General features: G+C 60.1%; 59 protein-coding genes and 4 pseudogenes (1 of these 63 running past the window's edge). 32 read left to right on the top strand and 31 right to left on the bottom strand.

What is annotated here, in order from left to right; translation table 11 throughout:
* Positions 1–241: 241 nt before the first annotated feature.
* From ACZ6YA_RS22615 to ACZ6YA_RS22585, 7 genes and pseudogenes are all read left to right on the top strand, one after another.
* Positions 242–910 carry a hypothetical protein gene (locus ACZ6YA_RS22615; protein ID WP_465899597.1) on the top strand — a complete coding sequence of 223 codons (669 nt, stop codon included), beginning with the start codon at positions 242–244 and terminating at the stop codon, positions 908–910.
* A 179-nt stretch (positions 911–1,089) separates the two neighbouring features.
* The gene (locus ACZ6YA_RS22610; protein WP_465899595.1) at positions 1,090–1,575 is read left to right on the top strand and encodes an alpha/beta fold hydrolase; all 486 of its coding nucleotides are present in this window, start codon (positions 1,090–1,092) and stop codon (positions 1,573–1,575) included.
* 335 nt (positions 1,576–1,910) lie between these two features.
* Positions 1,911–2,474 (top strand): annotated as a pseudogene (locus tag ACZ6YA_RS22605) (transporter); the annotation flags it as partial.
* A gap of 66 nt (positions 2,475–2,540) precedes the next feature.
* Positions 2,541–2,672, top strand: a complete 132-nt coding sequence (locus ACZ6YA_RS22600) for a hypothetical protein (RefSeq protein ID WP_465899593.1) — start codon at positions 2,541–2,543, stop codon at positions 2,670–2,672.
* Entirely contained in the window at positions 2,665–3,171 is a 507-nt protein-coding gene (locus ACZ6YA_RS22595; RefSeq protein WP_465899591.1) for a bifunctional diaminohydroxyphosphoribosylaminopyrimidine deaminase/5-amino-6-(5-phosphoribosylamino)uracil reductase RibD, read from the top strand. The genes ACZ6YA_RS22600 and ACZ6YA_RS22595 overlap by 8 nt, the downstream gene beginning before the upstream one ends.
* A 72-nt stretch (positions 3,172–3,243) precedes the next feature.
* Complete coding sequence (locus tag ACZ6YA_RS22590; RefSeq protein WP_465899590.1) at positions 3,244–3,819, top strand: NAD(P)H-dependent oxidoreductase; 576 nt, start codon at positions 3,244–3,246, stop codon at positions 3,817–3,819.
* A gap of 71 nt (positions 3,820–3,890) precedes the next feature.
* Positions 3,891–4,265, top strand: a complete 375-nt coding sequence (locus ACZ6YA_RS22585) for a MerR family transcriptional regulator (RefSeq protein ID WP_465899588.1) — start codon at positions 3,891–3,893, stop codon at positions 4,263–4,265.
* A gap of 294 nt (positions 4,266–4,559) precedes the next feature.
* Here the strand turns inward: ACZ6YA_RS22585 and ACZ6YA_RS22580 are convergent, their stop codons facing one another.
* The 3 genes from ACZ6YA_RS22580 to cynR form a co-directional block, all read right to left on the bottom strand.
* Positions 4,560–4,919 carry a cupin domain-containing protein gene (locus ACZ6YA_RS22580; RefSeq protein WP_465899586.1) on the bottom strand — a complete coding sequence of 120 codons (360 nt, stop codon included), beginning with the start codon at positions 4,917–4,919 and terminating at the stop codon, positions 4,560–4,562.
* Positions 4,916–5,509, bottom strand: coding sequence for a GNAT family N-acetyltransferase (locus ACZ6YA_RS22575; RefSeq protein ID WP_465899584.1), 594 nt, complete (start codon positions 5,507–5,509; stop codon positions 4,916–4,918). The genes ACZ6YA_RS22580 and ACZ6YA_RS22575 overlap by 4 nt, the downstream gene beginning before the upstream one ends.
* Before the next feature lie 325 nt (positions 5,510–5,834).
* The gene (gene cynR, locus ACZ6YA_RS22570) at positions 5,835–6,725 is read right to left on the bottom strand and encodes a transcriptional regulator CynR (RefSeq protein ID WP_465899582.1); all 891 of its coding nucleotides are present in this window, start codon (positions 6,723–6,725) and stop codon (positions 5,835–5,837) included.
* 110 nt (positions 6,726–6,835) lie between these two features.
* Between cynR and ACZ6YA_RS22565 the strand changes: the two genes are divergently transcribed.
* The 5 genes and pseudogenes from ACZ6YA_RS22565 to ACZ6YA_RS22545 all read left to right on the top strand — a co-directional run.
* A complete protein-coding gene (locus ACZ6YA_RS22565; protein ID WP_465899580.1) occupies positions 6,836–7,495 on the top strand; it encodes a carbonic anhydrase in 660 nt (219 codons plus the stop codon).
* A gap of 29 nt (positions 7,496–7,524) precedes the next feature.
* Positions 7,525–7,995 (top strand): cyanase, encoded by a 471-nt coding sequence (gene cynS, locus ACZ6YA_RS22560; protein WP_465899578.1) that lies wholly within the window; start codon positions 7,525–7,527, stop codon positions 7,993–7,995.
* Positions 7,996–8,052: 57 nt separating this feature from the next.
* On the top strand, positions 8,053–9,276 hold the full coding sequence (locus ACZ6YA_RS22555) for an amidohydrolase family protein (protein ID WP_465899576.1): 1,224 nt from the start codon (positions 8,053–8,055) through the stop codon (positions 9,274–9,276).
* A 131-nt stretch (positions 9,277–9,407) separates the two neighbouring features.
* Positions 9,408–10,103 (top strand): GntR family transcriptional regulator, encoded by a 696-nt coding sequence (locus tag ACZ6YA_RS22550; protein ID WP_465899574.1) that lies wholly within the window; start codon positions 9,408–9,410, stop codon positions 10,101–10,103.
* A gap of 223 nt (positions 10,104–10,326) precedes the next feature.
* Positions 10,327–10,455 (top strand): annotated as a pseudogene (locus ACZ6YA_RS22545) (DUF6021 family protein); the annotation flags it as partial.
* 6 nt (positions 10,456–10,461) lie between these two features.
* On the opposite strand, the gene ACZ6YA_RS22540 reads toward ACZ6YA_RS22545, so the two are convergent.
* From ACZ6YA_RS22540 to ACZ6YA_RS22530, 3 genes are all read right to left on the bottom strand, one after another.
* Complete coding sequence (locus tag ACZ6YA_RS22540; RefSeq protein ID WP_465899572.1) at positions 10,462–12,315, bottom strand: ABC transporter ATP-binding protein; 1,854 nt, start codon at positions 12,313–12,315, stop codon at positions 10,462–10,464.
* A gap of 79 nt (positions 12,316–12,394) precedes the next feature.
* Complete coding sequence (locus ACZ6YA_RS22535) at positions 12,395–13,723, bottom strand: UDP-glucose dehydrogenase family protein (protein WP_465899570.1); 1,329 nt, start codon at positions 13,721–13,723, stop codon at positions 12,395–12,397.
* Between the two features lie 124 nt (positions 13,724–13,847).
* Complete coding sequence (locus tag ACZ6YA_RS22530; protein ID WP_465899568.1) at positions 13,848–15,074, bottom strand: MFS transporter; 1,227 nt, start codon at positions 15,072–15,074, stop codon at positions 13,848–13,850.
* Positions 15,075–15,327: 253 nt separating this feature from the next.
* On the opposite strand from ACZ6YA_RS22530, the gene ACZ6YA_RS22525 reads away from it, so the two are divergent.
* Both ACZ6YA_RS22525 and ACZ6YA_RS22520 read left to right on the top strand, forming a co-directional pair.
* A complete protein-coding gene (locus tag ACZ6YA_RS22525) occupies positions 15,328–15,522 on the top strand; it encodes a metallothionein (protein ID WP_465899566.1) in 195 nt (64 codons plus the stop codon).
* A gap of 35 nt (positions 15,523–15,557) precedes the next feature.
* Entirely contained in the window at positions 15,558–15,932 is a 375-nt protein-coding gene (locus tag ACZ6YA_RS22520; RefSeq protein WP_465899564.1) for a termination factor Rho, read from the top strand.
* A gap of 13 nt (positions 15,933–15,945) precedes the next feature.
* Here the strand turns inward: ACZ6YA_RS22520 and ACZ6YA_RS22515 are convergent, their stop codons facing one another.
* Entirely contained in the window at positions 15,946–16,191 is a 246-nt protein-coding gene (locus tag ACZ6YA_RS22515; RefSeq protein WP_400801676.1) for a hypothetical protein, read from the bottom strand.
* A 77-nt stretch (positions 16,192–16,268) separates the two neighbouring features.
* A complete protein-coding gene (locus ACZ6YA_RS22510; protein WP_465899562.1) occupies positions 16,269–16,733 on the bottom strand; it encodes a hemerythrin domain-containing protein in 465 nt (154 codons plus the stop codon).
* A gap of 330 nt (positions 16,734–17,063) precedes the next feature.
* On the opposite strand from ACZ6YA_RS22510, the gene ACZ6YA_RS22505 reads away from it, so the two are divergent.
* The 3 genes from ACZ6YA_RS22505 to ACZ6YA_RS22495 are packed head-to-tail and all read left to right on the top strand — an operon-like array spanning position 17,064 to position 18,783.
* Entirely contained in the window at positions 17,064–17,585 is a 522-nt protein-coding gene (locus ACZ6YA_RS22505) for a hypothetical protein (RefSeq protein ID WP_465899560.1), read from the top strand.
* Positions 17,585–18,013, top strand: coding sequence for a phage holin family protein (locus tag ACZ6YA_RS22500; RefSeq protein ID WP_465899558.1), 429 nt, complete (start codon positions 17,585–17,587; stop codon positions 18,011–18,013). Before ACZ6YA_RS22505 ends, ACZ6YA_RS22500 begins: the two co-directional genes overlap by 1 nt.
* The gene (locus ACZ6YA_RS22495) at positions 18,010–18,783 is read left to right on the top strand and encodes a DUF3618 domain-containing protein (protein ID WP_465899556.1); all 774 of its coding nucleotides are present in this window, start codon (positions 18,010–18,012) and stop codon (positions 18,781–18,783) included. Before ACZ6YA_RS22500 ends, ACZ6YA_RS22495 begins: the two co-directional genes overlap by 4 nt.
* A gap of 222 nt (positions 18,784–19,005) precedes the next feature.
* Here the strand turns inward: ACZ6YA_RS22495 and ACZ6YA_RS22490 are convergent, their stop codons facing one another.
* The 4 genes from ACZ6YA_RS22490 to ACZ6YA_RS22475 form a co-directional block, all read right to left on the bottom strand.
* Entirely contained in the window at positions 19,006–19,449 is a 444-nt protein-coding gene (locus ACZ6YA_RS22490) for a DUF421 domain-containing protein (protein ID WP_465899554.1), read from the bottom strand.
* A gap of 9 nt (positions 19,450–19,458) precedes the next feature.
* Entirely contained in the window at positions 19,459–19,962 is a 504-nt protein-coding gene (locus ACZ6YA_RS22485) for a hypothetical protein (RefSeq protein WP_465899552.1), read from the bottom strand.
* Between the two features lie 14 nt (positions 19,963–19,976).
* Positions 19,977–20,480, bottom strand: coding sequence for a CinA family protein (locus ACZ6YA_RS22480; RefSeq protein WP_465899550.1), 504 nt, complete (start codon positions 20,478–20,480; stop codon positions 19,977–19,979).
* A gap of 85 nt (positions 20,481–20,565) precedes the next feature.
* Positions 20,566–21,423, bottom strand: a complete 858-nt coding sequence (locus tag ACZ6YA_RS22475; protein WP_465899549.1) for an SDR family oxidoreductase — start codon at positions 21,421–21,423, stop codon at positions 20,566–20,568.
* A gap of 194 nt (positions 21,424–21,617) precedes the next feature.
* Between ACZ6YA_RS22475 and ACZ6YA_RS22470 the strand changes: the two genes are divergently transcribed.
* A complete protein-coding gene (locus ACZ6YA_RS22470; protein WP_465899548.1) occupies positions 21,618–22,142 on the top strand; it encodes a hypothetical protein in 525 nt (174 codons plus the stop codon).
* Positions 22,143–22,156: 14 nt separating this feature from the next.
* On the opposite strand, the gene ACZ6YA_RS22465 is transcribed toward ACZ6YA_RS22470, so the two are convergent.
* A complete protein-coding gene (locus tag ACZ6YA_RS22465; RefSeq protein ID WP_465899546.1) occupies positions 22,157–22,696 on the bottom strand; it encodes a type 1 glutamine amidotransferase domain-containing protein in 540 nt (179 codons plus the stop codon).
* Positions 22,697–22,843: 147 nt separating this feature from the next.
* On the opposite strand from ACZ6YA_RS22465, the gene ACZ6YA_RS22460 reads away from it, so the two are divergent.
* From ACZ6YA_RS22460 to ACZ6YA_RS22430, 7 genes are all read left to right on the top strand, one after another.
* Positions 22,844–23,077, top strand: a complete 234-nt coding sequence (locus ACZ6YA_RS22460; RefSeq protein WP_465899545.1) for a hypothetical protein — start codon at positions 22,844–22,846, stop codon at positions 23,075–23,077.
* A gap of 122 nt (positions 23,078–23,199) precedes the next feature.
* A complete protein-coding gene (gene pstS, locus ACZ6YA_RS22455) occupies positions 23,200–24,231 on the top strand; it encodes a phosphate ABC transporter substrate-binding protein PstS (RefSeq protein ID WP_465899543.1) in 1,032 nt (343 codons plus the stop codon).
* Between the two features lie 72 nt (positions 24,232–24,303).
* Positions 24,304–25,272 carry a phosphate ABC transporter permease subunit PstC gene (gene pstC / locus ACZ6YA_RS22450; protein ID WP_465899541.1) on the top strand — a complete coding sequence of 323 codons (969 nt, stop codon included), beginning with the start codon at positions 24,304–24,306 and terminating at the stop codon, positions 25,270–25,272.
* The gene (gene pstA, locus ACZ6YA_RS22445) at positions 25,269–26,162 is read left to right on the top strand and encodes a phosphate ABC transporter permease PstA (RefSeq protein WP_465899539.1); all 894 of its coding nucleotides are present in this window, start codon (positions 25,269–25,271) and stop codon (positions 26,160–26,162) included. The genes pstC and pstA overlap by 4 nt, the downstream gene beginning before the upstream one ends.
* Positions 26,163–26,237: 75 nt before the next feature.
* Positions 26,238–26,999, top strand: coding sequence for a phosphate ABC transporter ATP-binding protein PstB (gene pstB / locus ACZ6YA_RS22440; RefSeq protein WP_400801947.1), 762 nt, complete (start codon positions 26,238–26,240; stop codon positions 26,997–26,999).
* On the top strand, positions 26,999–27,703 hold the full coding sequence (locus ACZ6YA_RS22435; protein WP_465899537.1) for a hypothetical protein: 705 nt from the start codon (positions 26,999–27,001) through the stop codon (positions 27,701–27,703). Before pstB ends, ACZ6YA_RS22435 begins: the two co-directional genes overlap by 1 nt.
* Positions 27,703–28,305, top strand: a complete 603-nt coding sequence (locus ACZ6YA_RS22430; RefSeq protein ID WP_465899535.1) for a hypothetical protein — start codon at positions 27,703–27,705, stop codon at positions 28,303–28,305. Before ACZ6YA_RS22435 ends, ACZ6YA_RS22430 begins: the two co-directional genes overlap by 1 nt.
* Here the strand turns inward: ACZ6YA_RS22430 and ACZ6YA_RS22425 are convergent.
* A complete protein-coding gene (locus ACZ6YA_RS22425) occupies positions 28,242–29,807 on the bottom strand; it encodes a winged helix-turn-helix domain-containing tetratricopeptide repeat protein (RefSeq protein WP_465899533.1) in 1,566 nt (521 codons plus the stop codon). The genes ACZ6YA_RS22430 and ACZ6YA_RS22425 overlap by 64 nt on opposite strands.
* A gap of 228 nt (positions 29,808–30,035) precedes the next feature.
* On the opposite strand from ACZ6YA_RS22425, the gene ACZ6YA_RS22420 reads away from it, so the two are divergent.
* The 5 genes from ACZ6YA_RS22420 to ACZ6YA_RS22400 all read left to right on the top strand — a co-directional run bounded on the left by ACZ6YA_RS22420 (position 30,036) and on the right by ACZ6YA_RS22400 (position 34,414).
* A complete protein-coding gene (locus ACZ6YA_RS22420) occupies positions 30,036–30,779 on the top strand; it encodes an SDR family oxidoreductase (protein WP_465899531.1) in 744 nt (247 codons plus the stop codon).
* A 38-nt stretch (positions 30,780–30,817) separates the two neighbouring features.
* Entirely contained in the window at positions 30,818–31,231 is a 414-nt protein-coding gene (locus ACZ6YA_RS22415; protein ID WP_465899529.1) for a cupin domain-containing protein, read from the top strand.
* 57 nt (positions 31,232–31,288) lie between these two features.
* The gene (locus tag ACZ6YA_RS22410; RefSeq protein WP_465899528.1) at positions 31,289–32,362 is read left to right on the top strand and encodes an HlyD family secretion protein; all 1,074 of its coding nucleotides are present in this window, start codon (positions 31,289–31,291) and stop codon (positions 32,360–32,362) included.
* Positions 32,359–33,939, top strand: a complete 1,581-nt coding sequence (locus ACZ6YA_RS22405) for an MFS transporter (RefSeq protein ID WP_465899526.1) — start codon at positions 32,359–32,361, stop codon at positions 33,937–33,939. Before ACZ6YA_RS22410 ends, ACZ6YA_RS22405 begins: the two co-directional genes overlap by 4 nt.
* A gap of 85 nt (positions 33,940–34,024) precedes the next feature.
* Complete coding sequence (locus ACZ6YA_RS22400; protein WP_400801718.1) at positions 34,025–34,414, top strand: NUDIX domain-containing protein; 390 nt, start codon at positions 34,025–34,027, stop codon at positions 34,412–34,414.
* A 5-nt stretch (positions 34,415–34,419) separates the two neighbouring features.
* Here the strand turns inward: ACZ6YA_RS22400 and ACZ6YA_RS22395 are convergent, their stop codons facing one another.
* The 13 genes and pseudogenes from ACZ6YA_RS22395 to ACZ6YA_RS22335 form a co-directional block, all read right to left on the bottom strand.
* Positions 34,420–34,593: a hypothetical protein gene (locus tag ACZ6YA_RS22395; protein WP_465899525.1), complete on the bottom strand. Its 174-nt coding sequence runs from the start codon at positions 34,591–34,593 to the stop codon at positions 34,420–34,422.
* Between the two features lie 746 nt (positions 34,594–35,339).
* Positions 35,340–35,831: a flavin reductase family protein gene (locus tag ACZ6YA_RS22390; RefSeq protein ID WP_465899523.1), complete on the bottom strand. Its 492-nt coding sequence runs from the start codon at positions 35,829–35,831 to the stop codon at positions 35,340–35,342.
* Between the two features lie 69 nt (positions 35,832–35,900).
* A complete protein-coding gene (locus ACZ6YA_RS22385; protein ID WP_465899521.1) occupies positions 35,901–36,935 on the bottom strand; it encodes a methionine synthase in 1,035 nt (344 codons plus the stop codon).
* A 29-nt stretch (positions 36,936–36,964) separates the two neighbouring features.
* Positions 36,965–37,948, bottom strand: coding sequence for a DUF1852 domain-containing protein (locus ACZ6YA_RS22380; protein WP_465899519.1), 984 nt, complete (start codon positions 37,946–37,948; stop codon positions 36,965–36,967).
* Between the two features lie 201 nt (positions 37,949–38,149).
* Positions 38,150–38,914 carry a twin-arginine translocase subunit TatC gene (tatC, locus tag ACZ6YA_RS22375; protein ID WP_465899518.1) on the bottom strand — a complete coding sequence of 255 codons (765 nt, stop codon included), beginning with the start codon at positions 38,912–38,914 and terminating at the stop codon, positions 38,150–38,152.
* An 8-nt stretch (positions 38,915–38,922) separates the two neighbouring features.
* Positions 38,923–39,171 (bottom strand): annotated as a pseudogene (gene tatB / locus ACZ6YA_RS22370) (Sec-independent protein translocase protein TatB); the annotation flags it as partial.
* Between the two features lie 3 nt (positions 39,172–39,174).
* Positions 39,175–39,372, bottom strand: coding sequence for a twin-arginine translocase TatA/TatE family subunit (locus ACZ6YA_RS22365; RefSeq protein ID WP_465899516.1), 198 nt, complete (start codon positions 39,370–39,372; stop codon positions 39,175–39,177).
* Between the two features lie 70 nt (positions 39,373–39,442).
* Complete coding sequence (locus ACZ6YA_RS22360) at positions 39,443–40,765, bottom strand: NAD(P)/FAD-dependent oxidoreductase (protein WP_465899605.1); 1,323 nt, start codon at positions 40,763–40,765, stop codon at positions 39,443–39,445.
* A gap of 383 nt (positions 40,766–41,148) precedes the next feature.
* On the bottom strand, positions 41,149–41,292 hold the full coding sequence (locus tag ACZ6YA_RS22355; protein WP_400801733.1) for a hypothetical protein: 144 nt from the start codon (positions 41,290–41,292) through the stop codon (positions 41,149–41,151).
* Between the two features lie 134 nt (positions 41,293–41,426).
* On the bottom strand, positions 41,427–43,622 hold the full coding sequence (locus tag ACZ6YA_RS22350; protein WP_465899514.1) for a xanthine dehydrogenase family protein molybdopterin-binding subunit: 2,196 nt from the start codon (positions 43,620–43,622) through the stop codon (positions 41,427–41,429).
* On the bottom strand, positions 43,619–44,620 hold the full coding sequence (locus ACZ6YA_RS22345; RefSeq protein ID WP_465899513.1) for an FAD binding domain-containing protein: 1,002 nt from the start codon (positions 44,618–44,620) through the stop codon (positions 43,619–43,621). Before ACZ6YA_RS22345 ends, ACZ6YA_RS22350 begins: the two co-directional genes overlap by 4 nt.
* Positions 44,617–45,144, bottom strand: coding sequence for a (2Fe-2S)-binding protein (locus ACZ6YA_RS22340; protein ID WP_465899511.1), 528 nt, complete (start codon positions 45,142–45,144; stop codon positions 44,617–44,619). Before ACZ6YA_RS22340 ends, ACZ6YA_RS22345 begins: the two co-directional genes overlap by 4 nt.
* Before the next feature lie 100 nt (positions 45,145–45,244).
* The gene (locus ACZ6YA_RS22335) at positions 45,245–47,032 is read right to left on the bottom strand and encodes a thiamine pyrophosphate-requiring protein (RefSeq protein WP_465899509.1); all 1,788 of its coding nucleotides are present in this window, start codon (positions 47,030–47,032) and stop codon (positions 45,245–45,247) included.
* Between the two features lie 148 nt (positions 47,033–47,180).
* Between ACZ6YA_RS22335 and ACZ6YA_RS22330 the strand changes: the two genes are divergently transcribed.
* Positions 47,181–47,705: a cupin gene (locus ACZ6YA_RS22330; RefSeq protein WP_465899508.1), complete on the top strand. Its 525-nt coding sequence runs from the start codon at positions 47,181–47,183 to the stop codon at positions 47,703–47,705.
* A 97-nt stretch (positions 47,706–47,802) separates the two neighbouring features.
* Here the strand turns inward: ACZ6YA_RS22330 and ACZ6YA_RS22325 are convergent.
* A pseudogene (locus tag ACZ6YA_RS22325) lies at positions 47,803–48,662 on the bottom strand (LysR family transcriptional regulator).
* 108 nt (positions 48,663–48,770) lie between these two features.
* On the opposite strand from ACZ6YA_RS22325, the gene ACZ6YA_RS22320 reads away from it, so the two are divergent.
* Positions 48,771–49,379, top strand: a complete 609-nt coding sequence (locus ACZ6YA_RS22320; RefSeq protein WP_465899506.1) for a LysE family translocator — start codon at positions 48,771–48,773, stop codon at positions 49,377–49,379.
* Between the two features lie 8 nt (positions 49,380–49,387).
* Here ACZ6YA_RS22320 and ACZ6YA_RS22315 read toward each other — a convergent pair whose 3' ends face one another.
* The 3 genes from ACZ6YA_RS22315 to ACZ6YA_RS22305 all read right to left on the bottom strand — a co-directional run.
* Positions 49,388–49,471: a hypothetical protein gene (locus tag ACZ6YA_RS22315; RefSeq protein WP_465899603.1), complete on the bottom strand. Its 84-nt coding sequence runs from the start codon at positions 49,469–49,471 to the stop codon at positions 49,388–49,390.
* A gap of 20 nt (positions 49,472–49,491) precedes the next feature.
* Complete coding sequence (locus ACZ6YA_RS22310; RefSeq protein WP_465899504.1) at positions 49,492–49,914, bottom strand: hypothetical protein; 423 nt, start codon at positions 49,912–49,914, stop codon at positions 49,492–49,494.
* Positions 49,915–50,084: 170 nt separating this feature from the next.
* Positions 50,085–50,446, bottom strand: the end of a protein-coding gene (locus tag ACZ6YA_RS22305) for an SDR family oxidoreductase (protein WP_465899503.1). It continues 964 nt past the right edge of the window; only the last 362 of its 1,326 coding nucleotides appear in the window; its start codon lies off the right edge, out of view; the stop codon is at positions 50,085–50,087.

Here is a 50,446-nt window from a genome sequence, read left to right as displayed (position 1 = left end):
TGCTCCCACTCGTGCTCATGGCACCTGCGGCACTCAGCTTGTCATTCACCGCTCTCACTCCAGATTCTAATCCCTCTTCAAGACACAAGCGGCTTAAGCCGCGAACACCGGCGAAGCCGGTGGCATTTCGGGTCGTGCCTGAAAAACAGCGACGTACAATCGTCTAAGGTGGAGTGGCCGCTGCAAGGCCTCGACCGCTGCTGCTCTTTCGGGAGGGACCCATGAGAAGACGCTTCCTGAATTGCCTATCACTTTTTCACAACTGCTACTGAGTAGTCTTGTTGCGCTGCTGTCGCTCGCTGCGGCCCCAGCGCAGGCCGATCTGGAGATACTGAGCCAGGCAGATATTCCTCGTCAGAATGAAACGTCCGTCCGCCCGCCGCCTACAGCCAGTTTCTCAAGCCTGGAGCAGACCACCGCAAGCGTAGAAAGCGCCAAGGGGATGGGCGGGATTTTCAGCCAGACGCCCACCTTCGCGTCGCCTTCCAGGGCGGCTATCGAGCAGCTCTATTGCAAGCTTGCCACCGAGGCGCCCGCCGGTGTCGAACGCAAGGACGGAGGTCTCAATGGCGTCATGTCGGTCTATGCCTGCGGCGCAGCCCATGTTGTCACCTATGAATACGACTACGCGGCTGCACTGACTCAGCGGGTCCGGGTGTTTGACGATGACTTCGCCAACCAAAGTGACCCGCACCACCCATTGGTGAAGAGGAGGACGGTTACCAGAGGGGAGATACGCATGACTCACTTGCGCTGGCTCAATCAAAAAAACCAGATCAGCTATGAGGTCTACACACGCGCCTCGCACACGGACGCTGAAGCACTTGAGCAGGGCCTGGAATCGGTAATGCGGGCTACCGCGCTGAAACTGAGCGACACCGAAGGACGATCGCCTGCCAAGATGCGCTGATGATTCTCGGGAGGGAGGCAGCCAAGGCGGCCGATTGGCGGGCAAAAGAAAGCCCGCTGCTAGGCGGGCAAGGTCTATCACGTAGGGATAGCTTAAGTTTCCCTGTGATGGCGTGAAAATTGAGTGAAAGAAAAGTCCTCACAATGTGATTCACACCAATTTGATTGTTGAATGTACCCTTGAAGACGATGATCATCGATGCATTGCCCTTCTATACGTTGCTGCTGACCCCTTCGGCGACCAGCGAAACCGCTGCACCGCACGCCGCTGCAATGCGTGACTCGCTGCTGTCGGCATCGCCGGAGCAGGCCGCGGCCATGCAACAGGCCACCATCGCCCGTCTCGTCAAAACCGAAGCAGTCAGGGACGACTTGGCCGCAGCGGGAATCAGCTCCGATCGCAAGACAGTGGCGGATGCCGTGTATGAATTGATGGTCACCGACCTACGTCCTGAGCTCAGCCGCATCAGGGTGCCGGTCGAAGTCGTGTATGCCTATGACGAACTGTACGGCGTGCCTGCATCCACTGTCGATGCGATGTACCGTCAGGCCTACGCTAATACACCTGAAGTTCATCACACGCGTGTTGACGGTGGTTTTCACTTCATCATGTTTGACCAGCCGCAACGGTTCGCCAGTATCGTGATGGAATTTCTCGATAAGTGAACGGACTCTGACTCAATGCCAGCAGGATTTTTGGGCCAACGGCACCGGCACAAATGACCGCTTCCGACCTGAAGCTGGCGGTGGGATCGTTGCAGGCTTTGCAGTGTGTGGAATGCGTCTACGCTTGAACCAGCCAATGCATTGACTGACCTGTCTACAGCGCGTTGGGTCAGTTCACCCTCGTGATGGACCTGTGCGGCTGGGTTATGACATTTACCCCTGAGCGTTTGCGTTGGAGTCTACCCACGCTGTTAGGTCTCGGCGTGATTGCGTCATGCGCCAACGTACAAGCGGACAATGCCAGAGACTGGCAGAACCTGCCAAAAGACCTGAACATGATTTTTGGCTACTACAACCGGATCGATACCAACACCCCAATCGATACCGCTTTGCCGCTGGATGGCTTGTCGCTTGACGCCGACCTGTACTGCTGCGTTACGCGCGTACGATGGACATAGCCGGCAGGACCTCAGGGATTCAGGTGATCCAGCCCCGATGCCGACGTCGAAGCTTCCTTCGACAATGGTCGGCTTTTCGATGGGACAAAGAAGAATGGCGGCATGGGTGACACGCAGATCGTAGTGGTTCACAACCTGTTCGGTGCACCTGCTTTAAGTCAGGAAGAGTTTGCCCAATGGACACCCGAAACCTTCCTCAGTGGTGCCCTGTGGGTGACGGCGCCCACTGGCGACTACGACAAGGACCGCATTATCAACATCGGTTCTAATCGTTGGGTGCTCAAGCCGGAACTTGCCTTCGGCCATCCCATCGGCAACACCTGGCTTGAGTTCAATACCTGGGTGTCGTTCTACGGCGACAATGATGACTACCTTGGTAATCAGAAGCTGGAACAGGACCCACTATGGGCTGCTGAGGGCCACTACAGCTACACCATCAATCATTGAGGTTGCTCCCGGCTAGAGGGATAATCCGGCGCCCTTCGTGTTTGCCGCCAAGGATTGGACATGGCACTGACTAGCAAAATCGTTTCCTACGACTCAGCATGGCCCTTGCGTTTTCTGGCAGACAAGCCGCGCATTGCCTCGGCCTTCGGCGATGAACTCTATGGAGTCGAGCAATACGGGTGGGATGGCTGAGTATCTAGAAAAAAAGGCGCCATTCATTCGGGCGGCACTGTCCGGTATGCCGCTTGCTCTTGATCAAAGCAAGTTCGACGACAGCGACAAGGCATTCATGAGCCAAGCGCTAGCCCATGGTAGGAGTGCCCTGCCGGCGTGCCTGCCGAACCCTCCGGTGGGCTGCGTGATTGTCCGCGAAGGGCGCGTCGTGACCTTCGGATTCACTCAGCCGCCTGGAAGTCACCACGCGGAGGCGATGGCGCTTTCGCTTCTGGAAAGAGGTCTTGCCGAGCTGACCGCTTACGTGACTTTGGAACCGTGTTCGTTCGCAGGCCGCACACCTTCATGTGCGTTGGCCTTGGTGAGCGCTGGCGTTTCGCGCGTACATGTCGCAATGCTCGATCCCGACCCGCGAAATGCTGGAGCCGGTATCGAAATCCTTCGGCAGGCTGGGATCGAGGTGACAGTTGGTCTGCTAGGTGATGAGGCGATTGCGGGTGCACTGCAACGGCCCTAGAGCAGCCTGAGCAGTTGACTCTCCCGTTAGGGTCAGGCTTTACCCTGCACGTTTCATGTTCAGGATGAAGTGATGATGAGCAAACGAGTACTCGTGGTGCTGGGGCACCCGTCAGGCGAAAGTTTCTGCGCAGCGCTGACCGAGAGTTATGTCGAGGCGGCCAGAAGTGCCGGCCATGATGTAAGGGTGTTACGGCTTGATGCCTTGAGCTTCGACCCGGTGCTGCGTAGCGGCTACCGGCAAGCGCAGCCACTGGAACCCGACCTGCTCAGGGCCCAGGCCGACATTACCTGGGCCGAGCACCTAGCCTTTATCTACCCCATTTGGTGGGGCGGTATCCCTGCCTTGATGAAAGGCTTTTTCGACCGCGTGTTCCTGCCCGGTTTCGCGTTCCGATATAGGGCAGGGAAGGCTTTTCCCGAGCAACTGCTCAAGGGGCGAACGGCGCATCTGCTGGTGACGATGGATACACCGCCGTGGTACTACCGCTGGGTGTATCGCATGCCTGGGCTTCACCAGGTGCGCAAGACCACGTTGCAGTTCTGCGGTATCAGACCGCTGCGTACTCTGATGTTCGGGCCACTGCTCGGCTCCAGCGCGCGGCGGCGCGGAGCCTGGCTCGAACAGGCACGAGGCATCGCCGGCTGACCTGCGCCTATGGGGTTCCCGAACCGATGGCGCCATGCAATGATGCGCCGCCCCTTATGAAAAGGACGTTCATGTACATCGGCAAAGCCGCCCAACTGTCGGGCACCACGGTCAAGACCATCCGCCACTATGAAGCGATTGGCCTGCTGCCTCCGCCCGAGCGCCAGGGGCAGTACCGCGTTTACAACCAGCAGAGTGTCGAGCTGCTGATGTTCATCAAATGTGCTCAGCAGTTGGGTTTCAAACTGAAGGAGCTGCAGGCGATTCTGCTGAGGCATCAGGGTGCTGATTTGCCGTCGGAGTTGGCGGTCAAGGCCATTGCCGACAAGAAACGCGAAGTGCTGGGGCAAATCACTGGGCTGCAACAGATATATGCTGGGCTCGAGGCGTTTGAAGCAAGCATTGAAGGTGCCAAGTATCAGTGCGGGCTTGAGCGTCTGCCATAAGCAACAATGCGAGCTTCTGGCTTCGATCTAAATGCGATCGCAGCAGCAGCGGGCTTGACCCACGAACACGGGCATAGCTCGTGCCTGATATGTCTATGTTTGTGGCCGGCATCATCGCGGGACAAGTCCGCATTCCACAATGCTCACTGCTGCCCTCACTGACCGCGATGGGTCGATAGCAGCCGAACTCCTCTGACCAGAAACGACCGTAAGACTATATCGAGCGGCATATATCAGGCGCCGGTTACATGCAAACTACCCTTGAACTACGCTCGATGAACCGCGCCCCTGTGCTTAATTGGCAGGCAAGAGAATCACGAAGTTCTTTTTCATGTCTTCCAGCACGGTCCATTTGCCCTTGGCTCCCGGCTCAATAATGAACGTGTCGCCAGCGGCCAGTGTGGTTGGGGCGCAACCCTCGAGCTCGATGACGCAGCGTCCCCTCAGGACATGGCAGAACTCCCAAACCTTGTAGTCGATGCGCCACGTTCCAGTGCTGGCTTCCCATTCCCCGGAAATACGACCTTGCTGTTCATCGTGATAGTACTTGGACGTCAGCGTGTGAGGGGTGCCTTGCAAGATCTCTTCAAAAAAGGGAAGGTCGCGAACCGGTTGGATTTCCAGTTCGCGGAACACGGTCAGTTTCTTGTTCATGGTTTTTTCTCGAGCACGTTGTGGTTAGGGCGATACATCAAATAGGCTTCACCGGTTACGCCCAGCATCGGGTGCGGAACAATCTGGCAAGCTTTTACAATTTGAAAACCGTGACGTTCGTAGAAATGGCGCGCACCGTGGTTTTCTGCATAATCGATCAGGCATAGCCCATTGAGCCCAGAGTTTTCAGCGCGTTGCTGGGCGTGGCCAAGAAACAAGGCACCCAAGCCCTGGCTGCGCCAGGCCTCATCCAGGGCCAGGCTGGATATGTATAACGTATCGGGGATTTCCATGTCGGAGTAAGGCGCCAGGACCGGGTCTGTCTCAACAGGCCTGTCGGGCATCTCACGCAAGGCATAGCTATGCATCATGCCGATGACGCGTCCTTCAACGGTGGCCATAAGGCAGTTCTTGTAAGAAAAGTCACCCTGGTCCCTGGCATAGCGAGAAGCACCGACACTCAGTAGTGCTTCTCCAGGTGCGGCAAGTTTGCTCCATATGTAATCGGCCATGCCCTCCGAAGTCAGTTGAAAGAAGCGCGCAATATCGTGCGCGTCCGAGGCTTGAGCGGGTCTGAAGTCGATAGACATGCACAGTGCTTCCAAGGGATCAGGTGTTAGTTTTTCAAGGTTTACACCTTTGGCTGACAGGCAGGGTAGACGGGTTGAACGGTTCCCATCATGCTCTGAGCGAACTCCGACAGCACGGCGTGCGACGCTACCCATGCCCACATTTGCAACAGGCTCGGTGGCGCCTGGGTTCGGCATGCCCTTGGACATCACCGTTGAGTCGCTGCGAATCGAAACTTTGATTCCGCCGATTTATCGACTTGGCAGAAGATGATGCAAGCCTTTAACGATTATTCGTCTAGGTCCTGTACCAAACCAGCGTACGGCGTGATCTCGCCGCATTCCTCTAATACTTCTCCAGCCGCGCAGCCACTTCCTTGACCAACTCGATGAAAACCCGAACGGCGGCACTCTGATAAGCACCCTTGCGCCGCATCAGCACCGCGGTGCGCTGTAGGCGAGCCGGATCGAGCGCAATGGCAATCAGGTCGTCATGAGCCAGGGCGACTGCAGCGGGCAACAGCGTGGACAGTTTCACCCTGCGCACGATTTCCAGCACGGCACTGATGGTGTTGGCCTCCATCCGAACCTGGGGATGAATGTCGTGCTGACGGCAATAGCGGTCGATCTGTTCACGGGTAGCAAACTCCCCGTTGAGCAACACCAGCGCTTGCGCGCTGAGGGTTTGCAGCCCGACGGACTGGTTCTCTGCCAAGGGGTGTGTACGGCTGACCACCAAGGCAAGGGTTTCCACCAGCAGCGGGACCGCATCGATGTCCTGAGCATGCGCCTGCTCGAACGCGATACCAACATCCAGCTCATCGGCCAGCAAAAGCGCCTCCATGCGTTCCTGGGAGATTTCTCGTACGTTCAGGGTGATGCCTGGATACCGACAGTAGAACGCCTCGACCAGTGGGCCGATCAGATAGCTGGTGAAGGTCGGCGTCACCGCCACCCGCAGCGACCCTCGGCTGAGGTCGCGCACATCATGAATGGCGCGCTGGGCCTCCTGAAGTTCTTGGGAGGCACGGCGCGCGTATCGCAGATAAACCTCACCTGCATCGGTCAGGCGGGTCGTGCGGCCTGATCGATCAAATAACTGAGCGCCGAGGCTTTCCTCCAGCTGTTTGACCTGCTGCGACAGTGCGGGCTGGGAGACATGCAAGGCCGCTGCGGCCCGGGTGAAGCTGTGATGCTCCGCTACCGCGAGGAAGTACTGGATGTGTCGGGCAAGCATGGCTACTCACATAAGATTATCTGATGCATATGATAATAAATGAGACTTTTACCTTATGTAAGCAGGTCCGTAACCTTTGCTTCAACAACGGCCAGACAGAGGTAGCAGCCATGAAAGCCATCATCGACGGATTCTTGAAGTTCCAGAAAGACGCCTTCCCCGAGCGAGTCAAGCTGTTCAAGGAACTTGCCACGCAGCAGAGCCCGAGGGCGCTGTTCATCTCTTGCTCCGACAGCCGGCTGGTGCCGGAGCTGGTGACCCAACGCGAACCGGGCGACCTGTTTGTCATCCGCAATGCCGGCAACATCGTGCCGTCCTACGGCCCTGAGCCAGGTGGCGTATCCGCCTCGGTCGAGTACGCCGTCGCCGCACTGCAAGTCGCGGATATCGTGATCTGCGGCCACTCCGACTGCGGCGCCATGACCGCCATCGCCACCTGCAAGTGCCTGGACCACATGCCCGCCGTGGCCGGTTGGCTGCGCTACGCCGACTCCGCCCGGGTGGTGAACGAAGCCCGTCAGCATCAGGACCGGCACAGCAAGGTCGAGGCCATGGTGCGTGAGAACGTCATTGCCCAATTGGCCAATATCCAGACCCACCCGTCCGTACGCCTCGCCCTGGAAGAGGGCCGGGTCACTCTGCACGGGTGGATTTACGACATCGAGAGCGGCCGTATCGACGCCTTCGATGGCAGCACCGGCACATTCGTCAGCCTCGCGGACAACCCGCAGGTACAGGCTGTTTCCCATCAACCCAAGCACGCTGCTTGAACCTATTTTTCACCCAAGGAGATAACCCCATGATCCAGTCCCAAGCCACTCAGAGCGTTCGTCAGGCCCTGACCGAAGTCATCCTCATGGCCAAGGCACGCAAAGACCTGTCTTACGCCCAGATCACTGACGGTACTGGCTTGTCCGAAGCCTTCGTGACCGCCGCGCTGCTGGGCCAGCACCCGCTGCCTGCCGGCGCCGCCCAGGTCGTCGGCGAAAAACTCGGCCTCGACGTCGATGGCATTGCCCTGCTGCAAACCGTACCGGTACGCGGCTGCATGGAAAACGGTGTGCCGACCGACCCTACGATTTACCGCTTCTACGAGATGCTGCAGGTCTACGGCACCACCCTCAAGGCCCTGGTTCACGAGAAGTTCGGTGACGGCATCATCAGCGCCATCAACTTCAAGCTGGACATCAAGAAGGTCGAAGATCCGGAAGGCGGCTCGCGCGCGGTGATCACCCTGGACGGCAAGTACCTGCCGACCAAACCCTTCTAATCCCGATGCAAGCGGTCCGGCGCCTGACCGCGCCCGACCGCCGGAGGACTCAAGCGCATGGATATGATTTTTCGAAACGTACGCATCGATGATGCGCAACCGTTGGTGGATGTCGGTGTGCAGGACGGCAAGATCGTAGCGGTCGGCCCCGCCCTCGTTGCAGGTGCAAAGCAGGAGGTCCAGGGCAACGGCAATGTGCTGATTCCCGGGTTCGTCGAAGGCCATTTGCATCTGGAAAAAGCCAACGTCATGCAGCGTCGCGCCAACCGCTCGGGCACCTTGAAAGAAGCCATCGCGGTGACGGCGGCACTCAAGCCGACGCTGACCCGAGACGACATCCTGGCGCGTTCTACCCAGGTGCTGCGCGCGTTGGTGCAGGCAGGCAGCACCCATGTCCGTGCCCACGCCGAGTTCGATCCGTCACAGGGGTTCACCGGCCTGGATGTGGTGCTGGAACTGCGAGAAAAGTACCGTGATTTCATTGATATCCAGGTGGTCGCTTTTCCTCAGGAAGGGATCCTGAAACTGCCAGGAATGAAGGCCATGATGACCGAAGCCATGGAAAAGGGCGCCGATGTCGTTGGCGGCATCCCCTACAACGACAGTTGCCCCATCGAGCACATCGACTTCGTTTTCGACCTGGCCAAACGCTATGGCAAGCCCATCGATCTCCACCAGGATTTTGCCGATGACGCCGAGCACATGACCATCGAATACGTGGCCCGCAAGACCCTCGCGGAGGGTTATCAAGGGCGCGTCTGCGTCGGTCACCTCACCAGCCTGGCGGCCGTCGCCCCCGAGCGGCAGGCGCCGATCATCGAGTTGCTGCGCAAGGCGGATATCAGCGTGATGTGCCTACCTGCCACCGACCTGCACCTGGGTGCCCGTGGCGACAGCCACAATGTGCGGCGCACCTTGACCCCTGTGCGGGCACTGCGAGATGCCGGCGTCAACGTTTGCCTGGCTACCAACAACATCCGCAATGCGTTCACCCCTTATGGCACGGGCGACCTGCTCAACATCGCGCAACTGGCGCTGCCGGCCTGCCATCTGGGCGGGGCGGATGACCAAGCCACGGTCCTCGCCATGCTCACCACCAGCCCGGCGAAAGCCCTGGGCTTGAGCAATTACGGCCTGGCAGTGGGCAAGGATGCGGACCTGGTGCTGCTTAACACCCGTGCGGTCAGTGATATCATTCTCGATCTGCCGGCGCGGCTGATGGTGCTCAAGCGGGGAAAGGTCGCAGCGACAGTCGAGCAATGCAGCTCAGTAGCCTTCTGATCCGAATTTTTGTAGGAAACCACCCTCAAGGATGTAGTCTCTCGGGGCGCTTCGGGCATCGCACCGATTGCCGCACTGCACGGGCCCGGCGGATAATGCCTGCCCCATGCGTTGAGGGTCTTGAGGTGGTGATGAAAAGCAAGGTGGTCAGCAGCAAGCAGCAGGAAGTCCAGCGTATCGCCGAGGTGCTGTCCACGGCCATCGCCCAGCACCGCCTGCGCCCTGGCGTGCGCCTGGTCGAAGCGCATATCGTCGAAGCCTTGCAGGCCAACCGCAACCACGTGCAGGCGGCGCTGCAGCGCCTGGCCATGGATCGTATCGTCGACATCGAGCGCAATCGTGGCGCCACCGTAGCCCAGCCCAGCGCGCGTGAGGCGCGGGAGATCTTTGCCGCACGCCGGGCAGTGGAGCGGGCGATCGTCGAAGGAATTTCCTCTGCACATGTCGCGGAGCATCGCAAGCGTATCGACCAGCACATGCGCGACGAATGCACAGTAACAGCCGGCACTGATCGCCGGCTCATCGTTCGCGTGCTCTGCGAGTTTCACCTGTTGCTGGGGGAGGTGTGTGGCAACCGAGTGCTGGCGGAGATACTTGGTAATCTGATGGTGCGCAGTTCATTGATCGTCGCGCTGTACCAGCGTGGCGACAGCCCGCCCTGCGCCTCTTGCGAGCATCAGGCAATCATCGACGCGTTGCGCGAGGGTGATAACCAGGCTGCCGTGAACCATATGATTGCGCACCTGGATGAGCTCGAAGGCCAGTTGACCCTCGACGATGTGGCGCCACCGGAGGTCAACCTGCGCCAGGCGTTGTCAGGTCTGTGAGCCATCCATCCAGGCTCGCGAAGCTGCGCTGAACTTTATCCTCACTTGGGGCTTCCTCTGTTATGCCAACCGATGCCTGGTTGACGCACAACAGACAGGAGGCGTGATGACTAATCAACCCAAAGGGTCTGCCACCCACGGCGAGCAAGAACGCGACAACGATGCCCATCGCCCGGACGGCTCGACCGGCACCGCGCATGATTCAACGGCGCAGCGAACGGCCCGAGACAAGGGGCCGCACTCGTCCGAGCACGCGACACGCAAGCAAGACCTGGGCTTCGACCCCGACTCCCCGGACCTGGACGACCCGCAGGTGGATCCCCAGGGGCCGGCCAAGCCGCCGAAGGGCTAGCACGGGTTACTCCACGGCCTCGGCAACACCCTGATCCTCACCGAGGAAGCCGCCGCTCTGGTGTTGCCACAGCCTGGCATAGGTGCCGTTTTTGCCGAGCAGCTCGCTGTGGGTGCCTTGTTCGATTATGCGCCCTTCGTCCATGACGATCAGCCGGTCCATGGCCGCGATGGTTGATAGCCGGTGGGCGATCGCGATCACGGTCTTGCCCTGCATCATTTCATTGAGGCTTTCCTGAATGGCGACTTCGACTTCCGAGTCGAGCGCGCTGGTAGCCTCGTCGAGTAACAGAATCGGGGCGTTCTTCAACATCACCCGAGCGATGGCGATGCGTTGACGCTGACCACCGGAGAGCTTGATACCACGCTCGCCCACCAGGGTGTCATAGCCGCTATGGCCCTGGCGGTCGCTCAACTGGCTGATGAAGCCGTCGGCCTGGGCATTGACCGCGGCGCGGTGGATCTGCGCCTCGGTGGCGTCGGGGCGGCCGTAGGCGATGTTGTCACGTATCGAGCGGTGCAGCAGGGAGGTGTCCTGGGTGACCATGCCGATGGCACTGCGCAGGCTGTCCTGAGTGACCTTGGCGATGTTCTGGCCGTCGATGCGAATCTCGCCGTTGTCCACGTCGTAGAAGCGCAGCAGCAGGTTGATCAAGGTCGATTTGCCCGCGCCGGAACGGCCCACCAGGCCGACTTTTTCGCCGGGGCGGATAGTCAAACTCAAGCCATCGAGCACCTGGCGCTCACCGTTGTAGTTGAAACTGACGTTGTCGAACACGACCGCCCCGCCTGAAGTGGCCAGTACGCCAGCCTCCGGTGCATCCTGCACCTTGGGGCCACGGGTCAAGGTGGCCATGCCATCCTGCACGGTGCCGATGTTCTCGAACAGCGAGGTCATCTGCCACATGATCCAGTGCGACATGCCGTTGACCCGCAAGGCCATGGCGGTAATCGCCGCCACCGCACCGGTACCGACTTGACCCTGGTGCCACAGCCACAAGGCATAGCCTCCTGCAGCAAAAATCAGCCCGACCACCAGCGCCTGGTTGACGATCTCGAACTGGCTGACCAGGCGCATCTGGCGAAAGCCCGTCTGCTTGAAGTCTTCCATCGCTGCGCGGGCGAAGTGCGCTTCACGCTTGGAGTGCGAGAACAGCTTCACCGTGGTGATGTTGGTGTAGGCGTCCGAAACCCGGCCGGTCATCGATGAGCGCGCGTGGGCCTGCTCCTGGCCGACCTTGCCCAGACGGGGCACGAAGTACAGCATGGCCAGGCCGAACAGCGCGACCCAGGCAATGAAGGGCAGCATCAGCTTCAGGTCGAAGCCACCGGCGAGGGCGATGATCGCGATGAAGTACACGCCGATACCGGGGATGATCTCGATCAGGGTGAACAGCACTTCACGCACGGCCAGCGCGGTCTGCATCACCTTGGTGGTAACGCGTCCGGAGAACTCGTCGGAAAAGAACGACAGGCTTTGCCGCAGCATCAGCCGATGGAAGTCCCAGCGCAGGCGTAGCGGCAGGTTGATCGCCAGTACCTGATGCTGCAGCATCGTGCGCATGGCCACCAACCCGATGCTGGTCAGCAGGACGATGCCGATGCCCCACAAGATGGACCGTTCCTGTTCGCCCGCGGCGCCGCCGGCTTGCCAGGTGGGCAGCAAGTCAACGACCTGCCCGAGAAAGGAAAACAGCCACGCTTCGTAGATCGACACACTGGCACTGAACAGCGCGAGCGCCAGGATGTAGCCGCGGGCACCTCGCGTGCAGGCCCACAGGAAGCGCATCAGGCCAACGGGGGGCGGTGGCGCCTCGTCAGGTGGAAAGGGGTCGAGCCGTCGTTCAAAAGCACCCAGCATGGTGGTCTCCGCAAGGCAATGGATCGCAAGCCTCATCTTAGGCCACAGCAGGGTACCCGCCGTTCCCCGGCATTCCAACTCAGGCGGGCGGTTGTACCTGGCCGCGGCCAATGCCGTAGTAGGTCAGGCCAGCGCCGGCCATGTGCTCGGGCTCGAACAGGTTGCGGCCATCGAACACCACGCGGTCGGCCAGCTGATGGGGCATTTGGTCCAAATTCAGCACCCGGTAGTCGTGCCATTCGGTGACGATCACCAGGGCGTCGGCGCCTTCGAGCGCGTCGTCCTTGCAGTTCACCAGGGTCAGGTCGGGGCGTGTGCCGTAATGCCGCTGGATTTCCGCCATGGCCTGCGGATCGTGTGCCTGCACCCGCGCTCCGGCGGCCCACAGCGCTTCAAGCAGTACGCGGCTGCACGCTTCGCGAATGTCATTGGTGTTGGGTTTGAAGGACAACCCCCAAAACGCAAAGACCTTGCCGGCCAAACCTTCGGGATAGTGCCGCTGGATTTTGGCGAACAGCCGGTTTTTCTGCTGTTGGTTGATGGCCTCCACCGCCTGTAGCAACTGGGGCTCGAAGCCTTCGGCTTCGGCGCTTCTGCGCAGAGCCTGGAGATCCTTGGGGAAGCACGAGCCGCCAAAGCCACAGCCCGCGTAGATGAAGTCGTAACCGATTCGCGGGTCCGAGCCGATGCCCCTGCGCACCATTTCGATATCGGCGCCCAAGTGCTCGGCCAGGTTGGCCATCTCGTTGATAAAGGAAATTTTCGTCGCCAGCATGCAGTTGGCGGCGTATTTGGTCATCTCGGCGCTGCGCGCGTCCATGACCATGAACTTTTCCCTGTTGCGGTTGAAGGGCAGGTACAGCTCGCGCAACAGTTCCACTTCCGCAGGCCCGGCGCCACCGATGATGATGCGATCCGGGCGCATGCAGTCGTCGATGGCCGAGCCTTCCTTGAGAAATTCGGGATTGCTGACAACCCTGAACTGCTGGGCGTCGGGGTTCGCATCGATCAAGGCCCTGATGCGATCGACCGTGCCGACCGGGGAGGTGGACTTGTTGACGATCACTTTAGGGTCGTCGGCGTGCTCCAGGATGCTGCCGACCACCGCGAAAACCTGGCTCAGGTCAGCACTGCCATCGCCCTGCGGCGGAGTGCCGACGGCGATGAACAGCAACCTGGCGTGGTCGATCGCACGCCTGGGGTCTGTAGTGAAACGCAGTCGACCGCAGGCGATGTTCTTGCTCAACAACGGTGCCATGCCGGGCTCGAAAAGCGGACAGTGCCCGTCTTGCAGGGCGGCTATTCGCTCGGCATCGACATCCATGCAGAGCACCGAATGCCCGACCTGGGCCAGGCAGACCGCTTGAGTGAGCCCTACATACCCTGTACCGAAAACCGTGACCTTCATCTTGCAGCTCCCTTGTCGAGTCCGGGCCGGTGGTGCACCGATCCTTGCGAACAGGCTGAAAAGACAAATGTCACGTTTGTGTTTAAGTTTGGTTAAGGCCTCGCAGGGCTTGCTACATCGCGGTTCAGGAAGGTTGCGCGGCCAGGCTGTTGCTGACGTTGCGCCCCAGCACCAGCACGGTCACGAACCCGCAACCGACCAGGGCCGTGGCCAGGCTCAACAGCACCGAGCTGCCCAGCTGGTCGACGATCCGCCCGCCGAAGAACGAACCGAGGGCAATGATCACCTGGAACATGGCGACGAACAGCGGCATGCCGCGTTCGACATCCTTGGGTGCGACGACGAACATCCAGATGCTCGCGCAGGCCGGGAAGGCGCCGAAGGCGAAGCCCCACAGCGCAATCAGCATCGCGGCACCGGTCATGCCGGTGGCGAAGTGCGGGAACAGCGCAGTGCTGACGGCAATCAGCAGCGCGACCAGCATCAAGGTGTGACGCACGCTACGGTTGGCAGCGAAACCGGCGAACACGTTGCCAATGACCCCGGCCACGCCATAGAGCAGCAGCAGCGAGCCGATGGTCGGCCCATCGAAGCCGGCATTCTGCTTGAAGAACGGGGCGACATAGGTGTAAGCGGCAAAATGCGCCAAGCCGATCAGCAGGACCGCGATCAAGCCAACCCGGGCTTGCGGATTGATGAACAGCGCCGGCAGGTCGCTGATGCGAATGGCTTTGTCCGGGTTGAGCCGCGGCAGCAACAGGACTTGCGCCAACAGCACCGGCACGCCCACTAGCGCGGTGACCAGGAAGGTCATGCGCCAACCCAGCAGACCACTCAGCCAGGTACCGACGGGCACGCCGAGCACGGTAGCCAGGGTCACACCGACCATGATGATCGACGTGGCCTGGGCCACGCCCACGCCTTTGGGCGCAAGGCGGCCGCTGAGGGCGATGGCGGTGGCCCAGAAGCCACCGATACTGACGCCCAGCAGCACGCGGCCGAACAGCAGCAGGTTGAAGTCACTGGCATAGGCCACGACCGCATTGGCGATGATCATGATCAGCGTCAGGCCGATCAGCAGGTAACGTCGATCCAGGGCGCCAATGCCCACCGACAGCAAAGGGGCGGCGAGGGCGGCCATGATGCCGGGCAGGGTCACCATCAGGCCGGCCTGGCCGGCGCTGATGCCCAGGTCGCTGGCGACGTCGTTGAGCACGCCCACGGGGAGGAACTCGCTGGTAACCAGGGCGAAGGCACCCACGGCGACCGAGAGAATGGCCAGCCACTGTTGCTTGACGCTCTGTTGATCGTGTTCGGGAAGGCCTGATGAGGCCTGGCTAGTTGTTGACATGCGGGGGGTTCCAAAGGAGAGGATCGCCTGTAGCAGGCGAAAAGCGAGAAAATTGAAGGTGATTATAAAAGTCGGGTTCAGTCAGCGGACAAACAGGCGTCTTGATAGTAATCATCAGCCTGATCGATGAAACCCATGACGCAGAGCGCTTGCGCTCCCTCATCCGCCGTTTGGCAAGAATCTCTGAATCATTCATCCCTCTGCCAGGTCGATTGAGCAAGACCTGCCCTCAATCGAAACGGGAGATAGGATGATGAGCGAGCAACGTTGTGCCTGCAAAGAATGTTCATGCACCGTGGATGCAAATGCCCATGTGCAAGGTGGTGAAGCCTATTGCTGTGAAGCATGTGCCACAGGCCACCGCCATGGTGAGCCCTGCCGGATGGCCGGGTGCAAGTGTGGCGAGGCGGCAGATTCTGTATCGACTGACAAGATGCAGCCCGTTTAGCCTGTTCATTGCGTTGATCTAGAGGAGTGCACACCATGCCCCGTGGAGACAAAGACAAGTATACGGAAAAACAAAAACGCAAGGCCGAGCACATCGAAGAGAGTTACGAGCAGAAGGGGGTTTCCAAGCCCGAGGCTGAATCACGCGCCTGGGCCACCGTCAACAAGCAGTCAGGCGGCGGAGAAAAGTCGGGCGGGTCTGGCAAGAAGACGTCATCGAGCGAGAAGAAGACAGCGCGCTCGGATTCGGCCAAACGCGCGGCGAAAACGCGTCAGGGCCATTCACGCACATCCGCTTCTTCGCTGGAAACACAGACCAAGGAAAGCCTGATGAAGGAGGCACGCAGCCGCGATATCAAGGGGCGTTCCAGCATGAGCAAAGCACAGTTGGTTGCAGCATTAGGCAAATAAGACTGGGCGTCGTTCAGCCTGCTTGCATTGCCGTATTCTTCTTCCAGCCGCGCACGTTCATGGTGCACAGGCACAGTTGCAGGATGATCAGCGCCCAGGCTTGTGCGTGCCAGCCCCAGACAGCCCACAGCAGATTGCTGGCCATAAAGCAGCAGAAGCCCACTTTGCGTCGGCCCGCACGTTTTGACCCTATGAACCAGGCTGCAAGCACAGTCAGCACCATGGCGGGCCAATCAAGGAGGTCGATCCAGAATTCCATCAGTCTGTTCCTTTACCGCGTTTTGGTTGCTATATGAACCGATACCTGCGCGCCCGCATGGGCGCGCAGGTTATTTATCAAGCGGCGCGCTGTTCCTCTTTGAGCAGCTTTTTCTGTGCTTCCATGGCCATCCCCATCTCCTCGAGTTCCTGTTTGCCCAAAAGCTTCCTTGCAGTCGGGAACAGTTCGCTTTCTTCTTCTTCGATGTGATGCTCCAGCAGCTCCTTCATCACCTTGACCCGCCCTGCGAATTCAACGGTGTTGGTTTCGGTGTGCAGCAGGTCGGGAATCACCAGCGAGTCGACCGTGCGATGTTCTTCCTTGGCTTCGTAATACATCTTTGCCTCTTCCTTACCGCCGGCCTGCTTGATCGCCGGGTACAGGATCTCTTCCTCCAAGGCAGTATGAATACTGACTTCCTGTTTGATACGAGCCAGCAACTCGGCGCGCTTCTTCACCGCACGCTCGGTCGTTGACGAAAGTTCTTCGAGCAACTTTTTGACCAGTTGATGATCCTGGATCAGCAATTCGATTGCATTCATGGGATACCTCGTCAGGGTCTTGGAAAAAATGAAGGTTGCCGTCGGTGGAGTGAAGTGCAGGCCTCAAGGTTCAACGCGGAAGATCAGCGTTGATTACTGCGCTAACACCAATTGCCGGGAGGTAGGCTAATTGTGCGATGTTCTTTTGATCTTGAAGTAAATGTCACGTATCCAAATCGCTGAACTCTTCTCGCCGCCATTACGTCCCTCGAATGAATGCTCCCAGGATTTCGCATTCGCCAACTCATCCGTTTCGAGGGCGTCACCATGGAAAAGACCGATCAGAGTTCAAGTTCGTCACCCGGCACCCCACAGGATCATCTGCACACGATGACCGATGAGGCCGGTGCGCTGCTCGACGAAGCCCGTCACATGGGTAGCGAGCAATTCGAGCACTATCGCGACAGCGCAGCCGATCAACTCGACTCGCTTAAGGAGAGCGCACGTTCCGCGGCCAGTGCGCTGGAAAACAATGACAGCCTCGGCCTCTCTCACTACCTGACCCAGGCCGCGAGCTGCATGGGGGAATTCGCCGAGCAGGTGCGTCATGAAAGCGCCGAGAGCCTGCTGCAACGCGGTGCCCAGTTGGCACGCGACAACCCGGCGTTGTTTCTCGCCGGCAGCGTAGCGGTCGGGTTTGCCGTGTCGCGCTTCATGCGAGCCAGCGCCACGCACGAGGCCCCCGCAGCTGCCTCAAGTGATTACCGCCCGGCACCGTCCGTTGTGCCTGATAAGGGCAGCGACGTATCCACCCATTCACCCTATACCCCAGTCGACCCGATAGGCGCCGGAGCGGGCACTCCGGTGGGTGGAAGCCCGTTCCAGCGTGACCCATTGAGAGGGGCCGAATGATGAACAAAGACACTCTGCATACAACCCCAGGTCTGCATACGCCGGACGATGACGCACTCGGCGTCGGTGGCCTGCTGCGCCAGCTGATGCGAGAAGTTCCAGACTTGTTCACCAAGGAACTGGCGCTGGCCAAGGCCGAGCTGCAGCACAACCTTGCCACTCTCAAGGCCGGGACTGCCGCAGTCGCGGCGGGCGCGATCGTGGTGCTGGCCGGCTTCATCATCCTGCTGCTGGCGGCGGTCTATGCGCTGGCAACGGTGGTCGCGCCTTGGCTGGCTGCCCTGATCGTGGGGGCAATCACCGTGGTGATCGGTTTCATCATGCTGCAGTCCGGCAAGAAGCAGTTCGAGCCCACCCATCTGGCGCCTGACCGCACCTTGCACGCCATGCAACAGGACAAGGAAACGTTGAAGAGGAAACTGCCATGACCACCTCATTCGAACATGAAGCGCAGAAAGACCCCGACCTGCTGGAGCAGGAAATCAATGCCAAACGCGAGCACATCAGCGATCTGGTCGACGCCTTGGAACAGCGCTTGAGCCCCGGCCAGATGGTCGATCGAGTGCTGGCCTACGCCAAGGGCAATGGAGGCGAATTTTTCCAAAACCTCGGCACTACCCTCAAGAACAACCCGGTCCCCGCGACATTGACGGTGTTGGGATTGGCGTGGCTGGGGGTCAATCAGAATCGACCCTTCAACGCTGGGCCCGCCCATACAGGGCCGGGATTGGGCGAGAAGCTGGGCGAGGCGGTGGGCACGGTCAAGAGCGCTGTCGCTCACGCAGGAGAGGCAATGCAAGATGCCGGTCATAAAGTACGCATGAGGGCCCATGACGTGCGCGACCGGGCCAACGAGTTGGGCAGCGGAGCACGGGATTCGGCGCATAAAGTTGCGGACCAGACTACGGCGCTCAAGGGGCAGTTCGACCATCTGCTGCAAGAGCAACCGTTGGTCCTGGCGGCTTTGGGAATAGCGCTGGGCGCGGCGCTGGGGGCCGCGCTTCCAGGTACTCGAAAGGAGGATCAACTGATGGGTGCCAGCAGCGACCGATTGACCGATCTGGCCAAGGCCAAGGGGCGCGAGGTAAAAGCCTCTGTCGAACAATCCCTTGATCAAAAAGGCGAACAACCGTCGGACCAGAAAGTCGGCAGGCCTGAAGGCTCTGACCTTTCCGCAGGGTTGGGCTTCCCTTCTTGAATCTTCTCAAGCACCTCGCCGGCCCTTTTTTCTTATAGGGAAAAGGGCCTGCAGCGGAGTCGAATGACTCTCTGTCTTTCTCCTTCCAATGCACTGAGTGGATTTGGCGATCATCAGCATCGTCACCGTGCGAAGGAGGGTGTTTTCAAGATCGAGATGAGCAAACCGGTGCAATATGAGGAGCTGATCGATTCACTCGAGAGAGTCTGTAATCGAGGTTGATCATTCGACCGGTATGACCGAGATCTTCCCATTGCGCTCGACGATGGCGAACTTGACTTGCTCGATATGCTCGATGCCCTGGCTGTCGCGAGCCGATTCCAGGATGTCATCTTCGGTCAGGCGTGCGCGTCTCATACGCCGATGAAGGAATTTGCCGTTCTCGACGACCACGGTTGCGTGGCCGTCGAGCAGACGGGCCAAGCGCTTGGAATTGAGTTTGGCGAGCGATAGGCCGACGTCCAGGGCGATCAGCGTGGCGATCACCAGCATGGCATTGGTAAAGGAGAAGTCATCCCCCAACAGGGCTTGTTGGGTGGCCTCGCCGATGATCAGCAGCAGGACAAAATCGAACGTGGTCAGGTCTGCCAGCGAGCGTCGTCCCGCTATGCGAAACAACAGCATCAATGCGACATACATACCCGCCGCACGAAGGATCGAATCCATGACGTGCTCCTAGGGATAAAGGAAGGTTGAAAAGTGCACGGCTGTGCCTGGGCCTGTCCTGACTTGGGCTTGCAATTGACCTACCGACTCACTGCGCAGCGTCAGATAAAGTGTGACGCGGCCATCGGTGCTGCTACCCGTCTGCAGCAGGATCGAGTCGCCTTGAGAACGTGACAATTGGGGTTCGGGCTGCAGGGTCTCGATGCTGGCTTCGCTGAACAGCGAGCCGCTGAGTTGAATATTCACAGGCTCCCCCGCACGCCCCTGGACCCTTATTTTCAGGCTATCGGTAGTACCGCTGCGGCTCAACCGCTGGTAGTCCACCTGCAGCCTGCCATCGCGGCTGCTGACCTGCGCATCGCTCAATGGGCCATTGCCGAACACGCCTGCAAGCCCCAGAAGAATGACGACCACCAGCGCGTACCATCCCATGCGCTCGAAGCGCCAGACACGCCGCTGCAGGGCCATGTTTTCTTGAACCGGCTCGGTGCGAGAGGTGAATTCGTCATCCATCACGGCCCATGCCCTCAAGCGCGCTCGCCGCGCAGCCAACGTTCATGGTAGTGAACCAGCCGCGTTAGCCCATACAGAGCGCCTTCGTGCATGACCTGTGAGCGCTCACCGAAAAACCGCTGTGTACGGGTGAATACCGCAACCGGTTCGCCTGCGAAGGCCCAGGCGAAACACAGGGTGCCGGGTAAAACCCCTGACGTAGGAGACGGCCCGGCGACGCCCGTGGTGGCAATGACGACATTGGCGTCGCTATCACGCAAAGCGCCCAATGCCATCTCCCATGCAACCGCCTCGCTGGTCAACCCATAACGTTCGATGGTGGCGGGGTCGACGCCTAACAGGCGTTTTTTGGCGCTGGGTGAATAGACAACGTAGCCGCTGTCCAGCACTTCGCCAGTCCCCGGAAACGCCGCGAGCAGCGCGACCATGCAACCGGCAGTACAGGATTCAGCGGTAGTGAGCACTAAATGGTGGTCTTTCAGATAGCCAAGTACGGCCAGCACCGGATCGCTTTCCATTTCCTGTCGACTCGCTAGATCTTTAGCGGTGGACGTGGTTTGCAGGCAAATGGTTCAGCACGTTTTCCGGTGCTGGCCGTTTAGATCAGAGGATTGGCTTGCCACCGGTTACCGCATAACGTGAGCCAGAGATGTAGCTGGCTTCGTCCGAGCCGAGCAAGACATAGATAGGCGCGACTTCGACAGGCTGCCCGGGTCGACCCATTGGGTAGCTCGAGCCGAAGTTTTGGACCGCTTCATCGGGCATCGTTGCGGGAATCAACGGCGTCCAAATTGGTCCGGGCGCAACACTGTTCACACGAATGCCTTGCTTGCCCAATAACTGGGCCAAGCCTGCAGTGAAGTTGGCAATCGCGCCTTTTGTCGTCGCATAGGCCAGCAGCTGGGGCGAGGGATCATCGGAATTCACCGAGCTTGTGTTGATGATCGAGCTGCCCTTTGGCATGGAGGGAAGGGCGCGCTGGCAAATACGGAAAATGGCAGTGATGTTGACGTCGAACGTCATCAGCCACTCGTCATCGTCTATTTCATCCAAGGTTTCATGGGCCATCTGGAACGCCGCGTTATTGACCAGGATGTCGATACGCCCGAACTGCTCGACCGTTTGATCGACGATGTCGTAACAATGCTGCTTTTGCCCGAGATCGCCCGGCAGCAGCAGGCACTGACGGCCAGCGGCTTCAACCCAACGGGCCGTTTCCTGGGCATCGTCGTGTTCATCCAGATAGGCAATCGCTACGTCGGCACCTTCACGTGCGTAGGCAATCGCCACAGCCCGACCGATGCCACTGTCGGCACCCGTAATCAGGGCGATCTTACCTTTCAGGCGACCGCTGCCTTTGTAGGACTGCTCGCCACAGTCAGGGTAAGGCTCCATCTTGCGTTGTGAGCCGGGTACATTTTGGGGTTGCGATGGAAAGGGCGGGGTTGGGTAGTCGCGCATGGCACAAGCTCCTGCGATTGTGGATGGTGATACCCGTTGGAAAGAAGCTGCTGCTGAGTGTTGGTGTGGATCCCAGGTTTTAACGACGGACGGTGAGCTAGGTGCCGTACTGAATTTTTCATTCCCTGTATCGCTCTACCGAAGACACTCGACCATTTCCTCGCCCAGCGCTGGATCATCTTTGGAGAAGCGCAGTGCCTCGCATCATCACACCGCAGACGCCCGAGCATGAAATCGATGCGAACAACGCCCGAATGTTCGGATCACCCAAGGATCGACTGGATTTCTACCGCAAGGAAATCCACTACGAAACCACGATCCTGGCCAACCGCACCGACGCCTACCTGGCCGCGCAATCGTTCCTGGTCATCGCGTTCGTATCCTCCATGAGCAACCTGAATGAAGGATGGGGCGAGATGTTTACACTCATCGTGCCCGCTTTTCTGGCGCTCCTGGGCATCTTGAGTACCCTCAACGCCTGGCCGGGCATTAGAGCGGCCTACCGGATCATCGAGCACTGGCAGCTCAAACAGAGCCATCTGCTGCGCAGCGAGCCGTTGATGGGTTTGGCCTACGACGAATCGCCCCTGTTTTGCGAGACTGAGACGTCACAGGCCGGGCACAGGAAATCGCTACTCTTTTCACTGCGAACGCCGTGGATATTCCTGGCATTCTGGGTGCTGCTGGGCAGTTACTCGGTTTACATTCAGCTGGCTTGACCTGCTGCTCGCACTCAGCCCGCCAGCGCTTTGATCAATTGCGCATTGAAGGCGGGTATATCGTCCGGTTGGCGACTGGTGATCAAGTTGCCATCCACCACTACTTCTTCATCGACCCACGCGCCGCCCGCGTTACGAATATCATCCCGCAACGTCTTGTAGCTGGTCATCCGCTTACCTTTTGCCAGGCCACATGAGACCAGCAGCCAGGCGCCGTGGCAGATCACTGCCAGCGGCTTGTTGGCCGAATCGTGGCTTTTCACCAGTTTCTGAGCGCCAGGGATGAGTCGGATCGTGTCCGAGTTCTGCACACCACCGGGCAGCACCAGGGCGTCGTAAAGGTCAAGTTGGGCGCTGTCGAACGTGGCATCAACAGCAAATTCATCCGCGGGCTTGTCATGGTTCCATCCCCGGACGCTGCCCTCCTTGTCACTCAGGATATCGACCACAGCGCCGCTGGCTTCCAAAGCTTCACGGGGCCCAGTGAGTTCCACCTGTTCGAAACCGTCGGTGACCAGGAAGGCCACGCGCTTGCCATTGAGTTGTGCATTCATTTTCGTATCTCCATTTTTCTTCAGCGATGTAGGGAGGGCCCTTTCACCCGCTTGGAAGTTCAATCGGAGTGCCTGCACAAAAGACCATGATTCGCCTTGATGCTTTGGTCTAGTGAGACTAATACTTAAGCACTGCTGACAAGAGGGATGACCATGCAGGCACGCTTCGTTGTAATCCCCGCATTCCCCCAGGAAAAAGAGCGCTTCCCCCGGCGTGTCGGCGTGGCCTGCGAGGTCGGAGCGGGATACGATCTCTACGACAACCATGACAAGATTCGTTTGAGCATGAATCTACCGACTCGAGCCGAGGCGGATTACGTGTGTTCCGTGCGTAATAGTCAGGAAGGGGCGGGTGGTTCTCAGAGGGTCGGGCATGGTTGAAGCCAGGGAATGTCCCCATTCCCAATGAAAAACTGCAGGTCCAGGCGATTTGCCACTCCACATTCACAAATTCGTAACATTGCTGCTGCAGAGTGAGAAGGCCATCACACGGAGCGTTTTCGATGATTCGCCTGATCAAGACTGCTGCACTCGCGGCTGCTGTTTCTCTTTGCACCACTTCCGCAGCCTTCGCTGCCGAGAGCATCCGCCTGACGGGTTCTGGCGCAAGCTTCCCAGCCCCGATCTACCTGACCTGGTTCAAGGACTTCAGCAAGCAGACCGCTGGCGTCACGGTTGACTACCAGTCCAAGGGGAGCGGCGCGGGTGTCCAGGACTTCCTGAACAAGACTGTCGATTTCGCAGCCAGTGACTCGGCCATGAAGCCCGAAGAAATCGCCAAGGTGGGCGAGGGCGTGCAGTTGCTGCCGATGACCGCCGGTGAAATCGTCCTGGCCTACAACCTGCCGGGCAACCCAAAAGGTCTGAAGCTGCCACGCGATGTCTACTCCGACATCTTCCTCGGCAAGATCACCCAGTGGAACGATCCGAAGATCGCTGCCGCCAACCCTGAGCTGAAACTGCCGGCCACCCCGATCACCGTCGTCGTGCGTGCAGACTCCAGCGGTACCACTGCCGTGTTCACCAAACACCTGTCGGCCATCAACCCTGCTTTCAAGGAAGCGCTGGGTGAGGGCAACACGGTCAACTGGCCAGCCACCGACAAGTTCATCAAGTCGCCGAAAAACGATGGCGTGACCGCCACCGTGCGCCAGACTCCGGGCGCCATCGGCTACATCGAATACGGCTTCGCCAAGCTGGCCAAGGTCGACTTCGCTCAGCTGCAGAACAAGGCCGGCCAATACGTCGTGCCAAATGCCGAAAGTGGTGCCGAGGCGCTGGCAGCAGTGAACATGCCGGAAAACCTGGTGGCCTGGCTGCCTGATCCGGACGGTGCCAAGTCCTACCCGATCACCTCCTACACCTGGATGATCTTCCGCAAGGACAACGGTAGCCCGGCCAAAGCCGAGGCCATGCGCAAGATGGTCGAGTACAGCCTGACCGAAGGCCAGAAGATCGCTGACTCGATGGGCTACATCCCGCTGCCGCAGTCGGTCGTCGACCAGGTCCGTAAAGCCTCTGCCAACATCCAGTAAGGCGCCTCGGCCGCTCCTGGCGTGGGTGTCAGCCATGCCAGGAGCGTTTGTACTTAGCCCCGGAACAAGTCAATGAACACACCTTTTGCCATACCGGACAACCCCGACTCTGCTTGCCGGCCACCGTCTGCGAAAGACTTTCTGCTGGACCGCACCTTCCGCGCGCTTGCACGCATCGGCGTGGTGCTGGTGCTCGCGCTGGTTTTCGCGCTGGTCTATGAAGTAGGGCGTAAAGCGCTGCCAGGCATGGAAAAGCACGGTTTTGACGTGCTGTTCGGCAGCGTGTGGGACGTCAACCAGGGCAAGTACGGTATTCTGCCAGCGATCTGGGGCACCCTTTACAGCGCCTTCATCGCACTGTTAATCGCCGGATTTTTCGGCGTCAGCATGGCCATTTTCCTGACCCAGGACTTTCTGCCGGCCAAGCTCGCAGCGGTGTTTCGCACCATCGTCGAGTTGCTCGCCGCCATCCCCAGTGTCGTTTACGGCCTGTGGGGGATCTACGTGGTCATTCCGGCAATTCGGCCGTTCACCACCTGGTTGAACAGCGAGTTGGGCTGGATTCCGTTTTTCTCTACCTCTTTGAGTGGGCCAGGGCTGCTGCCTGCAGCGCTGGTTCTCGCCATCATGATCCTGCCGACCATCGCTGCCGTGTCGCAGGATGCCTTGGCCAGCGTGCCGATGAAAACCAAGCAGGCTGCCTATGGCATGGGTACCACCCATTGGGAAGCCATCCTCAAGGTGATGGTGCCCGCTGCGGCCACTGGGATCTTCGGCTCCCTGGTGCTCGGCCTGGGCCGTGCCCTGGGAGAAACCATGGCCCTGGCCATGCTGGTCGGCAACGCCAACACCATTTCCGTTTCCTTGTTCGCGCCGGCCAACACGCTTGCCGCCTTGCTGGCACTGAACTTCCCGGAAGCCGGGCCAAACGAGGTGGAAGTGCTGATGTACGCCGCCCTGGTACTGATGTTCATCACCCTGCTGGTGAACGTGCTCGGCTCGATGATCATGCTCTACGCCCAGCGGGGTAACAGACAATGACAGACCTCACTACCCCTGCAACCGCATTGCCCAGCCTGCAGCGCCGGTTCGAAGGGCGTGCCCTGCGCAGCCTGGTGTTGACCACGCTGGTCTGGGGCGCGGCGCTGGTCGCCAGCGTGCCGCTGATTTCCGTGCTGTACATGCTGATCACCCGCGGCGGTGCGCGCCTGAGCCTGGAAGTCTTCACCGAATTGCCACCCACCGGCTTTGAGATGGGCGGTGGCTTTGGCAACGCGATGGCGGGCACCTTCGTCATGGTCGGTATCGCTGCGGCCATCGCAGTCCCGGTCGGCATTCTGGCAGCGGTGTTCCTGGCCGAACTGGGCCCGGACAGCAAGCTGGCGAACGCCGCGCGCTTTGCCGCCAAGATGCTCACCGGCTTGCCGTCGATTCTGGCAGGCGTGTTTGCCTATGCGCTGGTGGTCATGACCACAGGCACTTACTCGGCACCGGCAGGTGGCGTGGCACTGGCGGTATTGATGCTGCCGATCGTCGTGCTGACGGCCGAAGAATCGATGAAGATGGTGCCCAAGATCATGAAAGACGCTGCCTACGGCATGGGTTGCACCCGTGCGCAGGTGGTCTGGAAGATCGTCTTGCCAACCGGCCTGCCGGCGATTCTGACCGGTGTGATGCTGGCCGTGGCCCGCGCTGCTGGCGAAACGGCGCCGCTGCTGTTCACCGCGTTGTTCAGCAACTACTGGATCTACCACGACGGTAGCCTGGCGGTCATGAACCCCACGGCATCGCTTGCCGTACTGATCTACAACTTCTCCGGCATGCCGTTCGACAACCAGCTGGAGCTCGCCTGGGCGGCCTCGCTGGTACTGGTAATGATTGTGCTGGTGGTCAACATCTTGAGCCGAGTTTTCGGCAAACCCAAGTATTGAGAAAGGGAGCATCCCAACTTGAACGTATCCACTGCGCAAAGGGCCGCTCCCGTGGTCAACCCATCCCCTGTAGTCATGGACTGCAAGCTGGACAAGATTTTCTACGGCAACTTCATGGCGGTCCGCGACAGCCATGTGCCGATCGAAAAGAACAAGATCACCGGTTTCATCGGGCCATCCGGCTGCGGCAAGAGTACCGTGCTGCGCAGCCTGAACCGCATGAACGACCTGGTGAAAGGCTTCCGCTTCGAGGGCCATGTGCATTTCCTCGGCCAGGACGTCTATGGCAAAGGCGTGGACCCAGTTGTCGTGCGCCGCTACATCGGCATGGTGTTCCAGCAGCCGAACCCGTTCTCGATGAGCATTTTCGACAACGTCGCCTTCGGGCTGCGCCTCAATCGCTACAAGGGCGACCTGGGCGACCGCGTCAAGCACGCATTGCAAGGCGCGGCGCTGTGGGACGAGGTCAAGGACAAGCTCAAAGTCAGCGGCCTGTCACTGTCAGGCGGCCAGCAACAGCGCTTGTGCATCGCCCGTGCCATCGCGACCGAGCCTGAAGTGCTGCTGCTGGATGAACCGTGCTCGGCACTCGACCCGATCGCTACCCGCCGGGTAGAAGAGCTGATGGTCGAGCTGAAGAAGGACTACACCATCGCGCTGGTCACTCACAACATGCAGCAGGCGATTCGTGTGGCTGACACCACGGCGTTCTTCTCGGTCGACATTTCCCAGGGGACGCGCACCGGGTACCTGGTCGAGATGGGCGAGACCGCGCAGATCTTCCAGAACCCGCGCGAACAGCTGACCAGCGACTACATCAGCGGTAAATTCAGCTGATGGCTTCACTCCCGACGCGCCGTCTTGATCTGCACGCCATCGAGCGTGCCCTGCGCGAAGTGCAGGGCCGCTTCTGCGAACTCAGCCGGCACTTCACCGAGCCGCGTGATCCGTTCACCGACGAAGTGCTGCTGAATGTGCTTGAGGGGTACGCCCTGATTGACGATTATGTGGCCCGAGGTGTCGACCTGTTCGATCTGCAGCAGCTGAACCTCATGCTGGAGATCAACGCTACCGTACTGTGCGGCCGCGATCCTGCGCGCCGTCGGGAGTTTGCTCAACACCTTGAAGCCACCGAGGCGCACTTCTTCAACAACGTCGAAGGCGGCATCAAGGATCTGTACAACTGGTATTGCTCGTACCGCAGTGATTCGATCTGGAAGCGTGCGGCCGGTGTCTATGTGCGGATCCTCAGCAAGCCGCAGTTGTTCATCGAAGGCAATAACCGCAGCGGCTCGCTCATCGTCAGTTACTTGCTGATGCGCGCAGGGCTGCCGCCGTTCGTGCTCACGCTGGACAACGCCGAGGGATACTTCAACCCGTCCTCGGTCATCCGCAACTCCGCCAAGCATGGTGTCAAAGCATTGTACGAATTGCCCAAGATCAAGAAAAAGTACGCGGCATTCCTGGAGGCCAAGGCGCCTGATCCCGAAGTGTTCTTCCTCGGTGGCACGTCCATGCCGCGTTTTCAGGAGTCCTTCTGATGGACCAGGTAATGCAAGCCGTGGGGCGTATGTTCAGGCGCCCGCGGGTACGCATTTCGTTCGATATCGATGACACGCTGGCCTGCCTGCCTGATCACAGTGACGTCGAGGACAGCAAACTGCCTGAATTCATTCATCGCTGGCTGGGCGAGCCCCTGCGCAGCGGTACCCGCGAGCTGTTCCGCGATCTGCGCCGTCAGGGCTGCAGCATCTGGATCTATACGTCGTCCGGGCGCACGCCGTCCTACATCCGGCGTTGGCTATTACTCTACGGCATCCACGTTGATGGGGTGGTCAACAGCGATCGCCATCAGCAAGCCTTGATCAGACGTGGACTGGTGAACTCACCCTCGAAGTTGCCGTCGGCCTTCGATATCGATTTGCATGTCGATGATTCCGAAGGTGTTCGAATTGAAGGTCAGGATCACGGCTTCCGTGTTGTCGTCGTCTGCCCGAAGGATGACAACTGGGCGCAGAGCGTCAAGGAGGCTGCGACTCACGTTCAGCAGCAGGTGATGAGGCAATTCTCGTTCGGCCATCACGCCGGCAGCCCCGCCAACTTCAGCCCCTCGGCCAGCCTGGCCAGATCCGTATCGCGGTAGATCGGCAACCACTGCCTCAGCGCGGACACCCGCAGCTCCGGGTCCAGTGTCCGTAAGCGCGCCATCGCGTGGCGCGCGCTGTCCATCCGTCCGCTCAGGGCATGGCTGGCCGCCAGCAGGGCGACCGCCGCAAGCAGGCTGGGCAGATTACCCAGCGCCTTGTCCGCCCACTCCACCGCCTCATCCAGCCGCCCGGCAAAAAAGTGCGCCAATGCCATACCAACTTGCATGCGGAACATTTCCGGGTCCAGCGGGCTCAGGCGTGCGGCGTGGGTGAGATTGTCGATGGCGGTCTGCGTTTCGCCTCGCAGCGCCCGGAGTATGCCGCCCAGGTACCAGGCGGGGGCTAGGTTGGGGTTGAGCAGGCGGGCCCGGTCGAGCAGGGCGATGCCGCCGTCCAGGTCACCCGCCAGGTGCCCGAGCGCATGCCCGCCCCGGGTCAGCGCCACGGCATCGTCACGCCCCAGTTCCACTGCGAGTCGTGCCAGCCGAGCCCCCTCGGCGATTTCTTCGGTGCGATCAAGCATCCAGCCATTGAGCTTGCGCCAGAAGTAGCACCAGGCCGCCATGCCATAAGCCGAAGCGAACTCCGGGTCACGGTCGATGGCCTGGTAGAACAGCGGCAACGCCTGGTCAATGGCTTCGCGGGTGCCGTTATGCAGCTTCGCCGTGCCGCGCAGGTAATAATCGTAGGCGCATAGGCTGTCGGTGGGCTTGCGCTTGGCCCGTTCGATCTCGGCCCGCTCAAGCTGCGGGGCGATGGCACCCACCACGCTTTCAGCGATCTGGTCCTGCAACTCGAACAGGTCGTCGAGCCTGCCCTCGAAGCGCTCGGCCCACAAGTGCTCGCCGGTGGTGGCGTCGATCAGTTGCCCGGTAATGCGCAGCCGCTCGCCTGCCTTGCGCACGCTGCCTTCGAGCACATAGCGCACGCCCAGGGTTTGACCGATCTGCTGGACGTCGATGCGCTGACCTTTGAAGGTGAAGCTTGAATTGCGAGCGATGACGAACAGCCAGCGAATGCGCGACAGGGCGGCGATGATGTCCTCGACCATGCCATCGGCGAAGTAGTCCTGCTCTGGATCACCGCTGAGGTTCTGGAACGGCAGCACGGTGATCGAGGGTTTGTCGGGAAGGGCGGGCCCAGAGATGGCAGTGACGGGCAGGGCGGCAACGGCCACTTCACTGCCGCTGCACTCGCGGACCTGACCTACGAAACGATAGCCCTTGCGTGCCACGGTGCGCAGTAGTCGCTGCTCCTCGCCGGAGTCGCCAATGGCTTTGCGCACGGCGTTGACATGACTGGTGATGGTCGATTCGGAAACGATCTTGCCGTTCCACACGCGCACCAGCAGTTCGTCACGGCTCATCACCCGATCGCGGTGGTTGAGCAGTTGCAAGAGCAGGTCGAACACCTGCGGGCCGATAGCAACGGGCTGCCCGTGGAGGGTCAACTCTCTGCGCTGCTCATCGAGCACATAGTCGTCAAACTCGAATGACACTGGGTGTCCCCTCGCACGCCTTAGGCTTAGTGTCCGAGGCGACTGTTCATGATTTTTCGATGATACGGCAGGCATTTGTCGACTGCACATGGCTTGAACAGTTTGGACGCAAATTGAATCTCGCGTGGAGGCAAATCCAGCCGCTTGACAAGGACCCAGCGCGGGGGGCGGCGCATGCTCGAACCCTGACGACGGCAATGGTTGCGGTCGTGCACGCGGGAGAACCCCATGAAAATCGTGGTCATCGGAGGCACCGGCCTCATCGGTTCCAAGCTGGTCAACGGCCTGCGCGAGCGCGGCCATGAAGCCCTCGCCGCTTCGCCGAGCACGGGGGTGAACAGCATCACCCGCGAGGGCCTGGCTGAGGCGATGAATGGCGCGGATGTCGTGGTGGACGTGGCGAATGCGCCATCTTGGGAAGACCAGGCCGTGCTCGAATTCTTCCAGACATGCACCCGCAATTTGCTGGCCGCCGAGAAGGCGGCGGGGGTCAAGCACCATGTTGCGTTGTCGATCGTGGGCAGCGAGCGGCTGCCGGAAAATGGCTACTTCCGGGCTAAGGTCGCCCAGGAGGCGCTGATCAAGGATTCCGGGTTGCCGTACACCCTGCTGCGCGCCACGCAGTTCTTTGAGTTCGTCGCAGGCATCGCGCAGGCAGGCGCAGTGGGTGAGGAGATCCGCTTGTCACCGGCGCTATTCCAGCCCATGGCATCGGACGATGTGGTCGTTGCGCTTACCGACGTGGCCCTGGCGCCACCGGCTAACGGCACGTTGGAGGTAGCCGGGCCAGAGGCCACGCCGCTGGATGAGCTGGTGCGGCGCTTCCTGCGCCTGAGCGGCGATCCGCGAAAGGTGGTGGCGGATGTGCACGCCCTGTATTTCGGCGCTGAACTCGATGACCAGGCCCTCACGCCCGGCAAGGGCGCGCGGTTGGGCAAAACGCGTTTTGAAGACTGGCTGGCGCGTCAATGAGCCAGCGCAACCCTATCGCGAATCGAAGGAGCATCGCCATGTTCAGTCGCACCCTTGTGGCCGCCGCGTTCTGCGCGCTGGTCATCACCCCGGTACTGGCCGCGCAACCCCCGGTCAGCAAAGTGACCGTGGTCTTCGACCACCCCCTGCCGAACGTTCCGGGCAAAAGTATGCGCGGGGTGATCGTCGACTACGCCCCAGGCGCCGCGTCGCCCGCGCATCGGCACCCGAAATCCGCCTTTATCTACGCCACCGTGCTTGAAGGCGAAGTGCGCAGCAGTGTCAACGGCGAACCGGCCAAGGTCTACAAGCCTGGTGAGAACTGGTACGAGGCGCCGGGTGCGTTCCACGGTGTCAGCGCCAACGCCAGCGACAGCAAGCCCGCCAAGCTGATGGCCGTGTTCGTGCTCGACAGCACCGAGACGGTGCTGGTCACGCCGAGCGAGAAGTAGCGCGTCGGTCCTGTCGGCAGTGACTTGCCAACAGGGCCGATAACAGGACATCACATCATGAACACACAGCAACCTGAACAGGCCAACGAAGCAGTGAACGCAGGGCGGAGCAGGAGCAACAAGCTGGGCATCGCGCTGTGCGTGGTGGCAGTGGGGGTGCTGGCTGGGGGCTGGTTTGCATTTTACCGCGCAGACGCCGCCTTTACCGACAACGCGTATGTGCGCGGCGATGTTACTTCGTTAGCTGCCAAGGTTTCGGGTTACGTGACCGCCGTGGAGATCGAAGACAATCAGCAGGTCAGGGCCGGCGATGTGTTGTTCCGCATCGATGACCGTGACTACCGTGCGCACCTGGCCGAGGCTGAGGCCAACCTGAAAGCTGCCCAGGCGCGAGTGAACGATGTCGATGCCCAGACCCGCCTGCAGCAGGCGCAGATTCGCCAGGCCGAGGGGCAGCGCCAATCGGCCCTGGCAGAACGGCAACTGGCCAGCAAAAGCCATGAGCGTAGCCGCAAGCTGATCCAGTACAGCGCTGTCAGCCAAGCCTTGGTCGATCAGACCGACGCTGCGCGCAGCAGCGCCGAGGCCGGCCTGATGGCGGCGGCGGCGACATTGGATGCCCAGCGCCAACGTATCGCCGTGCTTCAGGCCCAACGAGAGGCTGCCGTGGCGGCCATCGCCCAAGCCCAGGCTGCGCGCGATCTGGCGTTGATCGACCTGGAGCATACCGTGGTGCGGGCGCCATTTGCCGGAGTGATCGGCAATCGCCAGGTGCGGGTCGGCCGATTCGTCACACCGGGTGGCGCCTTGCTCGACCTCGTGCCGGTGGAGGGGGTGTGGATTGTGGCCAACTTCAAGGAAACCCAACTGGAGCGCATTCAACCTGGGCAGCGGGCCAGGATCACCCTGGACGGCTACCCATCGGACACCCTCGAAGGTGTCGTCGACAGCTTCGCGCCCGGCAGCGGCGCGGCGTTCAGCCTGTTGCCGCCGGACAACGCCACGGGCAACTTCGTGCGGGTGGTGCAGCGGGTGCCGGTGAAAATCCGACTGGCCCACAATCCGTTGCCCGGGCGGATCGTCCCGGGGCTGTCGGCGCGGGTACAGGTCGAGGTCGGAGGTGGCTCGTGAGCAACGGGCCGGTGGGTGGCAGTTGGGTCACTCGCTGGCTGCTGGTGGCCGGTGTCGTCCTGGCCGCCCTCACCGAAGCCATCGCCAGCAGTGTACTGGCGCTGGGGCGCAACGACATCCTGGGTGATACCCATGCGACCCCGGACGAGTTCGCCTGGCTGGACATCGGCTACATCGCCTGCAAATTGATGGGGTTTCTGTTCGCACCGTGGCTGCTGGGGTGGCTTTCAGCTCGTGCAGTGATCATTGGCGCCACCCTGGTGATGGGCATTGCCTGCGTCGGCGCGGCACAGGTGACAAACGTCGATGTGCTGGTGGCCTTGCGCGCCTGCCAGGGCTTGGCGGGCGGTGTGTTGCTGGTGGCGGGGCAAACCTTGATTTTCCTGGCCTGCCCGCATGAGCAGCAACCGGCCCTGCAAGGCGTGTTTGCGATTGGCGCGGTGGTCGCGCCAGCGGCCCTCACGCCAGTCATGCAGGGCTGGATGATCGACAGCCAGGACTGGACGTGGATTTTTCTCAGTGTGCTGCCGCTGGCTTTGGCGGCGATCGGTCTGTTGCTGCTCGTCGAACTGCCTGAGCACGCTCTTCCTGGCCGGCGTTGTTCAGATTGGCTGGGCTGGCTGTTGGCGACTATCGCGCTGCTGTGCCTGACTTACCTGCTGAACCAGGGCAGCCGTTGGGATTGGTTCGAGGCCCCCCACCTGCGCTGGGTCGGCCTGGCCGGTATCGGTGCGCTTTTGCTGTTTCTTGGCCAGCAACTATGGGGCAAAGGTCAAGGGGTGTTGGACTTCAGCCTGTTCCGCTCAACCGACTTCACGTTCGCCTTCATCGTCAGCTTCGTGGCTGGCGCAGCGTTGTTTGGTAGCGCATTCGTGATCCCGGCCTTTGCGTTGTCCGCGCTGGCCTTCACGCCGACCGAGGTCGGACTGTTGCTGCTGCCCAGTGGCGTTGTGTTCATCGCTGTACTGCTGGGCGTGGCCTACCTGATTCAGTCACGCGGTATCGCGCCGTTTGTTACCGTGCCATTCGGTATCCTGACCCTCATGATCGCCATGTGGATGCTTTCGGGATCGACCGCCGAGAGCGGCATCGAGGACATGATGGCCGCTGTAATGCTGCGTGGCGCCGGCCTGGGGTTGCTGTTCCTCTCGCTGACCCTGATCGCTTTCGGCAAGCTGGGGCCAGACAATCTGGCCAGCGGTATCGGTCTGTTCAATACAGGGCGCCAGTTAGGTGGCCTGCTGGGGGTGGCAGGGTTGCAGACGTTGCTCGACCAGCACGGCGTGCTGAATGCCCAAACGCTGAGCGCGCATGTCAGCGCCGGGACCATTGCTGTGGTCGAACGCCTGGAAGCGACCACAACGATGCTACGGCTAGAGGGCATGGACCCCCTGATGGCTGGACGGGTGGCGATGAACTTGCTGGGGCGGACAGTGACGGGGCAGGGCGCGATCATTGCCTTTGATGCGGCGTTCAACGCCGTGGCGTTGTTGTTCGCCGTGGCGGCGCCGTTGCTGGTGGGCATCAAGCTGCTGCTGGCGCGCAGGGGTAAAAAGCTGAACAGTCCTGGGCACTGATGGTCATTCAACGGACATAAAACAGGCTTAGGCTGAAGACGCAGGGCCGCACAGCCCAAGTCCAGCCAACCATCCAGGACAATTCATGAAGGCAACGGACATTGCTACAGCCAGACGAAAGGGCATCAAACTTCGCGCCACGGTGATTTACCGGAAGGACGGCGAAGTCCTGTTCGTGCGCAAGCGCAACGCCAAGTGGAACCTGCCGGGGGGCAGGGTAGAGCGTGACGAGACGCCGCTGCAGGCGGCCATGCGCGAAATGGCCGAGGAGACCGGCCTGGCGTTCGATGAGCTGCGCTATGTCACGGTGTACCGTGAGGAAAAGGTCATTCACTACCTGTTCGAAGCGCGTAAAGCCGATGATAAGCCCCGGCCTCGCAATGAGATCGAGGCATGCCGCTGGATCAAAGCCAGGGACGTGCCCAAGCGCCGCGTTCGACGCCCTATCAAGACCTTGCTCAAGCGCTGTGCCTGAACGGCCTAGGCCGAAGTCACTTCTGGTGTTGCAAAGGCACCTGGCGCAGCTTGAAGTCGCTCCTGCAGACGGGCGATGTAAGCCTCTGCGTCAGCAGTGCTTGCAAACGACACTGCGTGCCCGTCAATAATCACTTTGCAGCCAGATTCGCTTTCGGATTTCTGAATCTCGATCTTCATGCACGCCATCTCCTTGGTGTTATTTTGGCGCGCGCAGCGTAACCCAGTTTTTACCTGATTAAAAATGAATGAACCGCTCTAGCATGCTTGCTGCGGCGAATTTTTGCACCTCTGTGGTGCGTGGCATTGGCCCATTGTCCTGGCGCTCCAATGATTGTTGGGCATCCACTTGCGCTGCCACCTCGCGGCAGAAGGCATCAGCACCCTGCGCATGAGACTAAAGTCGTAGTTGGCGTGCAGCAGCATCATTTTTTCGCCGAGTGACGAGGGAGCATTGTGGGAGCGGGCTTGACCCGCGAAGAGGCCAGCCTGAAAACTGGAGGTGTCTGGCACGGGCTATGCCCGTGTTCGCGGGGCGAGCCCGCTCCCACAGATTGCGCGTAGCGCTCACGATACCGTTTCTTTCAACGGCAGCTTCGGGTCGGTTGCAGCTATTCGCGAGTGACCGCTATCGACCCAAAGCGGTCACTGAGATGCTGGTTGGCTGGCCCTGTCATTAGCAGGTGAGTCGCGGTTTCTGTGGGAGCGGGCTCGCCCCGCGAACACGGGCATAGCCCGTGCCAGATCTCTCCATTTCTTGGGCCTCTTCGCGGGACAAACCCGCTCCCACGAGCACCACCATCTCCAATAGCTTTGCCCAATTGAAACGGTTTGGACATCAGCTGGATAGCGGGGCTGGTGCTGGGCGGGGTGTTGTTGCGTGTTTCAGGCAAGGCAGGGCTCGGTGCCGAGGCGCGGGCAGGTACTCACGCCGCGCCAAGTGCGCGATATTGACCTTTGAAATACAGCAAAGGCTGCGTTGCAACAGCGTCTTGCAGGTTCAACGCCTTCACTTCACCCACCACGATCAGATGGTCACCTGCAGCGTGTTCGGCGTGGATTTCACAATCCAGCCAGTGCAGGCTGCCAGCAATGATCGGATTACCCAACGGCGAGGCCTGCCAGGCGATATTGCGCCACTTGTCTGTACCTCGCCGAGCAAACTGGTTGGAAATGTCGACCTGTTCACCCGACAGGATGTTGACCGCGAAGCGACCGGCCCGACGGATCTTGGGATAGCTGGCTGAGCTGGCCATGACGCTGAATGACACCAGCGGCGGGCTCATCGACACGCTGTAGAACGACTGGCACGTGAAGCCGATGGGTTCGTCACCCATCTGCGAGGTGATTACCGTAATACCCGAGGCGTAGTGCCCGAGCGCCTCGCGAAAACGCGAGGCTTCGATAGGAATTGACATGGAGGGTCCCGAGGATTGGGTTTGGCCTGAAAGTGGCAAGGCTACCCACTTGCCACTTTCGGCATTGGCTCAGCGCAGGTTCGCGAGTTCCCTGCGCACGATTTCTGCGCCTGCACTCAAGGCGTTGAGCTTGCCGCTTGCAACGCGACGGGGCAGTGGCGCCATACCGCAGTTGGTGCACGGGTAGAGCTTGTCGGCATCCACGAACTGCAGGGCTTTACGCAGCGTGTTGGCGACTTCCTCGGGTGTTTCAACGGTGTGGTTGGCCACGTCGATAGCCCCTACCATCACTTTCTTGCCGCGGATCAGTTCGAGCAGATCCATGGGCACATGAGAGTTGTGGCATTCCAGCGAGATGATATCGATACTGGATTTTTGCAGCTTGGGGAACGCCTCTTCATATTGGCGCCATTCTGATCCCAGGGTCTTTTTCCAATCGGTATTGGCCTTGATGCCGTAGCCGTAGCAGATGTGCACCGCCGTTTCACATTTCAGCCCTTCAATGGCCCGCTCCAGGGTGGCAACGCCCCAGTCGTTCACATCGTCGAAGAAGACGTTGAAGGCCGGCTCATCGAACTGGATGATATCGACGCCAGCGGCTTCCAGTTCTCTCGCCTCCTCGTTGAGGATCTTGGCAAATTCCCAGGCCAGTTTTTCGCGGCTTCTATAGTGGCTGTCATACAACGTATCGATCATGGTCATGGGGCCAGGCAGCGCCCACTTGATGGGTTGCTGGGTTTGCTGGCGCAAGAACTTGGCGTCCTCGACAAACACCGGTTTTTGCCGAGCGACGGCACCCACCACCGTCGGCACGCTGGCATCATAGCGATCCCGAATTCTGACGGTTTCACGCTTCTCGAAATCGACGCCACTGAGGTGTTCGATAAACGTCGTCACGAAGTGTTGGCGGGTTTGTTCACCGTCACTGACGATGTCAATGCCGGCCTGCTGTTGCTCGTGCAATGACAAGCGCAGCGCGTCATGTTTGCCCTCGGTCAATTCATCGCCCTGCAATTTCCAAGGAGACCAGAGTGTTTCGGGTTGGGCGAGCCAGACGGGTTTAGGCAGGCTGCCGGCAGTCGAAGTAGGTAGCAGTTTTTTCATGACAGAAGAGACCTTGTAATTGGGGCACATCAACGCGCGTAGTGAGCGGACCACTGTTCAAGAACAGCCCGGTAAGGTTTGATGAAGTTCGCTTCGGCGAACGACCCCTGCTCGATAGCCAGCCGGCTGCGCTCTTCTCGGTCGTAAACGATTCGAGTGAGTGAATAATCCTGATGCTGCAGGCTCGGCTGATAGGTTTTTCCGGCTGCCGTATTGGCGTTGTAGATTTCAGGGCGATAGATTTTCTGGAAGGTGTCCATCGTGCTGATGGTGCTGATCAGTTCAAGGTTGGTGTAATCAGCAAGTAGGTCACCGGCGAAGTAAAAAGCCAAAGGGGCGACGCTGTTGGCAGGCATGAAGTAGCGAACCTTCAGCCCCATTTTCTTGAAGTAGTCATCCGTCAGCGAATAGTCGTCCTGCTGGTACTCGACGCCTAATACCGGGTGCTGGTTTTCGGTCCGGTGGTAGATCTTGCTGCTGGAAACGCTCAGGCAGATGACCGGTGGCTTGTTGAAGTGATCTTTGTAGGCGCTTGAATTGACGAAGCTCTTGAACAGCTTGCCGTGCAGGTCGCCAAAATCGGCGGGCGTGCTGAATATGGCCTGGCCCTTGTTGTGCTCCGGCAACAGCACACTGAAGTCGTAGTCACGCACGTAGGAGGAAAAGTTGTTGCCGACCATGCCGTCGATGCGCGCATTGGTTTGTCGATCGATTACCGTTGTTTTCAGTATTTCAATCAAGGGCAGGGCAGCGGCTGGTTGTTCAGGGCAGACCTGAAACTCGGCAGAGATGATTTCAAGCGCCACCGTGTAGCGATCGCCCTTGGGGTTGTCCCAGTGCGCCAACGCATTGAAGCGGTTGTCGATCATCTTCAAGGTATTGCGCAGGTTCTCCTGGCGGCTGCTGCCCCGCGCCAGGTTGGCGAAATTTGTCGTGGTGCGGGTATTGGCCGAGGGTTGATAGTGTTCATCGAAGCCAATGCGCTTGATGGCAAATGCGAAGTCGTTGTTCATTGTGATCTGACACCCTGATTGCTGCGGACCAGGCTTACTGCCGAAGGCCGCGATGGCCTCCCGTTGTGCCCAGTCCCTGCAGCGGAAAATTCAATGAGGGGATTGTCAGAAAATGGCTTTCATGAGGCAAACTCATTTTTTTTGATAACAAATGCAGTTTTATTCATGATCAGTTTTAGTCGCCTGTTGAGGAGCAGGTCGTTAAAGCCGATTGACAGCCGTGTCATTGGCGACGCTGCGCTTGCGCACCAGGCTGCTGCACAGCACGCCGATCTCGAACAACAACCACATGGGCACGGCAAGCAGGGTCTGCGAGAAGATGTCCGGCGGGGTGAGGATCATGCCGACCACGAAGCAGCCGATGATCACGTACGGGCGGATCTTCTTCAGGTACTGCACATCGACCACGCCGATCCACACCAGCAGCACCACCGCTACCGGGATCTCGAAGGCCACGCCGAAGGCGAAGAACAGGGTCATGACGAAGTCGAGGTAGTTGGCGATGTCGGTCATCATCGCCACGCCATCCGGGGTGGCCGCAGCGAAGAACTTGAACATCAGCGGGAACACCAGGAAGTAGGCGAAAGCCATGCCGGCGTAGAACAGGAAGATGCTCGACACCAGCAGCGGGATGGCGATGCGCTTTTCGTGGCGGTACAGCCCCGGTGCGATGAAGCCCCAGATCTGCTGAAGGATGAACGGGATCGCCAGGAACAGCGAGACGATCATGGTCAGCTTGAACGGCGTCAGGAACGGCGAGGCCACGTCGGTGGCGATCATCGTCGCATTGGCCGGCAAGTGGTCGCGCAGCGGCGCCGAAACCAATGTGTAGATCTGCTGGGCGAAGGAGAACAGCCCGGCGAAGATCAGGAAGATCGCGGCGACGCAGCGCAGCAGGCGGGTGCGCAGTTCGGTCAGGTGCGAGACCAGCGGCATCGGCTGGTCGTCTTGCAGGTTCAGGTTCATTAGGCTCGCGGCGGTTGAGGCTGTTCAGGCGCTGTTGATGGCTGCGCCGGCGGGGTGTACTCGGTGGGCGTGGGGCGACGGATGTCGTGGGCGCCGATCTCGTGCTCGATATCGGCCTTGATTGCGTTGAAACTGCGTTTCACCCGGCCGATCCACAACCCGGCCGTACGGGCAGCACCGGGCAAGCGCTCGGGGCCGAGAACCAGCAAGGCGACCAGGCCGACGAGCAGTAACTCGGTAAAGCTGATGCCGAACATGGGTCAGCCTTTATGCTGTGGATCTTGGAGCGGCTGAGCAGTCGCTTGGGCAGGTGTGTTCTCTTCCTCGTGCATGGCTTTGCGAAAGCCCTTGATCGATTCGCCCAGGTCGCCGCCGAGGTTCTTCAGCTTCTTGGTGCCGAAGACCAGGACTACGACGGCCAACAGGACGATCCAGTGTTTCCAGTCAAAAATACCCATGGTGCTCTCTGCTGTTGTGCGGTTAAAGCAAGGTGAGGGAGGCTGGCGCACAAGGCGCCAGCCTTTCAGGTCAGGCTTCGAGGCCGGCTTTGGCCTGGCCGGTGCGCAGGGTGAAGTTGACGCCGAGCGACAGTGCTGGCTGTGGCGGGTTCCAGTTGGGCTTCGGTGCAGCCAGCAGGAACTCGGTCAACGGCTCGCTTTTGCCCGCCAGCATATTGGCAAGCAGGGTGCCGGTGGCGGTGCCGCGCACGGTGCCCAGGCCATTGCAGGCCAATGCGCCATACACATTTTCACGCAGCTCGCCGAAGAAACCGGCACCGTTGCGGGTCATCCCCAGGCCACCGCCCCAGGTGTGCTCGAACTGCACGTCGGTGAGGGTCGGGAAGCGCCGCTCGAACGACAGGCGGTGGGCGGCGCGGACCTTGTCGGTGTAGCCATCCTTGGAGCGGCCGTCGGGGTTGAAGCTGAAACTGTTGCGCACCAGGATGCGGTTGTCGTGGGTACGGCGCAGGGTTGAGCCGAACGGGTCGGCCGGGATCACGCCCCAGAATTCCTGGCCACCAATGCTGGCCTGTTCGGCTGGAGTTAGCGGCGGGGTCAGGCTGCCGTAAGTGAAAATCGGCAGCATACGGTTCTGCAGGAAGCCGAAATGTTGACCGAAGTGGTTGTTGCCGAGGATCAGCTTGTCGGCAGTAATACGACCGGTCGGGTGATGCAGCACGATCTTCTGGCCATAGTCGACGGCGGTGATCACCGTGTCTTCGTACAGCGTGACGTTCTCCGGCAGGCTGTCGGCCAGGCCTTTGACCAGCGCCGAAGGCTGGACCAGCATGGTGCCCGGGGTGTACAGCGCCTTGCGGTAGAACGAGGTGCCGATGTGGTCTTTCAGCTCGTTGCCTTCGATCAGCTCGACCTTTTCACCCAGCGCTTCCAGGCCACCACGGTAGGCATTGAGCACCGCGATGCCCTTGTCCTCGATGGCTGCCTGGTATTTGCCGGAGTGGCGCAGGTGGGCGTCGACGATGTTGTGCTCGGCCACCAGGTCGCGAAGGATGCCTTGGCCGCGCTGGTTCAGGTGCAGGATGTTCTTGGCGTTGGCCTTGTCGCCGATGTAGTCCGGCGCGCCGATGTCGTGGGGCACGTCGATCAGGAAGCCGGCGTTGCGGCCCGAGGTGCCGAAGCCGACCTGCTGTGCTTCGACCAGGATGACTTTGTCCTGAGGGAAGTTCAGCGCCAACTGGCGTGCGGCGGCAAGGCCGGTGAAGCCGGCACCGATTACCACCCACGGCGCCTGGTCATCACCGACCAACGGAGCCTTTGGCTGACGCACGCGGCTGGTGTGGAACCAGCCTGGGGACGAATCGTCGCGGGGCAGTGCATCGACGCGCACCAGCGAGGCCGGGTCGGCGGGGATTCCGTCATTGAGCAGCGCAGTGGCGCCACCGGCTGCGACAACACCGGCACCAACGCCGGCCCCGATAAGTACTTTCCTGCGGGTAACTGCCATTTACATCTATCTCAGTCAGAGTGTGGGTGACACGGCCGGGTGATTCAGGTGCTCGCCCGGCACGGCTACGTGGAATGAAGCCCATGCGTCGCATTGTTTTTGAGGGTCAAAATACAATGTGTATACAGATTGTATGATCGCATTCGGGGTGCGTCAATCTGCCTCGCCGAGATGGCTCATTCCGATAACTTCAACACCGATCAACTACCGGGCAAAAAAAAGCCCGCTGCATGGCGGGCGAAGTCTGTCACTCGAAGGGCTGTAAACCGTCAACCGTCGGATTGCTCCTCCGGGGGCACCTGGCCGTCTGGCCAGTCGGGTGCCTCCTGCTCAGGCTCAGGCTTGGGAATGGGTTCACCAGGGTTATGTGGCACCTCATCGACATAAGGGTCGGGATGGTTCGGGTCGATCATGATCTGGCTCCTCGCAGAGGAAGGTGTAAGTTTTTAGGCCGCATCGCTGGGCGATCTGTTCAGTTCAATTTCCTCTCAACGCCGCTATAAGTCCCAGTTGAGTGATCCGGGGGGGAGTGGGCTCGGTCCCCCGATCAGAGCATTTTGTCCAGCGTGACCGGAAATTCCCTCACACGCTTGCCCGTCGCGTGGTAGACCGCATTGGCCACAGCGGCGGCCACCCCAACGATGCCTATTTCGCCGACGCCCTTGGACCCCAGTTCGTTGACAATGTCATCCTGCTCGTCAACGAAAATCACTTCGATATCACCACAGTCTGCATTGACTGGGATGTGGTACTCCGCCAGGTTGTGATTGACAATGCGGCCCAACCGATGGTCGGTCAGCGCTGCCTCGTGCAGGGCCATGCCCATCCCCCACACCACGCCTCCCAAAATCTGGCTTCGCGCGGTTTTTGGATTGACCACGCGTCCAGCCGCCACCGCGCTGACCACCCTGGCTACCTTGATCGTGCCAAGGTCCTCGTCGACGTGGACTTCCACGAACACCGCCGAATGCGTTGCGGTAGAGAACGGTTGGCGCCTGGCGCTGGGCTCGGCGTCGATCTGCACTTCGAACTCACCGTCGGGGGCGCTGGCGACGATATCTGCCAAGGGCACCCGATGGCTGCCCGCGTGCAAACAGCCCTCGGCAAAAACGATCTGCTGCCGAGCGGTGCTGGCCACCTGGGGGTACAGTATGCGCGCCTGTTCCAGCACCTTGGTGCGCAGTATCTGGCAGGCCTGGCGCACGGCCGAGCCTACCGATGACACCGTGAACGATCCGCCCTGAAGCGGGGCGGTGGGGAGTGAGGAGTCACCCAGCACGAACGTGACATCCTCAACCCTGGCGCCAATAGCGTCGGCTGCGATCTGCGTCATGACGGTGTAGGTGCCGGTGCCGATATCGGTGGTGGCACTGCTGACGGTGATGTGGCCCTGGGCGTCGATGCGTGCCTTGGCGCTGGCCTTCATCTGCATGGCTTCCCAGACGCCGCCGGCCATCCCCCAGCCGACCAATTGGTTGCCATTGCGCATGCTGCGCGGTTGCGGATTGCGGTTACGCCAGGCAAAACGTTCCGCACCTTGCTGGTAGCAGGCCAGCAGTTCCTTGCTGGAGTAAGGCTTGCCCTCATTGGCATTGTTGGCAGCGAAGTTGCGTCGGCGCAGGTCTACCGGGTCGATCTGCGCTGCACAGGCGAGCTCATCCATGGCGCACTCCAGCGCAATCATTCCTGACGCAGCCCCAGGCGCCCGCATGTCCAGCGGGGTGTACACATCCAGCGGGGCCAGCCGATAGCTGAGCGCAACGTTGTCGCACTGGTAGAGCATACCGCTCCATTCCACCAGGTGCTCGGTGAAGTCCTCGAAGCGGGAGGTCTGGCCAAGCGCATCGTGAGCGATCGCCAGCAATCGCCCGTCGGCGTCTGCACCCAGGCGAAGGCGCTGCTCGGTGCGGGGCCGATAGCCAAAGGTGAACATCTGCTGGCGAGTCAGCGTGACGCGCACCGAGCGCTTCAGGTGCAACGCCGCCATCACTGCCAGCGGCAATTGGTACTGTGGGCGCAACCCGGAGCCGAACGCGCCCCCGACGAATGCCGCGCGCACTCGGATATTTGCCTTGGGCAGGCCGAACACCTTGTGCAGGTAGTCCTGGCAGTTCTGCGTGCCTTGGGTCTTGTCGTGGATTTCCAAGGTGTCGTCGGCCTTGTACAGCACGGTCGACGCATGGGGTTCCATCGGGTTGTGGTGCTCGTTGGCCGTGAGGTAGGTGGCATCCACCTGCACCGGCGCCTGGGCAAACTGCCCGGCGAAGTCGCCACGCGGCGCCGGTGTTTCGGCGGGTGCCTCATGCGACTGTCGGGATGCGCTCAAGTCTGTCTGGTGTGCCTCCTCGGCATAGTCGATCCTTATCAGCGAACCTGCATACCGGGCCAGTTCTAGGGTTTCGGCCACCACCAGTGCCAAGGGTTGCCCGCTGTAGAGCACTCGATCATTGAACAAGGGCCGAAATGGCGACCCCTCGGCAGCGTCGGCGTCGCTGTAGTCGTCGTCATAACTGGAAATATGCGGACGATGGCCATGGTCGAGCACGGCGATTACCCCAGGGACAAGCATGGCCTGCGTACTGTCGATGTCGAGGACCCGACCGCGGGCGATCGTGCTTGACACTACGCTGCCGTGGAGCAGGCCAGGCTCGGGGTATTCGCCGGCATAGCGTGCCTTTCCGGTGACCTTCGCCACGCCGTCAACGCGGTCCAGAGGCATGCCGACGACCGGTTTAGTGATCATGGTCGTGCTCCCCCGTCAGCGGCGCCATGCGCCGCGTCACTCAATGCCCGCACGATTGCACGCTGCGCGAGCGTTACTTTGAAACCGTTTTGGCTCAGGGGTTGCGCACCTTTGAGCAACGCTTGCGCGGCGCGTGTGAAGAGCGCTTCGCAAGGCACCTGGCCGACCAGCATGCGTTCCACAACCGGGTCCCGCCACGGCTTGTGAGCAACGCCGCCTAGCGCCAGACGGGCCTGTTGAATGACCTCGCAGTCGAAACTTATGGCCGCAGCGACTGATACCAGCGCGAATGCGTAGGAGGCGCGGTCGCGTATTTTCAGATATCGATAATGGTGTTGGAACACCGGGGGTGGTAGCTCGATGCCTGTCACCAGTTCATTGGTTGCCAGTTGATTGTCTTGCTCTGGGGTGTCTTCGGGGAGGCGATGGAAAGCCGCAAAAGGTATCTGGCGTTCACCGCTCGGCCCCTCTACATGCACCACGGCTTCGAGTGCAGCCATTGCAACGCACATATCCGAGGGATGGGTCGCGACGCAGGCGGCGCTGGCCCCAAGAATCGCGTGGATACGGTTTTGGCCATTACGCGCGGGGCATCCGCTGCCGGGTTCACGTTTGTTGCAGGGGGTACCGGTGTCGTTGAAGTAGTAGCACCGAGTACGTTGCAGTAAGTTGCCACCGGTGCTGGCCATGTTCCTCAGCTGCGGTGAGGCCCCAGCCAGGATAGCGTCTGAGAGCAGTGGATAGTGCCTCTCGATAATCGGGTGCCAGGCCAGGTCAGCATTGCTCATCAGTGCACCGATCAGTACGCCGCCGCTCGGAGTGGGGTGAATACCGTTCAACCCAAGGGCTGAAATGTCGATCAGGCGCTCGGGGCGAATAACGTTTTCCTTCATCAGGTCGACAAGGTTGGTGCCGCCGGCGATGAACTGCGAGCCAGCATCAGCCAGATTCACGGCTTCGCTGACTGATGTGGGCTTGTGGTAGCTGAAGGGCGTCATGGGTTCGACCCTCGTGGTGGCTGGAGCCCATCTGTCATTAACGGCAGGGCTTCTTCCACCGCTGCGACGATGTTGCCGTAGGCACCACAGCGGCAAAGGTTGCCGCTCATCTGTTCGCGGATGGCCTCGCGGGTCTCGGCACGTCCTTCGTGAACAAGACCGATTGCGGAGCAGATCTGCCCAGGGGTGCAGTAACCGCACTGAAAAGCATCGTGAGTGATGAATGCGCGTTGCATGGGGTGCAGGCTATCGTCGCTGGCAAGCCCTTCGATGGTCAGCAGTTCGGCGCCGTCGCACATGATGGCCAAGGTCAGGCAGGCATTGACGCGTTTGCCATCGCGCAGCACCGTACAGGCGCCGCACTGGCCATGGTCGCAACCCTTCTTGGTACCCACCAAGTCCAATTCCTCTCGCAGCAGATCGAGCAAGGTGATCCAGGGATGCACCATCAGGGTTCGGGGCTGACCATTGAGGGTCAGAGAGAGGGGATGCTCTTCAGCCCCATTGGGAGAAATCGCGCTCATGGAAGGTCCTCACGGTCAGGGTTAGCGCAGTCGGCTGCGTCTCTGTTGTGTGCGACCGGGCCGGCCGAACAAACGTTCAGCCGGCTCGCCGAGTTGCCGATCACTTCTTGCCCGGCAGTACCGAGCCGAGCACTTGCTTGGCTGTCTGCACGATAATGCCCGCTTGGTCGGGGTCACCCTTGATCAAGGTGCTGGCAAACTTCTTCGCCTGTTCCAGCTTGATGTGGGGTGGCAGGGGCGGCACGTTCGGGTCGGTCTTGAACTCGATCAGTACGGGCCGATCAGCAGCCAGTGCACGCTCCCACGCAGCGGCGACGTCCTCTTCGCGATCTACGTAGATACCTTGCAGACCAATGGAAATCGCGAACAAGTGGTAGGGCACGTCAGGGATCGACTGCGAAGCTTCGAACTTGGGGTCGCCCTCCATGACCCGTTGCTCCCACGTAACCTGGTTGAGGTCCTCGTTGTTGAACACTGCACAGATCCATCGAGGGTCGTCCCACTGCTGCCAGTATTTGGCCACAGTAATGAGTTCGGCGAGGTTGTTCATCTGCATCGCGCCATCGCCCACAAGGGCAATCACAGCCCGTTGCGGGTGGGCGAACTTGGCCGCAATTGCATAGGGCACGGCTGCGCCCATGCAAGCCAGGCCACCGGACAGCGAGCATTGCATACCCTGGCGAATCTGCAGGTCGCGGGCGAACCAGTTGGCACAGGAGCCGGAGTCGCTGGTGATAATGGCGTGGTCGGGCAGGCGAGGGGACAGTTCATGCACCACGCGCTGTGGGTTGATCGGGTCAGCCTTGACCAGGGCGCGCTTGGCCACGGTCTTGTCCCACTGCGCACGCCAGGTCTCGACCTTGTCGCGCCAGCGACGTTCGGTCTTGTACTCAAGCATCTGCAACAATGCGCGCAGGGTCTCGCTGGCATCGCCGACCAGGTTGACCTCCATCGGGTAGCGTAGGCTGAGCATGTCGGGTTGCAGGTCGATCTGCACGCCACGCGCCTGGCCCTCCTTGGGCAAAAACTCGGCATAGGGAAAACCGGAGCCGATCATCAGCAGCGTGTCGCATTCGTTCATCAGCTGGTAACTGGGTTCTGTGCCGAGCAGGCCGATCGCCCCGGTGACCCATGGCAAGTCGTCCGGCAGCACAGCCTTGCCCAGCAGCGCTTTGGCTACCCCGGCGCCGAGTTTTTCGGCGATCGCCATTACCTGGTCAGTCGCCTGCAGCGCGCCCGCACCCACCAGTATCGCCACCTTGTGGCCGGCGTTGAGTACATCGGCGGCGCGCTGGAGGTCTTCGTCGAACGGCAACACCCGCGGCTTGCTGTAGCCAATGCCGGAATGCACCGTGCCGTGGGCCCTTGGCGGTTCATGGTAGGGCAAGTCCTGCAGATCGTTAGGCAGGATGACGGCGGTGACGCGGCGTTCGCCGACGGCCGTACGCACCGCACGGTCGAGCAGGTGGCGCACTTGCTCCGGTGTCGATGCCTGCTGGACGAACGCACCGGCGACGTCCTTGAACATCGATAGCAGGTCCAGCTCCTGCTGGTAGTGGCCACCCAGTGCAGCTCGGGCTTGTTGACCAACGATGGCCAGTACCGGCTGGTGGTCCATGCGTGCATCGTAAAGGCCGGTAAGCAAGTGCGAGGCGCCCGGTCCGGAGGTGGCGATGCAGACACCGAGCTCGCCGGTGAACTTGGCATGCGCGCTGGCCATGAAAGCGGCCATTTCCTCATGCCGGGCCTGGATGAATTCAATCTTTCCGTCGGCCCGACTCAGCGCGCCGAACACGCCATTGATGCCGTCGCCGGGGTAACCGAAGATGCGCCGCACCCCCCATTGATACAAACGCTCCACCAGAAAGTCGCCTACCGTGCCGGTCATTACCTGCTCCCGTTCTGTTATCGATAGGTGTCTGGACTGGGCGCGTGTTGGGAAAGTTTCAACGGTATGCGCACCGGTCCGCCCGCTGGAACCTGGCAACGGTGGGTGGGTTCGAAGATGAACCGATAGCTCGATCAGGATGCGCATCATGATGCTCATGAACACCACGAATGCCGACGTGCAGGCCCTGTATTTCGAAGACGACGGTGCGACGCCGAACAGCCGTTTTCCCGTACTGTTCTACCGGTTGAGTTTCGAGTCGGCGAAGGATGATGCCAGCACCTTCGAAGCTATTTTCGCGGCTCACCGATGGACACCGCTCTGGCGTGCCGGGATCTTCGATTATCACCACTTTCACCCTAACGCCCATGAGGCGCTGGGTATTGCCTGTGGGCAGGCCCGATTGACACTTGGCGGGGAGGCAGGGCAGAGCATGAGCGTGAAACGGGGCGATGTGCTGGTGCTGCCGGCAGGTACGGGCCATCGCTGCATCGATTGCAGCGATGATTTCCTGGTGGTAGGCGCTTATCCCCACGGGCAGGAAGACTATGACATCCAGCGGCCCAACAGAGCAGCGCACCGGCGAACCCTGGCCCGCATCGCCCAGGTGCCGCGCCCTGAGCAAGACCCGGTCAGTGGCATTCAAGGGGCGTTGATGACGCTATGGCGTTGAATGCGGCGCCATTGCCCTCAGGCGCGTTCGCCGCGACGCCAGCGCTGGTGATAGTGGGCAAGTTGCGTCAGCCCTGAACCGCCAGCCCACACGTAAATCAGTTCGGCGTTGGAAGTCTCAAGGTGGTGATCAAGAAGTCTCGAAGCATGTCTACGGCTTTTGAACCTTGTGACGCTTTGCTTCGATAAACGACCACCTCGACCGAATCGAGTGGCGCGAGATTATGATCGATGCCGAGGACCTGAAGCGACTCGGGCACACTGCACCTTGCCAACGCAGCCCACTCTCTACCGCCGCTAACTGACCTGTTAAGCTGGAGCTGTTGTATACCACCTTGTAGTTTCTACCCTGCATGGCAAGGGAATTGATTGCAATTTGACGGGCCAGGTTGCCAGGTTCATAGACTGCAACCGGGAGGGGGTCTCTGTTCCACAGATCGAACTGCTGTGAGCCGACCCAAACCATCATTTCCCTGAACAGTGTCGCGCCCCGTTTGGGTTGGTCACGAGACACCAGCGCCAAGTCAAGCTCGCCCGATGTCACCCTGGGAATGATCGACGCTGATTGCTCACAGTCGAGCTCAATATCTATACCCGGATAACGGGGAGCAAAACGCTTGAGGACAGGCGTCAGGTACGCAGCTGCATAGTCTTCCGCCACGCCTAGTCGAATCCTGCCTTTCAATTGCTCGCCATGAAAGGCGGCTTGGGTTTCGGCATGCAGCGCGAGCATACGGCGGGCATAACCTAAAAGGGTTTGCCCCTTGAGCGTGAGTTCCAGAATGCGTGGGCCTCTAATCAGTAGCTGGCAGCCCAGGGCGCTCTCCAGCTTCTTGATCTGCATGCTGACAGCCGATTGAGAGCGGTGCACTTCTACCGCCGCGTTGGACAGAGAGCCGGAGTCCACGACCGCCACGAAGCACTTAAGCCAATCAATCTGCAAATCCTGGATGTTCATTTCTTGTATTCGATAAGCGGATAGTAGTCTGCTGGATTATGCGCTTTTCTTGATGATTGGGCACCCTCAGAATCAGGCCACTAGCCACCTGAGCTTCGCGGAGCTGCCATGCAATTTGAAACCTGGATCCTCTATCTCCTTACGTGTATTGGAATGGCGGTGGTGCCTGGCCCGAATGCGTTGTTGGTGCTTACCCATGGTGCTCTCCACGGCACACGCAGAACTTTGTTCACGATTTCTGGCGGCGTGCTTGGCTTTATGGTTGTGATCTCGTTCTGCGCCTTGGGCCTGGGCGTGTTGATCCAGGCGTCGGTTTCGCTGTTCACTGGGCTGAAAATTGTCGGCGCACTGTATTTGATCTGGCTTGGAATTACGCTCTGGCGTTCGCCTCCTGTCAGCCTGGAAGCCACCGAGTTAAAGGTCAGCAATAACTGGGTGCTCTTTCGCCAAGGTCTGATATCGGCAATTTCCAATCCTAAAGCGCTATTGCTCTACACGGCCTTCATCCCGCCGTTCTTGAATCCAGCCAATAACGTCTACGTGCAGACGGCTGTGATCGCGCTGACCTACGCGGTGGTCGAGTTCATCGTAGAGTTCTTGGTGGCAAGTGCAGCGCAAAGCGTGCGCCCTTGGTTTGCACGTGTGGGCCAACGCTTCAACCGCTTCTGCGCGGGCCTCTTCGTTGCATTTGGTGTAGCGCTGCCAATCCATTCTTGAGCGCCGCTCTAGAGGGGGATCGTCACGCTGAAGCAGGTACCGTTTTCTTTCGTGGACGACACGTCGATTTTCCCTCCGTGACTGGCAACGATCTCAGCCGCGATGAACAGGCCTAACCCCAGGCCTTGGGAGGCTTTGCCACCCGGCTCGGTGTAACTGGCGTATCGACGACCTGCGTAGGTGAGCTGATCGCTTCCTCAGCCAGCCACAGTCGCAGCACGCTGGACCTCAGGGCACGGAATTCCGACACCATTTGATCCATGGAAAACCCGTCCATAAGCCTGAGTATGGCGTGCGTTTGCGCTGCAGTTTCCTGGTCACTCTGTGGCGCCAGGCCTTGGGACTTCGTTATTTGCTGAGGTTCTGTTTGCGGAGTTCGCATATCCACGGCGGCAGCCTTGAGGATCTGTTCTGCATGGTTTCTTAGCGCACTGGCCGCCAGATCTTGGCTAGGGACATCAATTTTTCTAGCAAAACGCTCCCACGCTTGGAGGATCGGTTCAAGATTGGCTTCGATGAAGTCGGGGAGTCGCATCGTCTACCTCTTTTTTGGCTACGGCCAACCCAGGTCAGCCGTGAACTATAGCCGGTAAGCCAGCGCTCCGCACCGTGCGACAACGGCCAGAACGGAACCTCAAGCCTACACTTTTCACCGTTGGTGTGGGCCACGTCTGTCGCCAAAAATATTTTACCCATGCTGCCTTTTTAGTTCTTTCTGCGTCGTGAATAGGTGATTGTTAAACCTGCGATGATTCCCAGCGCCGCTGCGCCTATTAGCAGGGGCGTTTTATCTTTAGGTTTCCTCCATCCTCCGTCGATACTCCTTCTGTCACTTGGAGGCTCGAACAGGTTGCCTGATGATGTTTCGGCTATGGGGCTGCGATTTATCCCCCAGCGGGTTACCCACCCAGACAACAACGCTATGCCTGGTACTAGGTGGCTGGCCAAGTGCGCGAGGCGAGCAGCAGTGCCGACCGTTGTGTGAGCTCGAGGTGAGATTGCACAAGCCACCATTGCCTTGGCTACCCGTTCGGGATCGTAGATGGGGCCTGGCGGTGTCAGCGCAT

Source organism: Pseudomonas sp. NPDC090752 (genome assembly GCF_055584805.1).
This window is presented reverse-complemented; position numbering and strand designations above follow the sequence as displayed.

Excerpts from the sequence above, each read along its gene's own strand:
- ACZ6YA_RS22600 (WP_465899593.1), top strand. The coding sequence starts at position 2,541 with ATGGCACTGACTAGCAAAATCGTTTCCTACGACTCAGCATGGCCCTTG.
- ACZ6YA_RS22595 (WP_465899591.1), top strand. The coding sequence starts at position 2,665 with ATGGCTGAGTATCTAGAAAAAAAGGCGCCATTCATTCGGGCGGCACTG.
- ACZ6YA_RS22590 (WP_465899590.1), top strand. The coding sequence starts at position 3,244 with ATGATGAGCAAACGAGTACTCGTGGTGCTGGGGCACCCGTCAGGCGAA.
- ACZ6YA_RS22585 (WP_465899588.1), top strand. The coding sequence starts at position 3,891 with ATGTACATCGGCAAAGCCGCCCAACTGTCGGGCACCACGGTCAAGACC.
- ACZ6YA_RS22580 (WP_465899586.1), bottom strand. The coding sequence starts at position 4,919 with ATGAACAAGAAACTGACCGTGTTCCGCGAACTGGAAATCCAACCGGTT.
- ACZ6YA_RS22575 (WP_465899584.1), bottom strand. The coding sequence starts at position 5,509 with ATGTCTATCGACTTCAGACCCGCTCAAGCCTCGGACGCGCACGATATT.
- cynR (WP_465899582.1), bottom strand. The coding sequence starts at position 6,725 with ATGCTTGCCCGACACATCCAGTACTTCCTCGCGGTAGCGGAGCATCAC.
- ACZ6YA_RS22565 (WP_465899580.1), top strand. The coding sequence starts at position 6,836 with ATGAAAGCCATCATCGACGGATTCTTGAAGTTCCAGAAAGACGCCTTC.
- cynS (WP_465899578.1), top strand. The coding sequence starts at position 7,525 with ATGATCCAGTCCCAAGCCACTCAGAGCGTTCGTCAGGCCCTGACCGAA.
- ACZ6YA_RS22555 (WP_465899576.1), top strand. The coding sequence starts at position 8,053 with ATGGATATGATTTTTCGAAACGTACGCATCGATGATGCGCAACCGTTG.
- ACZ6YA_RS22550 (WP_465899574.1), top strand. The coding sequence starts at position 9,408 with ATGAAAAGCAAGGTGGTCAGCAGCAAGCAGCAGGAAGTCCAGCGTATC.
- ACZ6YA_RS22540 (WP_465899572.1), bottom strand. The coding sequence starts at position 12,315 with ATGCTGGGTGCTTTTGAACGACGGCTCGACCCCTTTCCACCTGACGAG.
- ACZ6YA_RS22535 (WP_465899570.1), bottom strand. The coding sequence starts at position 13,723 with ATGAAGGTCACGGTTTTCGGTACAGGGTATGTAGGGCTCACTCAAGCG.
- ACZ6YA_RS22530 (WP_465899568.1), bottom strand. The coding sequence starts at position 15,074 with ATGTCAACAACTAGCCAGGCCTCATCAGGCCTTCCCGAACACGATCAA.
- ACZ6YA_RS22525 (WP_465899566.1), top strand. The coding sequence starts at position 15,328 with ATGAGCGAGCAACGTTGTGCCTGCAAAGAATGTTCATGCACCGTGGAT.
- ACZ6YA_RS22520 (WP_465899564.1), top strand. The coding sequence starts at position 15,558 with ATGCCCCGTGGAGACAAAGACAAGTATACGGAAAAACAAAAACGCAAG.
- ACZ6YA_RS22515 (WP_400801676.1), bottom strand. The coding sequence starts at position 16,191 with ATGGAATTCTGGATCGACCTCCTTGATTGGCCCGCCATGGTGCTGACT.
- ACZ6YA_RS22510 (WP_465899562.1), bottom strand. The coding sequence starts at position 16,733 with ATGAATGCAATCGAATTGCTGATCCAGGATCATCAACTGGTCAAAAAG.
- ACZ6YA_RS22505 (WP_465899560.1), top strand. The coding sequence starts at position 17,064 with ATGACCGATGAGGCCGGTGCGCTGCTCGACGAAGCCCGTCACATGGGT.
- ACZ6YA_RS22500 (WP_465899558.1), top strand. The coding sequence starts at position 17,585 with ATGAACAAAGACACTCTGCATACAACCCCAGGTCTGCATACGCCGGAC.
- ACZ6YA_RS22495 (WP_465899556.1), top strand. The coding sequence starts at position 18,010 with ATGACCACCTCATTCGAACATGAAGCGCAGAAAGACCCCGACCTGCTG.
- ACZ6YA_RS22490 (WP_465899554.1), bottom strand. The coding sequence starts at position 19,449 with ATGGATTCGATCCTTCGTGCGGCGGGTATGTATGTCGCATTGATGCTG.
- ACZ6YA_RS22485 (WP_465899552.1), bottom strand. The coding sequence starts at position 19,962 with ATGGATGACGAATTCACCTCTCGCACCGAGCCGGTTCAAGAAAACATG.
- ACZ6YA_RS22480 (WP_465899550.1), bottom strand. The coding sequence starts at position 20,480 with ATGGAAAGCGATCCGGTGCTGGCCGTACTTGGCTATCTGAAAGACCAC.
- ACZ6YA_RS22475 (WP_465899549.1), bottom strand. The coding sequence starts at position 21,423 with ATGCGCGACTACCCAACCCCGCCCTTTCCATCGCAACCCCAAAATGTA.
- ACZ6YA_RS22465 (WP_465899546.1), bottom strand. The coding sequence starts at position 22,696 with ATGAATGCACAACTCAATGGCAAGCGCGTGGCCTTCCTGGTCACCGAC.
- ACZ6YA_RS22460 (WP_465899545.1), top strand. The coding sequence starts at position 22,844 with ATGACCATGCAGGCACGCTTCGTTGTAATCCCCGCATTCCCCCAGGAA.
- pstS (WP_465899543.1), top strand. The coding sequence starts at position 23,200 with ATGATTCGCCTGATCAAGACTGCTGCACTCGCGGCTGCTGTTTCTCTT.
- pstC (WP_465899541.1), top strand. The coding sequence starts at position 24,304 with ATGAACACACCTTTTGCCATACCGGACAACCCCGACTCTGCTTGCCGG.
- pstA (WP_465899539.1), top strand. The coding sequence starts at position 25,269 with ATGACAGACCTCACTACCCCTGCAACCGCATTGCCCAGCCTGCAGCGC.
- pstB (WP_400801947.1), top strand. The coding sequence starts at position 26,238 with ATGGACTGCAAGCTGGACAAGATTTTCTACGGCAACTTCATGGCGGTC.
- ACZ6YA_RS22435 (WP_465899537.1), top strand. The coding sequence starts at position 26,999 with ATGGCTTCACTCCCGACGCGCCGTCTTGATCTGCACGCCATCGAGCGT.
- ACZ6YA_RS22430 (WP_465899535.1), top strand. The coding sequence starts at position 27,703 with ATGGACCAGGTAATGCAAGCCGTGGGGCGTATGTTCAGGCGCCCGCGG.
- ACZ6YA_RS22420 (WP_465899531.1), top strand. The coding sequence starts at position 30,036 with ATGAAAATCGTGGTCATCGGAGGCACCGGCCTCATCGGTTCCAAGCTG.
- ACZ6YA_RS22415 (WP_465899529.1), top strand. The coding sequence starts at position 30,818 with ATGTTCAGTCGCACCCTTGTGGCCGCCGCGTTCTGCGCGCTGGTCATC.
- ACZ6YA_RS22410 (WP_465899528.1), top strand. The coding sequence starts at position 31,289 with ATGAACACACAGCAACCTGAACAGGCCAACGAAGCAGTGAACGCAGGG.
- ACZ6YA_RS22400 (WP_400801718.1), top strand. The coding sequence starts at position 34,025 with ATGAAGGCAACGGACATTGCTACAGCCAGACGAAAGGGCATCAAACTT.
- ACZ6YA_RS22395 (WP_465899525.1), bottom strand. The coding sequence starts at position 34,593 with ATGAAGATCGAGATTCAGAAATCCGAAAGCGAATCTGGCTGCAAAGTG.
- ACZ6YA_RS22390 (WP_465899523.1), bottom strand. The coding sequence starts at position 35,831 with ATGTCAATTCCTATCGAAGCCTCGCGTTTTCGCGAGGCGCTCGGGCAC.
- ACZ6YA_RS22385 (WP_465899521.1), bottom strand. The coding sequence starts at position 36,935 with ATGAAAAAACTGCTACCTACTTCGACTGCCGGCAGCCTGCCTAAACCC.
- ACZ6YA_RS22380 (WP_465899519.1), bottom strand. The coding sequence starts at position 37,948 with ATGAACAACGACTTCGCATTTGCCATCAAGCGCATTGGCTTCGATGAA.
- tatC (WP_465899518.1), bottom strand. The coding sequence starts at position 38,914 with ATGAACCTGAACCTGCAAGACGACCAGCCGATGCCGCTGGTCTCGCAC.
- ACZ6YA_RS22365 (WP_465899516.1), bottom strand. The coding sequence starts at position 39,372 with ATGGGTATTTTTGACTGGAAACACTGGATCGTCCTGTTGGCCGTCGTA.
- ACZ6YA_RS22355 (WP_400801733.1), bottom strand. The coding sequence starts at position 41,292 with ATGATCGACCCGAACCATCCCGACCCTTATGTCGATGAGGTGCCACAT.
- ACZ6YA_RS22350 (WP_465899514.1), bottom strand. The coding sequence starts at position 43,622 with ATGATCACTAAACCGGTCGTCGGCATGCCTCTGGACCGCGTTGACGGC.
- ACZ6YA_RS22345 (WP_465899513.1), bottom strand. The coding sequence starts at position 44,620 with ATGACGCCCTTCAGCTACCACAAGCCCACATCAGTCAGCGAAGCCGTG.
- ACZ6YA_RS22340 (WP_465899511.1), bottom strand. The coding sequence starts at position 45,144 with ATGAGCGCGATTTCTCCCAATGGGGCTGAAGAGCATCCCCTCTCTCTG.
- ACZ6YA_RS22335 (WP_465899509.1), bottom strand. The coding sequence starts at position 47,032 with ATGACCGGCACGGTAGGCGACTTTCTGGTGGAGCGTTTGTATCAATGG.
- ACZ6YA_RS22330 (WP_465899508.1), top strand. The coding sequence starts at position 47,181 with ATGATGCTCATGAACACCACGAATGCCGACGTGCAGGCCCTGTATTTC.
- ACZ6YA_RS22320 (WP_465899506.1), top strand. The coding sequence starts at position 48,771 with ATGCAATTTGAAACCTGGATCCTCTATCTCCTTACGTGTATTGGAATG.
- ACZ6YA_RS22310 (WP_465899504.1), bottom strand. The coding sequence starts at position 49,914 with ATGCGACTCCCCGACTTCATCGAAGCCAATCTTGAACCGATCCTCCAA.